This window comes from Georhizobium profundi, from assembly GCF_003952725.1.
Classification (GTDB): domain Bacteria; phylum Pseudomonadota; class Alphaproteobacteria; order Rhizobiales; family Rhizobiaceae; genus Georhizobium; species Georhizobium profundi.
Window position 1 is genome coordinate 1,115,845 of record NZ_CP032509.1, and the last position, 57,671, is coordinate 1,173,515.

The window sequence follows — 57,671 nt, forward strand, 5'->3', positions numbered from 1 at the left end:
GTCCGATGTCCATTCCGCCAGCATCGAATTGTCACGCGCCGACGAGGTTACCCACCCAACTTATACCCGCCAGGGCGAGGGCGGGCGCCACCCGCGCAATGTACGGATCATACCGAAGTCACGCGATTTCCATTGACATGAATATCGGCAGGGATCGCACGCCACAGGCTATTTCGGCGAAATCCTCGCATTTGCTTTCGTGGTCGCAGAGGCTGGTGTCGCCGCCACGGTATTGCCGACCGGCACGGCCTCACCTGCACCGAAGAATTTGTCGCGCTCCCGCCAGATCGCCGGCAAGGCGAGCAGACCGATCGAGACGACCGCGATCACCGTCTTCGTAAGCTGCGACAGCTCCGGTGTCCGCTGGTCCACATAATAGACTGCGTAGACGATCACGACGTGCCAGACATAGATCTGCAGGGAGTGACGACCGAGCAGTTGCAGGAAGCGAAGGGTGAAGACCCAGATCAGGCCGTCGGCCACAGCACGCACCACAGCATTGGAGTGACGCGGGCCCGCAATCAGGAGCCACGCCATACCGAAGGCGACGGCGATAAAGTTGACGAGATAAACCGGGCCGAAATCGGCGCGCACTTCGAGCGAGGCGAACTTGCCGATCATGAAGTCCGGCATGAACCCGTGCGCTGTAGCGACGCGCAGCGGTAGGAAGAACAGCACGGTGATCAGAGCGACTTTCGGCCAAAAGGTCTTTTCCGGTGCGAAAATCGCCGTCCAATCGATCTTCTTCTGCGCCGTGAGCGTGCCGAGCACCAGCGCGGTGAAGAAGACGATCTGCCAGCCCATCATGTTGAAGCTGACGCGCACGCCCTGTTCGTCCGAGCCTTCGACCAGCGTATCGAGCGGTACCGTGACCAGGCGGTGAACGCCGAGCTGTGCGGCAAACCAGACCAGAAATGAACCTACCATCACGGTGCGCCACTGTCCCTTGAGCGTCAGCCAGATGAGGGCAGGCGCGAAGAGGAGGTAGACCGTGTATTGCGGCAGGATGTCCATGAACGTCGGCTGGAAGATGAACGTCGCTATGGCGGCCAGCCGAAGCGGATCGCTGAAATCGGTATCGCCCAGCCAGTTCCACCAGGCTTCGTGGCCACCTGGCAGCACCATCCGCACGAGCAGCACGGCAAGAATGAGCCCCATGGCGTAGCGGTAGAGTTCGAACGCGCGCGAATAGACTTTGCGCGATCCTTCATCCTTGCCGTATTTCAGCATCTTGCGAGCATAGACCAGGCCGATCAGCAGACCCGACAGAAATACAAAGCCCTGAGCGTCTTCGACAAACGCCAGCTGGCGATGGTTGATCTCGACCAGCCAATACCCACCGATGAAGACAAGGTGGTTGATCAGCATGAAAACGAGAAAGTAGCCTCGCATTCCATCGATGATATCGAGACGTTTCACGGGCGGATAACCTTGGTTGAGCGGTGAGAGGCCGTTTGGCCGCTCACCAGGAACAACCATGGACACCAATTCTGCGGACGGAACGAACTTCCATGGGAAAGGTTGCGGCAAAGCCGGACCGTCAGACGGCCCGGCGGGTCACGATCAGCGACTCGTTGCCTTTTTAGTTTATCGGAAGCTCAATAAGCGGCCGATGACAAGGGGCCTGATTGGCCGATCATTCGACCGTGTAGCTGCCCGTCTCGCACAGGTTCGCGGCGTCTTCCACGATGTCGCCATCGTCAAAGACCATGCGCAGATCGTAGTCGCAGGTCGACCGGCCGTCGGCGATGGTGATCTGAACGCTTTGCCCGGTTCCGAGAACGTCCGCTCCGAGAATATCCTCTTCCCAGTTCGAAACGTCGGTCGGCGACGCGTAGAATTCCATTAGCGTGTAGTCGGTGTTGTTGTTCAGCGTGAAGACGAGATCTTCAGCCGATGCGTTGGTTGCCAATGCCAAAGACGCAAAAGCGACTGCGGACAGAACGGCGGACTTCATTGCGGTGTTCCCCAGGCGGCACAGTGCCCCAACGGCCGCGCACGATGCGCAGCCGGGCATCTTCAATAACCGCAGGCTGAAAACAGCACAATCGAGCCGGACTCACGATCCCAGATGATGGTGAACGGGCGAGGGCAGTCGTCAGACGCCCATAAACGACCAGCCACCGAAGATGATCAAGAGAATGATGATAACGGCGATCAATGTGTTGCGGCTCATGACGGCTCCTTTTTGAGTGACAGGCAAACTGCTACAGGTCGGGAAGGTTCCGGTACCCTTACCCTTCCGCCTGCATCGTCCTTGCGATCTCCAGAAGCTTGTCGCGATCGGCACCATGCTTGGCGACGAGTTCTTTCGCCTGAAGCGGTGACAGATCGGTGTTCTCGACGAGATACTTGATCTCCGCCTCGTCGTTATCCTGGGGGTTCGTCCACTCGTTGCGATCATCGGCCATGGCAGTCTCCTTCACGAGCAGAACCAGCGACATTGCAGAGTGTTCCGAGGGCGATCATGTGCAGTCGCCGCGGGATGATCGCACGAGGGTTTCGAAAGTGAGAGGGGCAGAAGATGGATGTTAGCCGCCGCGCGGCCAACCCGCTCGGTCTGCTACTTGCCATCGAGCTTCTGTTCGACCTTCTTTCGGCTGTTGCCGACTTCTTTCACCGCGTCCTTGACCTCGGCCTTTGATTTGCCGGTCTTGTCGGCTTCGTAGCGAACTTCGTGGTCCTGCTTTCCGGCGACACGTGAACGATCCTGCGGTGTATTTCCCAAGGCGGCCTCCAATGATGTTGGTCCGCGACTAACGCCGGAATGGGCGTGTTGTTCATCTGGATGTCATGGAATCCCAGATGAGATTGCAGCCCGCCCGATGAGACAGTCTGTTGGCTTGGGGGAGTCGCCGTGCCATCAAGGCATTCTGGCTTGTAGAAGTGGTGCCGCTTAGGTGACTCGAACACCTGACCCCATCATTACGAATGATGTGCTCTACCAACTGAGCTAAAGCGGCCCGGTGGCTGCCCCGAACAAGGCTGCCACGAAAGGTGCCCGCAGATACCGCGATTGTGCGGGCATTTCAAGCGGGCAAAGGCAAATTCCGATCAGAGCGCGTTCAGGCGCAGATGCGGGCCTTTGCGGCGCGGTATTCGCGTTCCAGCCGGTCGACGAACTGGCCGACGGGAGCCACTTCCTTGACGGCGCCGATGCCCTGGCCAGCGCCCCAGATATCACGCCAGGCCTTGGCGCCGGTTGCAGCGCCATCGAAATCCATCTTCGAGGCATCGGCTTGCGGCAGATTGTCGGGATCCATGCCGGCTTTGGCGATCGACGGTTTCAGATAGTTGCCGGGGATGCCGGTGAAGAAGTTCGAATAGACGATGTCCTTGGCCGTGCTTTCGACGATCATGTCCTTGTAGGCATCGATGGCGCGGGCTTCCGGCGTCGCGATGAAGGGCGTGCCGATATAGGCCATGTCGGCGCCCATGGCTTGCGCGGCGAGAACGGCATCGCCGGTCGCGATCGAGCCCGAAAGCAGGAGCGGGCCATCGAACCATTCGCGAATTTCCTGGACGAGCGCGAAGGGCGAGAGGGGGCCTGCGTGGCCACCGGCGCCGGCCGCGACCGCGATGAGGCCATCGGCACCCTTCTTGATCGCCGAATGGGCGTGGCGGTTGTTGATGACGTCGTGCAGCACGATGCCGCCATAGGAGTGGATCGCATCATTAACTTCCGGCACGGCGCCAAGCGACGAGATGACGATCGGCACCTTGTATTTCACGCACATGCGCAGATCGTGTTCCAGCCGCTGGTTTGAGCGGTGGACGATCTGGTTGACGGCGAAGGGTGCGGAAGGGCGGTCGGGGTTCGCAGCGTCATGGGCCGCAAGCGTCTCGGTGATTTCCGCCAGCCACTCATCGAGCTGCGCTTCGGGACGCGCATTGAGTGCCGGAAACGAGCCGACGACGCCGGCCTTGCACTGCGCGATGACCAGCGGCGGGTGCGAGATGATGAACAGGGGGGCAGCAACAACGGGAAGGCGGAGCCGGTCCTTGAGAATGGACGGAAGAGCCATGGAGCATCACCTCGAGAGCGTTTTGATTGACACTTACGTAAACTGCGCTTGTGGCCACCTATGCCATTCGGAGCGTTTTCCGTCCAGCCCACCTTGGCGTGCCTGAGGGTGGCGCAATTGCCCGGTACCCATCGCGGTCTTGGTTAACGCCTTGCTTGCGCGGGACGAATTGAGCTTGTACCGGTGAGTTTGACGCAAGATGAACTCAATTTTCGCCCAATGCTCTTGGGCCCAGGTGCCCAGAGCGCCTGCCTTACCGAAAGGCCCGCTCGTGCAAGGTCTCGAAACCGCCCTCCGCAATGCCCTGGCACGTGCCGGCAATCCCGATGCCGAAACGCGCCAGCGCGTTTATGCGTCGGCGCGCCAGGCCGTTCAGAACTCGTTCGCGAAGCAGGCGGATGTCGCACCGGAGGTGATCAACCAGCAGCGCATCGAGGCTGAGAGCGTCATTTCCAGGGTTGAAAAGGAATTTGCAGAACGGGAACGCGTAAGCGCGACTACACCGGTTCCGACGATCGGGTCCATCGCGGATCCAGCGCCTTCTGCTCCCGGTGGTGCACCCGACATTGGCAGCGCCCCGCAGGTCATGCCGGACGACGCGTTCCGGCGCAGGTCCGATGCAGAGCCGCCAATCGTGTCGGTCGATCGCGACGAAAGGGCAGGGCGTGACGTTCGCTTCGACGATCGGGCACCTTCGGTCGATCGGTCGGACAGTTTGTCGCTCGACGGTCCGCGCAGCAGCATGGGCCGGCGGGAGCCGGACATGGGTCTTGCCACCGAGCCGACTGCATCAACCGCTTCTGCAACGGCAGGGGGCGCCGCGTCGCCTTCCGTGGCAGGGGACGTCCGGCCCGGCCGGGGAAAAAGAGGATTTCTGCGCCGTGGCGGCGGCAAGCCGAAAGTGGAAACGGTCGTCGAAGCGCCGCGTCGGAAGAAGAAGCGTCGCGGCGGCGCGCTTATCGGGCTTGCTCTCCAGCTTGGCCTCGTGCTGCTGCTGATTGCCGGAGCGCTCTGGTTCATTTCCGCCAATGGCGGCATCGAGCAGGTGGGCCGCAATCTCGCCGAATCCGGCGCCGGACTTCTGGCTGAGCCGAGCGAGGATGGTGCCAGCGTGCCCGGCCAGCGTGTGGGCGCCGGGCAATTCACCGGGGAGTGGATCACGGTGGTCGAAACCGACACCGTCGACAGCGTTTCGGCCGGATCGGCAGCGACGGTCGATGCTGTGGACGATACGAGCGAGCCCTTTCTCAGGATACAGTCCGCCAGCGCCGGCGAAGATGGCGAAGTGCGCATCGCGCTTCAGGGCGACGCGGCGGAGGCACTTGCCGCAGGACCGGCAACCGTTGCGCTGACCGTCCGTTCGGCCGGCGAGGGCGTGACCCAGATCTATGTGCGGTGCAGCTTCCCGGCTGAAGCCGGATGCGGGCGCCGTCGCTTCGAGGTTAACCAGACGCCTGCGGACCTCCTGCTCGACATCGACCTCGGTGCCGCCAGCGGAGCAGCAAGCGGCGGAACTGTGATGCTCAATGCTGACGTGGCCGGCGAAGGCGCGGGCATCGATCTCCTCAGCGTCCGTCTGCGGCCTGGCGCCTGAGAACGTTTCGGCGTTGAACCGAACTCTCCTCAGGCCTGAACGGCCAGTTCCGGTCCGCCTATGATGGCCGGTTCCTCATGCCCGATAGCGTTGATGTTCTTGCCCTCGTAGGGCAGGCCGAGAAGAACGCGGCGGATGAGATTGAGGCGCGCGCGGCGCTTGTCGTCGGCGCGCACCACGATCCATGGCGCGAGATCGGTGTGGGTGCTCGCAAACATCTGATCACGCATGGCGGTGTAATCGTCCCAGCGCTGAATGCTCGCTATGTCCATGGGTGATAGTTTCCACGCCTTCAGGATGGTGTGGCGACGATCATGGAAGCGTTCCAGCTGTTTGGCGCGGCCGATATCCAGCCAGAATTTGAAGAGATAGATGCCGCTTTTGACGAGCATCCGCTCGAAATCGGGTGTTTCAGCCAGGAAGTGCGCATGCTCGTCCGGGGTGCAAAAGCCCATGACCGGCTCCACGCCGGCACGGTTGTACCAGGACCGGTCGAACATCACGAATTCGCCAGCGGACGGCAGGTGCTCCACATAACGCTGGTAGTACCACTGGCCGCGCTCGCGCTCGGTCGGTTTCGGCAGCGCCACGATGCGGGCGCTGCGCGGGTTCATGTATTCGCGCGTTGCTGCGATCGCACCGCCCTTGCCGGCGGCATCACGGCCTTCGAACAGCAAGACGACGCGATTGCCGGTCGCCTGCTGCCAGGCCTGCACCTTGACCAGTTCAACCTGCAGCAATTCCAGGTCGCGGTCGTAGTCCGACCTGCCGAGCTTGTCCGGCTGGCCGACGGCGCTTTGTTCTTGCAGGGTCTTCACCCAATCGGGCAGGATGGGATCGTCGATGTCGAACCGCCTTCTCGCCCCGCCGATCTCGATCTCGACTGCTCGCTCTTCCTGCTCATCTGTCATAAATGTCTCGCATGGGGGCGTCATGGTTGCCGGATGATTCCGGCGTGCCCGGGATCGTGGAGGATTTGGGCCACAGGGGCGCGGCGAATTCAAGCTGCTCGTCTTTCGTGCGTTCATGTGGAGGATAGAACGAGCCATGTCTGAAGGCGGCCTGCCGATGAACGAGACGACCGAACGCGGTTCGGTGCGGCTTGCATCCATGAGCCTCAAGGATGCGCGTTACATCTTGATTGCCGGTGCGCTCGCCATCGCGGCGTTCGCAGCGAGTGGAGCCATCGGGTGGCTGTCGGGCGCGCTTCTCTATCTCATCATCGCGCTTGCCGCCGCGCTGCCGCGGCGATCCCGTTCCATGCGGCTGGCTGCCCGGCAGAAAGCACCGGCGATGGACTGGCGTCAGGCGATCGCCCTGCCGCTGCAGGCCATGGACGAGCCGGCCTATCTCCTGCGGGTCGACGGAACGGTGAAATTCCAGAACGAAGCAGCAGAAGCCCTGTTCGGCGTTTCCGAGCCGAACACGCATCTTTCCGGCCGCATCCGGTCACCGGCCATTCTGGGCATGGTGCAACAGGCGATGGAGGACGACGAGCCCCGCTCTGTCGATCATTCCGAGCGCGTGCCCTCCGAGCGCTGGTTCCAGGTGCGCTGCGCGCCGATTGCGGGTGCACCCGCCCGCGACCACAGCGGCAAGCTCTATCTCCTGACCTTTCGCGACATGACCGAAGCGCGGCGGATGGATCGCATGCGCAGCGACTTCGTTGCCAATGCCAGCCATGAGCTTCGCACGCCGCTCGCCTCGCTGACGGGCTTCATCGAGACCATCAAGGGGCCGGCCAAGAACGATCGCGACGCGCAGGCGCGGTTTCTCGACATCATGTACGAGCAGGCGACGCGCATGACCCGTCTCGTCGACGATCTGATGTCGCTGTCGCGGCTTGAGATGAAGACCCATGTGGCGCCGACAGACCGCGTGGACCTCAACCGCCTCGTCGCCCATGTCACCGACAGCATGAAGCCGCTGGCGGCGGAAATGGGTGTGACGGTGGCGTTAACCGTGCCGGACGAGCGCGTGGTCATCCAGGGGGACCGGGATGAACTGATCCAGGTGCTGCAAAACCTCATCGAAAACGCGTGCAAATACGGACAGAGTGGTGGCCGCGTCGATGTGGCGGTTGATGTTCTGCCCACTGACGAAGGCTACGGCAGTGCCGAACTTCGCGTGCGCGACTATGGTCCAGGCATTGCGCCTGAGCATGTGCCGCGGTTGACGGAGCGCTTTTACCGGGTCGACATAGAGAGCAGCCGGTCGAAGCGTGGCACCGGTCTCGGGCTCGCCATCGTCAAGCACATTCTCACCCGCCACAGGACGAGACTGGTGGTTCAATCGACACTGGGAGAGGGCACGACCTTCATTGTCAGATTTGAGCGACAAAAAACGCCGAATGATGTCGTGCTTCGTCTAATTGATAAGGAAAAACAAGGTCTTAGGGTGTCATAAATCCGTTATGCTCTTGTCATAAAAGGTGGGTCAGCGGGGTGTTAGAACACCGACGGCCTCAAGGGGCACCCACAGGCGCCCTTAAGGCGCCCATTCAAAGAGCTAATAAGCGGGAGACATCCATGAACGCTCTTAAGATTTCCGTCGCTGCCCTCGTGGCATCCACGACGTTTGCCGGTTTTGCCGTCGCACAGTCGCGCGACACCATCCAGATTGCCGGTTCTTCGACCGTTCTGCCTTTCGCATCGATCGTTGCTGAAGAATTCTCCGCTGCTTTCCCTGATTTCGGCACGCCGGTCGTCGGTTCGGGCGGTTCGTCGGGCGGTCTGCGCCAGTTCTGCGAAGGCGTCGGTGAGAACACGATCGACATCGCAAACTCGTCGCGCCGCATCCGCGCCGGCGAAGTCGAAGCCTGCAACACGGCTGGCGTAGAAGACATCCGCGAAATCCAGATCGGTTACGACGGCATCGTTTTCGCAACGTCCGTTGACCAGGGCGATTTCGCTCTCGAGCCGCAGCACGTCTTCATGGCGATCGCAGCCCAGGTTCCGCAGGACGGCGAAATGGTCGCCAACCCGTACACCAACTGGTCGGAAATCGACGCTTCCCTGCCTGACCAGGCGATTGCTCTTGCAATCCCGGCTTCCAACCACGGCACCCGCGAAGTCTTCGAAGAGCGCGTCGTTCTTCCGGGCTGCGAAGCTGCTGAACTGCCGGAAATGTCCGAAGAGGAAATGGAAGCAGCTTGCCTCGCATTCCGCCAAGACGTCGTCGTTGAAATCGCCGGCGACTACACCGAGACGCTCGCTCGCCTGCAGTCGAACCCGGCAACCGTCGGCGTCTTTGGCCTGTCGTTCTACGACCAGAACCGCGACACGCTGAAGGTTGCAACCGTATCGGGCGTCGAGCCTTCGCTCGAGACGATCGCTTCGGGCGACTATCCGGTTTCGCGTCCGCTCTTCTTCTACGTCAAGGGCGAGCACATCGGCGTCATCCCGGGCATCGAAGAGTACGTCCAGTTCTTCCTCTCCGACCAGATGGCCGGTGCAGGCGGCGCGCTTGAAGCTGCCGGCATGATCCCGGCTCCGGCTGAAGAAACCGCTGCCGTTCTGGAAGCCTTCGAAGGCGGCGAAGCGCTGACCGTCGAAAGCCTCGGCGCCGAGTAATCTACCAGACGGGGCCTCGCCGTAGCGGCGGGGCCCCATTTTGCTTCCCTGACATTTGGTCATTCAAGGCACGCCGATGAACACCCTGATCATCACTGCGCTGATCCTTGCCTTTCTCGGCATCGCCTACCAGACCGGTTCTTCCAGAAGTCGCGCCTTGGCGGGCACTTCAGGCCGCCGTCTGCATTCGCGCCCATCCTATCATGGTTCTGCGATTGCGATCTGGACGCTCGTTCCGCTGCTTCTCGTGCTTGGCGCCTGGGCGCTGCTCGACAGTTACGTCATCCGCACGTTCATCACCTGGTATTTGCCTGAAAGCCTCGTTGCCGAGGGCGGCAATGCGCTGCGCGCCTCGATCGCGCGCGTTGAGGCTCTTGCGACGGGCTATGGCGTCGTCGGCGAGGTTCAGGAGTTCGAGCGGACAGCTGCGCAGGCCGTCGGCCGGTTTCAGACAACGGCTTTCCTGATTGTCGTGGCGGCAGCAACCACGCTTGCTGCGCTCGGCCTCTTCTATGCCCGCAAGCGTATCACGCCCCAGTTTCGCGCCCGCAACGAAGTCGAGGGTGCAGTCCGCCTCCTCCTTCTCGCCTGCTCCGTCGTCGCCATTCTGACCACGTTCGGCATCGTGGCTTCGCTCCTGACCGAAGCCATGCGCTTCTTCTCTTTCGTCAATCCGCTCGACTTCTTTTTCGGGACCGTCTGGAACCCGCGCTTTTCCACGACCGGCGCCGGTGGCGGTGGCGAATATGGTCTGATCCCGCTTCTCTGGGGTACGATCCAGATCACCATCATCGCCATTCTGACGGCAGTGCCGATCGGCCTGATGGCCGCCGTCTACCTGTCGCAATACGCCAAACCGCGTGTGCGCAGCGTGGTCAAGCCGCTGATCGAAGTGCTCGCGGGTATCCCGACGATCGTTTACGGCTTCTTCGCCCTGGTGACTGTGGGACCCTTCCTCGCAAGCTTCGGTGACGCGATCGGCGTCGATATTCGCGCCACCAGCGCACTCACGGCCGGCATCGTGATGGGTGTGATGATCATCCCGTTCATCTCGTCGCTTTCCGACGACATCATCCGCCAAGTGCCGACTGCGATGCGCGACGGCTCGCTCGGCCTTGGTGCAACGAAGTCCGAGACGATCCGCCGGGTCATCCTGCCGGCTGCTCTTCCGGGCATCGTCGGCGCCATTCTGCTGGCGGTCAGCCGTGCGATCGGCGAGACGATGATCGTCGTGCTCGCGGCCGGCAACAGTCCGGTGCTGCGCTTCAATCCCTTCGAGCCAACGTCGACGATCACCGTTTCGATCGTCAACCAGCTCACCGGCGACAGTGATTTCGCCGGACCCCAATCCCTCGTCGCCTTCGCGCTTGGCCTGACGCTGTTCGTGCTGACCTTGGTTCTCAACGTCGGTGCGCTCTACATCGTCCGCCGCTTCCGGGAGCAGTATGACTGATCATGGCTAATCTCGACAGCACAACGACAGCCAGTGCCGGCACTGCTGTTACCGCCGAAGAGCGGCGCCAGCGGGTCAAAAAGAGCCTCGGGGCACGGCACCGCAAGGAACGCCTCTTTCATGGCCTCGGCATTACTGCCGTCGTCCTGGCGCTTGGTTTCGTCGGCATTCTTTTCTACGACGTGCTGCAGCGCGGGCTCCCCGCGTTCCAGCAGGCGCAGGTCACGGTCGACGTCTATTTCGATCCCGAGATCATCGAGCTCGGCGAGCGGCCCGTTCAGGCTGCCGGTCAGTCTCCGGCCGATTACCGCGCAGCCTTGAATGCGTGGCTGCGTGACGCGGCTCTGGCCAACTGGAACCTCGTGCTGGAAACGTCAATCCGCAACATCGTGCCGGAATTCCAGGGCAGTGCGCGTGAAATCGCTGCCATCATCGACAGTTCGCAACGCTTCGTCATCCGCGATGCGTTCACGAACGATCCTTCCCTGCTTGGTCAGACCCGAGAGTTCGCACTTCTCGCCTCGGCCAATGCCGACAACTGGCTGAAGGGCACGATCGACCGGAGCCTGCCGGACGCCCGCCAACAGCTCTCTGCCGATGCGCGTGCGTTGGCAGACGACCTTCTGGAGCGCGGCGAGATCCGTTTCGCTTTTGCGTCGCACCTCTTCACCAATGTGGACTCCCGCTCGGCACCGGCCAGCGCGGGTCTCGCGGGCGCCTTCATGGGCTCGCTCTACATGATGCTGATCGTCATCGTGCTCGCCGTGCCAATCGGTGTCGCAAGCGCCGTCTATCTCGAAGAATTCGCGCCGAAGAACCGGCTGACCGATGTGATCGAGATCACGATCAACAATCTGGCGGCGGTGCCTTCCATCGTGTTCGGTCTGCTGGGTGCGGCGGTCTTCATCAACTATTTCCGCCTGCCGCTTTCCGCGCCGCTCGTCGGTGGTCTCGTCCTGACGCTGATGACGCTGCCGACGATCATCATTGCCACGCGTTCATCGCTGCGCGCAGTGCCGCCTTCTCTTCGCCAGGCGGCCCTCGGTCTCGGCGCATCGCGCACGCAGATGGTCTTCCATCACGTGCTGCCGATCACCTATCCGGGCATCCTGACTGCCGCCATCATCGGTGTCGCTCAGGCGCTCGGGGAAACTGCTCCTCTGCTGCTCATCGGCATGAACGCCTTCGTCGCCAATATTCCGAGCAGTCCCATGGACCAGGCGTCGGCCTTGCCGGTGCAGATCTATCTCTGGCAGGGCAACGAAAACCGTAATTTCTTCGAAGCGCGTACTTCTGCCGCCATCATCGTGCTACTCGGCCTGATGCTGAGCCTCAATGCGATCGCAATCTTCCTTCGGTCGCGACTGGAGAAACGCAAGTGACGTCAGATAGCACCATCACCAAGGATCCCGTCATGGCCTCTGGAATGAACTTTCCACATGCGGAGCTCACCCCGAACGCAGAGCAGGCCAGCGACCACGGCGCAGCCGAGCTTGCCCAGCGCAGCGTTCGCGTGCGCGCCAGCGACGTGTCCGTCTTCTATGGCGCCAAGCAGGCGTTGTTCGACGTGTCGGTCGATATTCCTGACCGCGCCGTTACGGCCTTCATCGGCCCATCGGGCTGCGGCAAGTCCACGTTCCTGCGCTGCATCAACCGCATGAACGATACGATCGAAGGCGCGCGCGTCGGCGGCAAGATCGAACTCGACGGCGAGGACATCTACGATCCCTCGCTGGACGTCGTCGAACTACGTGCCCGCGTCGGCATGGTGTTTCAGAAGCCCAATCCTTTTCCGAAATCGATTTTCGAAAACGTCGCCTACGGTCCGCGAATCCACGGTCTCATCCGCACTAAGGCTGATGCGGAAGAAGTCGTCGTGTCGAGCTTGCGCAAGGCAGGGCTCTTCAACGAGGTCAAGGATCGTCTTCACGAGCCGGGCACCGGCCTCTCGGGCGGCCAGCAGCAGCGCCTCTGCATCGCGCGCGCCATCGCGGTCGGTCCGGAAGTCATTTTGATGGACGAGCCGTGTTCGGCGCTCGACCCGATCGCAACGGCCATCATCGAAGAGCTGATCGACGAACTGCGCGAGAACTACACGATCATCATCGTGACGCACTCGATGCAGCAGGCGGCGCGCGTTTCGCAGAAGACGGCGTTCTTCCATCTCGGCAATCTCGTGGAGGAAGGTCCGACCGACAAGATCTTCACGAACCCGGAAGACAAGCGCACCCAGGATTACATTACCGGCCGGTTCGGCTGACCAACCGGCTGTGGCCACGGAGAGAACAATGAGCGATCCGCATATCGTCTCGTCCTTCGACGAAGAGCTGAAATATCTGATGCGCCGGGTCTCGGAGATGGGCGGCATCGCGGAACGCATGGTGGGCGACGCCGTCGCCGCGCTGGTGGCTTCCGATGCGGGGAGCGCCCAGCGGATCATCGCCGAGGACATCATTCTCGACGATGCCGAACGCGACATCAACGAGCGTGCCATCGTCGTCATCGCCAAGCGTCAGCCCATGGCACACGATCTGCGCGAAGTGATGGGCGCGATCCGCATCGCGGCTGACCTCGAGCGCGTCGGCGATATGGGAAAGAATATCGCCAAGCGCGTGGTCGCCGTCCAGGGCACGGCCCAGCCGAAGCAACTGGTGCGGGGGCTCGAGCACCTCTCCGAACTCGCTTTGACGCAGCTGAAGGAAGTGCTCGATGCCTATTCGACGCGCTCCGCCGTTGCGGCGAACCAGGTGCGCCAGCGCGACGACGAAATCGACGCAATGTACACGTCGTTGTTCCGTGAGTTGCTGACCTACATGATGGAAGATCCGCGCAACATTTCGGCCTGCACGCATCTACTGTTCTGCGCCAAGAACATCGAGCGCATCGGCGATCATGCAACCAACATCGCCGAGACGATCTACTATATGGCGACCGGCGACCGGCTGCTCGGCGAACGGCCGCGCGGCGACAAGACTGCGACGGTGATGGCCAGCGGCCACTGACGGAGACGATGGGAAGATGCTGCCAAAGATAACGGTCGTCGAGGACGAAGAAGCGCTGAGCGTGCTCCTGCGTTACAATCTGGAAGCCGAAGGCTACAAGGTCGACACTGTTCTTCGCGGCGACGAGGCCGAGATCCAGCTGAAAGAGCGTGTTCCGGACCTGCTCATCCTGGACTGGATGCTTCCAGGCGTCTCTGGCATCGAGCTCTGCCGCCGGCTGCGCGCGCGGCCTGAAACCGAACGCTTGCCGATCATCATGCTGACGGCGCGTGCTGAAGAGAGCGAGCGCATTCGCGGTCTCGCGACCGGTGCCGACGACTATGTGGTGAAGCCGTTTTCGACGCCTGAACTGATGGCGCGTGTTCGCGCCATGCTGCGTCGCGCCAAGCCCGAGGTCATCTCTTCGGTGCTGCAGAGCGGCGACATCACGCTCGATCGCGAAACGCACCGCGTCCACCGCAAGGGGCGCGAGATCCGGCTTGGACCGACAGAATTCAAGCTACTGGAATTTCTGATGTCGTCGCCTGGTCGCGTCTATTCGCGCGCGCAACTGCTCGATGGCGTGTGGGGCCATGACATCTATGTCGACGAGCGCACGGTGGATGTCCATGTCGGCCGGCTGCGCAAGGCGATCAATCTCGCCAACATGCGTGATGTCATCCGCACGGTGCGGGGCGCCGGCTACGCGCTGGAAGGCTGAGCGCCTTCTTCATTCTCAGCTTGAATTTGACGACGACGGCGCGCGATCAGCGCGCCCGGCGCCTTTCGCCCGAGACCTGGAAGGCGAGACGCGCGTGGTATTTGCAGTAGGGCGTGTTCTCGCCTGAATCGTGGCCGCAGAAGTGGAAGTCTTCGTGCATCGGGTCGCCAACCGGCCACTTGCATGTGCGCTCAGTCAGGTCGACCAGCGCCAAGCGCTTGGCGATCGGCACGACGACATCGCTGACGGGACGTGTCTGCGGCGCTGCTTCCATGGCGACATCTTCACGCACCGCGGCGGCTGCGCCACCTCGGGAAATCGTGCGCGGTGCTGCAGGGCGGGCGTTGAAGTTGGAGGCCGGGCGCGGAGCCGGTGCCGGGCGTTTTGCGCGCGGAGCAGGGGTGCCTCCGGACTTTGCGCGTCCCGGCAGGTTCAGCCGATGTACTTTGCCGATGACAGCATTTCGTGTCACGCCACCCAATTGTGCGGCAATCTGGCTCGCGCTGAGGCCGTCGGCCCACAATTTGGTAAGTTTTTCGACGCGCTCATCGGTCCAATTCATGGCCGCAACTCCAGTTTCGATATAGGGCGCAGCAGAATCCCTCGGCGCTGGCCCGAAGTATCAACGGAACCGCGTCGCCTTAATACTGTGTGATGACTAGGTCCGCCGCATGCAGTCTAGTGCTGTTATTTCAACTTAATGGTCGGCAGACTCCGTGACAAGAGTCCCGGGAATCGGCCGATTCGCTTTTTTGAGTTTTCCCCAACTTGGGGCTTTTTAGGCGAATTGCGTGGTAGCCGGCACAAGGGGCGTTTTCTTGACAGCGCCGGGCGAAATGAAGATAGTGCGTCGGGCCGCCGCAGGGCGGCTTTTCAATTTTCAGGCCGCAGTCCTTGAGGTTTGCGACGCGAACCGTCCGACCCTTTTGCGGTGTGGCCTTGAGTGGGAGTTTGCGCCAGATGGCACCGGCGTCGCCGCTTTTCGAGACTTACAACCGCGCTCCGCTCCGCTTCGAGCGTGGCGATGGTGTCTGGCTGACGAGCGAGGATGGCAAGCGATATCTGGATTTCGCCGCTGGCATCGCCGTGAACTCGCTCGGGCATTCCCATCCGCATCTCGTCGCCGCGCTCAAGGAGCAGGCCGACAAATTGTGGCACCTGTCCAATCTCTATGAGATTCCCGGGCAGGAGCGGCTTGCGCGCCGCCTGACGGAGGCGACCTTCGCGGATCGCGCCTTCTTCACCAATTCCGGTGCCGAAGCGCTGGAGTGTGCGATCAAGACCGCACGCCGTTATCATCATGCGCGCGGGCAGGGCGAGCGGTTCCGCATCGTCACCTTCGAAGGGGCATTCCACGGGCGGACGCTCGCGACGATCGCTGCCGGTGGCCAGCCCAAATATCTCGAAGGCTTCGGGCCCAAGGTCGAGGGTTTCGACCAGGTACCGTTCGACGATTGGGCCGCACTCGAAGCCGCTGTCACCGAGGATACGGCCGCGATTCTGATCGAGCCCGTGCAGGGCGAGGGCGGTGTTCGGCCGGTTCCCGACGAACGGCTGCGCCAACTGAGGGCTCTGTGCGACGAGACCGGTACGCTGCTGATCTTCGACGAAGTGCAGTCGGGCGTCGGTCGCACGGGCAAGCTCTTCGCGCATGAATGGTCGGGCATTTCGCCGGACATCATGGCGGTCGCCAAAGGCATCGGTGGAGGGTTCCCGCTCGGCGTCTGTCTCGCAACGTCCGAAGCGGCCGCGGGAATGGTGCCCGGCACGCACGGCACGACCTATGGCGGCAATCCGCTCGCCATGGCCGTCGGCAACGCCGTTCTCGACGTCATCCTGGCGGATGGCTTCCTGGAGCATGTGCGCGACCTGTCGCTGGTGGCAAAGCAGGGCCTCGAGGCGATCAAGGATCGCTATCCCGATGTCGTCGCCGAAATCCGCGGGCGCGGCCTGATGCTCGGGTTGAAGACCGTCGTGCCGAACACGGAGATGGTGGCTGGCCTTCGCGCGCATCACATGCTTTCGGTACCGGCAGGCGACAACGTCGTTCGCCTTCTGCCGCCGCTCACGATCACGGCCGAGGAAATGCGCGAAGGGCTGTCGCGCATCGACATGGTCGCCTCTGAACTTTCTTCATCCAAACAGGCAATTTCCGCCTGAGAGCAGGCCGGGGCACGGGGATCATCACCATGGGCGCCAACGGCACGCCACGTCATTTCATCGATCTATCGACCACCACGGCAGACGATCTTCGTGGGATGATCGACAATGCGCGCGCGATCAAGGATGCCTTGAAGTCGGGTCAGGGCGACAAGCCCCTCGCCGGCAAAGTGCTTGCCATGATCTTCGAAAAGCCCTCGACGCGCACCCGCGTATCCTTCGATGTCGGCATGCGCCAGCTTGGCGGGGAAACGTTGTTTCTCTCCGGCACGGAAATGCAGCTCGGGCGCGCTGAAACGATCGCGGATACGGCCAAGGTGCTGTCGCGCTATGTCGACATCATCATGATCCGCACGACCGAGCACAGCCGCCTGCTTGAACTGGCCGAACACGCGACCGTGCCCGTGATCAATGCGCTGACGGACGACACCCATCCCTGCCAGATCATGGCCGATATCCTGACTTTCGAAGAACATCGCGGGCCGATCAAGGGCAAGACGGTCGCCTGGTCGGGCGATGGCAACAACGTGCTGCATTCGCTGATCGAGGCATCGGCGCGCTTTGGTTTCACGATGAATGTCGCGGTGCCGGAAGGCTCCGAGCCGGAGGCGCGCTATGTGGACTGGGCGCGCGCCAATGGCGGCATCGTCAATGTCACGAACGACCCGATGGACGCGGTGCGCGGCGCCGATTGCGTGGTGACCGATACCTGGTTTTCCATGGGCCAGGAACATCGCGCGCGCGGCCACAACGTCTTCCAGCCCTATCAGGTGAACGAGGCGCTGATGGCAGAGGCCAACCCGGATGCGCTCTTCATGCACTGCCTGCCGGCGCATCGCGGCGAGGAAGTGACTGATGGTGTCATCGACGGCGTGCAATCGGTGGTGTTCGACGAGGCGGAAAACCGGCTGCACGCGCAGAAGGCCATCATCGCCTGGTGCATGGGCGTCTGAGTACCTAAATATCCGGCAAATAGTTCAGCCGTGCGCTTGTTGCCGGCACTTCTTCCCCGGAGAAACCCGATGAATGACCAAAGCCCCAGACTGGGCGAGTTTGACTATGCCGGCGACGATCACGTCCTGCCATTCCAGGTGGAGGCGCTAGATGCGCGCGGCCGTGCTGTGCAACTCGGCCCGATGCTCGACAAGATCATGGCGCGCCACGATTACCCCGAGCCTGTTGCGCGCCTGCTTGCCGAGGCAATCACGCTGACGGTGCTGATCGGCACGTCGCTGAAATTCGATGGCAAGTTCATGGTGCAGACGCAGGGCGATGGGCCGGTCGACCTCTTGGTGGCAGACTTCACCACGCCTGATGCCGTGCGCGCTTACGCGCGCTTTGACGAGCAGGCGCTTGCGCAAGCGGTTGCCGCAAACCGGCTCGAGCCGCATGAACTACTCGGCAAGGGCATCCTCGCCTTCACGATCGACCAGGGCGAGTTCATGCAGCGCTATCAGGGCATCGTCGAGCTGGATGGTGCGACGCTGGAAGAGATCGCCGGCGCCTATTTCCGGCAGTCCGAGCAGATACCGACGAAGGTTCGGCTTTCGGTGGCGCAGCTTTACGATCGCGATGAGGATGGCAGGCCGCGGCATCAATGGCGGGCCGGCGGCGTCATCGTCCAGTTCCTGCCTGATGCGCCCGAACGGATGCGTCAGAGCGATCTGCCCGGCGGCGATGCGCCGGATGATTTCGAGCCGACGGGCGTCGAGGACGACGACGCCTGGGTAGAAGCCGTCGCCATGGTGGAAAGCATCGATGCGGATGAATTGACCGATCCGCTCGTCGGCTCGGAGCGGCTGCTGTTCCGGCTCTTTCACGAACGCGGCGTGCGCGTTTTCGAACCGGCGCCCGTTCTCGACCGGTGCACGTGTTCGCGCGAGAAGATCAAGTCGGTGCTCGACAATTTCACCAGCGACGAAATCGCCGAGAGCACCGATGATGGCGTCATCGCCGTCACCTGCGAGTTCTGTTCGACCGAATATCGGTTCGAACCCGAAGAACTTGGTCAGCACAGCGCGGAAAGCGAAAGCCACCTCCACTAGAAGACTTGAGCCGCGTCATGCGGCTCAAGTCGCTTTGGGCGGGGGCATGCATCGCCTGGAGCCGCGATCACATGACAAAACTTTAATTTGCCTTGTCTTCATCCGTTCGGCATCTAGCTAGAACACATATGAAAGCCGTGCGCCGGGGACGTCGGTCGGATGGCGGTTCTCGCGGGACAAAAGGGCCGAAGTGCCGAGCCCGCGACTATCCCAGACGATGAGTTTGACGGAGCACGCTTATGCTGATCTCTCCCCATGACGAGTCCGTGTCGACCGATCGCGTGAACGATGCCACGCGTGCGTCCGGCTCGACGATGTGGCGCACCGGTCGCTTCGTCCTCCAATTCGTGCTGATGCTGGCGATCCTCGTCGGATCCTACGTCGTCATGACGATGGTGATCGCCGCGCGCCCCGAGCGTGTGCCGAACCCGATCACGCCGACGGTCTATGCGGTGGCTGCGCAGGACGTCGTCATCGAGGATCACCGTCCCGACATTCTGGCCTATGGCGATGTGGTCGCACAGCGCACCGTCGATCTGCGTGCCCAGGTGACGGGAGAGATCATCGAGGTCAACCCGCAGCTGCGGGCCGGTCAGCGCATCGAGCAGGGCGACTTTCTCGCCCGGATCGACCCCTTCGTTTATGAAGGGCAACTTACCGAAGCGCGCGCCAGCCTGGCGCAGGCACAGGCGGTGCTCAGCGAGATCGATGCGCGCATCGCGGCCGAGCGAGAGCAGCAGCAGAGTGCGGAACTGCAATTGGAGATCGCCGAGAGCGATCTTCTCCGCGCGCAATCTCTCTCCGATCGCGGCGCTGGCACGCAGCAGCAGCTCGATGAACGCCGCCTTGTCGTGTCGCAGCGCAGTCAGGCAGTCAGCCAGAGCAGGAACACACTTCTCGTAGAAGAGGCACGCCGCAACCAGCAGCAGGCGGAGATCGAGCGGCAGGAATGGCTGGTGCGCCAAGCCGAGCGCGCGCTTTCCAACACCACGCTGACGGCACCTTTTGCCGGGGTGATCTCCGAAGCCATCGCGGAGCCGGGGCGTATTGCCGGCAGCGCCGACATCATCGCCTCCATTTACGACGACCGGCTGCTCGAGGCCCGCTTCACGCTCACCGATGCGCAATACGGCCGGATCTCGTCCGATGGCGAACCCCTGATCGGGCGCGCGGTCGAGGCATCGTGGGTCGTCGGCACGGAGACCTACCGGTATGAAGGCACGATCGATCGCCTGGGTGCCACGGTTGCGTCCGACCGCGGCGGGGTCGAGGTTTTCGCGCGGCTGGCTCCGGCCGATCATGCCGTGCAGTTGCGGCCGGGCGCCTTCGTCGCGCTGTCCGTGCCGGATCGGCTCTATGCCGACACCATCGAACTGCCTGAAAGCGCGGTTTACGATCCCGGCCATGCCTATGTGATCGAAGAGGGCGTGCTGCGGCGCCGCGAGGTGACGGTTCTCGCCTATCAAGGCGACACGATTCTGCTTCGAGGCGACCTGCAGCCTGGCGAGCGCGTTCTGACGACGCGTCTCACGGAGGCCGATGAGGGCCTGGCCGTGCGCATTGCCGGCGAAGCGAGCGATACGGATCCTGCGGCCGAGGCTGTCGAGCCTGCCGGTGAACGCAGCGGCGGCAGACGACCCGGCGGACGAGGCGCCATGCGCGCCTTCGGAGGCTGACGATGGCCCGCTCTCCCATTCGCCAATCGATGGTGGAAGCCCGCCAGCGTGCCGGACGCGCCGCAGGCGGCGGCATCCTGCGCACCTTCGTGCGCCATCCCAATGCCGCCAACATGCTGATGGCGCTGATGATCATCTTCGGGCTCTTCAGCCTGGCGCGGATCAACACCCAGTTCTTCCCGCCCGTCGAGCAGCCGAGCATTTCGGTGTCCCTTGCCTGGCCCGGTTCGAGTGCCGAAGATGTCGAGCGCAACGTGTTGGCACTGGTCGAGCCGGCAGTGCGCTACATCGACGGCGTCGACGACATGTCGTCCACGGCAAGCGAGGGGTCGGGCTCGATCCGGCTCGACTTCGCCGAAGGCACGGACATGCAGCGCGCGCTGGCGGAAGTGGAAAGCGCCGTGCGCGGTGTCTCTAACCTGCCGACCGACGTGGAGACGCCGCGGGTTACCCGCGCGCAGTTCTTCGAAGGTGTCGCCAAGCTCGCCGTAACCGGAGCGGCGTCGGAAGACGTGAAGCGCAATTGGGCCAAGCGTATCCGCGACGACCTTGTCGCCCGCGGGATCGACCGGATTGAATTCACCGGACTGCGCAGCCCCGAGATCGTCGTCGATATCGACGAGCGGGAGCTTCGTCGGCTCGGGATGACGATCGAGGAAGTATCCCAGGCGATTTCGGCGAACAGCCGGGATGTGCCTTCGGGCAATGTTGCTGGCTCGGTCGAGCGCCAGGTGCGGCTGATTGCCGAGCGTGAGACGCCAGCGCGCCTCGCTGCCATGGAGATCAAAACCCTGCCGACCGGCGAGCGCGTGACGCTTGGCGACGTAGCGCGCATCGAGGGTGGATACGACCCCGACGAGCAGCGCGGCTTCTCGAACGGCACGCCTGCGATCGAACTGGACATCCAGCGTGCCGCCAATGCCGATACGCTGCAGACCGCATCGATCCTCAACACCTATCTCGCAAGCCTCACGCCGCAGCTGCCGGCCAATATCGAGATCCAGACTTATGACGTGGCATCGGACGCGCTCGAAGAACGGGTGTGGCTGCTGATCGAGAACGGCATCGGCGGCTTGCTTGTGGTCATCGTGGTGCTGTTCCTGTTCCTCGACTTCCGCATCGCGTTCTGGGTCGCTGCCGGCATTCCGGTCGCGGTCATGGCCACGCTCGGGCTCATGTATGTGTCGGGGCAATCGATCAACATGATCTCGATCTTCGCGCTGATCATGATGCTTGGCATCATCGTCGACGATGCGATCGTCGTCGGTGAACAGACCAATACGCGGTTGGAGATGGGCGACGATCCGCTGACGGCAGCGGAGAATGGTGTCGGGATGGTCATGACGCCGGTGCTCGCGGCCATGGCGACGACGCTCGCCGCATTCGCCCCGATCGTGATCCTCGGCGGACCGATCGGGCAGATGATGAGTGCTTTGCCGCTCGTGGTCATTGCCGTTCTGGTGGCGAGCCTCGTCGAATGCTTCTTCGTGCTTCCGGGGCACCTGGCCCATTCGCTCGGGCGCAAGCGGCGCGTCGGCTGGTCCTATTGGCGCCATCTCGCCATCGCTCTGATGCTGACGCTTGCGGCGGCCGTTTTCCTGTCGCGTCAATCGGGTCTGGCCGCGGAAAGCGCCTCGCTGCTCGGCCAGGCCTCGCTCGCGCTTGGCACTCTGGCGCCGGTGCTTCAGGCGGCGATCATCGGCGCCGTGGCGCTGCTCATCGCGGGCTTGCTGGAATTTGCCATTCAGAAACTGCAGCGCCGCGATGCCGGTTCGTCCGCTTCGCAGAAGAGCCGCTTCCGCAAAGGCTTCGATCGACGGTTCGAAGCCTTCCGCGACGGGCCGTTTCACCGTGTCGTCTCCGCGGCGTTTCATTGGCGTTACGTGACCGTGGCTCTGTCGGTCGGCGTGATGATGATCGTCAGCGTCGGGCTGCTGCGCGGTCAGCATGTGCCATTTGTCTTCTTTGAATCCCCGGAAGCCGAAACGATTTCGGGCAGCATCGTCTTTAATGCGGGCCTGCCGGAAGAGGAAGCCGTTGCCGCGATCGGGCGCATCGAGGCGGCGCTGCGGGAGGCGGAACGTGGTCTTGCCGAAGAGGGCGCGCTGATCGCCGCCACCTTCACGACACTCGGCACATCGGGCCGCAGCGGCGATACGACGGCGCGGATCAATGTGCAGCTGACGACATCTGAAAGCCGGACCATCCGCACGCCGGAGATCGTCGCAGCATGGGAAGAAGCTGCGCCGGACATCGCCGGCGTTCGGCGCTTCTCGATCTTCCAGGCGCGCCTTGGGCCACCCGGCCGTGATGTCGAAATCCGCTTGCAGGGCGACCGCATCAGCTCTCTCAAGGCAGCATCGGACGATGTGATTGCGCTGCTCGCGACGATCCCCGGCGTTTCGGGCGTCGAGGACGATCTGCCCTACGGCAAGCCCGAGCTTGTCATGGAATTGACGACGCGTGGCGCGCTTCTCGGCTTCACGACGGACGAGGTCGGCCGGCAGATCCGCAATGCATTCCAGGGCGCGATCCCGTTTCGCTTCGCGCGCGGTGACGACGAAGTGACGGTACGCATCAGCCAGACGATGCGCCAGCAGGGCTCCGGCGCGATCAGAAATTTCGAGCTGCGCACGGCCGATGGCAGCTATGTGCCACTGACCGAGGTCGTATCGCTGTCGGAGCGGCAGGGCTTTTCCTCGATCCGACGCCGGGACGGTCAATCGACCTTGTCGGTGACCGGGGACGTCGATTTAGCCCAGACAACGCCCGATGCGGTTCTCGCGCAGGTGAGAGGCAGCGGCGGGCTTGATCTGATTGCCGCCGAACATGGTGTGGATTTCAATTTCGGCGGCCGCGCGGAAGAGCAGGAAGAGGCGTTCTCGGACCTGACGATTGCCACCATGGCGGCGCTGACCGTGATCTACATCATCCTCGCCTGGGTGTTCGGCAGCTATTGGCGACCGATCGCTGTCATGCTGATCATTCCATTCGGGCTTGCCGGTGCCGTCTTTGGCCATTGGGTGCTAGGCTTCCCGTTGACGATCATGTCGCTCATCGGTCTGCTCGGTCTTGGTGGGATACTGGTCAACGACTCCATCATTCTCGTAGACCGTATGGAGGAGCGGCTGAAAGCCGGCAACGCCGTCGATGAGGCGGCTATCGGCGCCAGCCGCGATCGGTTCCGGGCCGTGCTTTTGACGTCGCTGACCACGATCGGCGGCCTGTTCCCGCTGATCTTCGAGACGAGCGTCCAGGCTCAGTTCCTGATCCCGATGGCCGTGACGATCGTATTCGGCCTCGGCATCTCGACCGTGCTCGTGCTAATGCTGGTGCCGGCGTTCATCGGTATCGGTTACGATATCCGCAGCGCGCTTTCGGCGATCTACGGCCGCCGGGCACCGGTGACACCGGCGTCTCTTTAAGCGTGGATCAGGTTCGCCAGAACCGCGGCAGGAAGAGCACGAGGATCGTGAACAGCTCCAGGCGGCCAAGAAACATGCCCGCCGACAGGATCCATTTCGCCGTATCGTTGAGGCTCGCATAGTTTCCGGCAGGCCCGATCAGATGGCCAAGCCCCGGGCCGACATTGGAGAGCGCCGAACCGGCGCCGGACAGCGCCGTCGTCATGTCGAGGCCGGTCATCATCAGGCCGAGGGACAGAAACGCGAAAGCCATGATGAACAGGAAGAAGAAGCTCATCACCGAGGTGATGACGGAGCCTTCGATCGGTCGGCCGTTGAACTTCGGCCGGAAGATGCCGCGCGGATAGAGCACGCGGTAGATGTGTTCCCGCACCGCTTCGAACAGCACGATGAAGCGGAAGATCTTGATCCCGCACGAAGTCGACCCGGCACAGCCGCCGGCGAACATGATGACGAAGAAGAATGCGACGGCGTGCGAGCCCCAGAGGCCGTAATCGGTCGACGCATAGCCGGTGCCGGTGACGACGGAGATCACGTTGAAGGCTGCGTGTCGCAGCGCGTCATGGCCCTGGTGGTAGCCGCTGCGATCGGCGATGCCCCAGGCGATCAGGGAGGCCGCGAGCACGAACAGGAGGAACGCCCGCACCTGATCGTCGTCGAAGAGCGAGCGAGCCCGCCCCTGCAGCAGCTGCACGTAAAGCAGGAACGGAATCGACCCGGCGATCATGAAGAAGACCGCGATCCACTCGATGGAAGCGCTGTCGAAATGGCCGAAAGAAGCATCCTTGGTGGAGAAGCCGCCGGTGGCGACCGTGGTCATGGCATGGATGACCGCATCGGTGATGCCCATACCGGCGGCGCCGTAGCACATGGCGCAGATCAGCGTGATGCCGATGAACACGAAGGTGATGGAACTGGATATCTGGCGCGCGCGCGGCAGGATCTTTTCGGCCGTGTCGAAAGCTTCCGCCTTGAACAATTGCATGCCGCCGATCTGCAGCATGGGCAGAACGGCGATCGCCATGACGATGATGCCGAGGCCGCCGAGCCATTGTAGCAGGCCGCGCCAGAACAGCACGCCGACCGACGTGGTATCGAGCCCGATGATCACGGTCGCGCCGGTGGTCGTCAGACCCGACATGCTCTCGAAAAATGCGTCGGTGTAGCTCGGCAGAACGCCGGTCCAGACGAAGGGCAGGGAGGCGAAGAAGACGAGCGCCAGCCATGAGATCACTGTCATCAACAATGCCTGACGCCGGGAGAGACCTTGCGCGGTGCCTCGCGTCGCTGCGAAGAGCGAACTGCCAACGAGCGTGGTGATCAGCGAACAGACGACAAAAACCGTCCAGTCTTCGTCCTGAGCGGCAAACCCGACGAGCGCCGGAACGAGCATGGCCAGCCCGAGCGCGGCGAGGAGGGTGCCTGTGACAAGAAAAACCGGCCGGAAATCGAGCGCATCGCTCAATTGAGGGTTCTCGCCGCTCCTGGTCGATCCAGCGAGAATGCGGGAATGGCCACTTCGAAGCTCTCCCCGTCTTCCGACTGCATCTCGTAGAGGCCGTACATGACGCCGGACGGCGTATCGAGCGGGCAGCCCGACTGGTACTCATAGCTGTCGCCGGGGCGCAGGATGGGCTGCTCGCCGACGACGCCAGGGCCGCGAACCTCATCGACGCGGCCTTGCTCGTCGGTGATGTGCCAGTAGCGGCTCTTCAGTTGAACGACCGTGTTGGATTTGTTGGCAATCACGATGCGATAGCCCCAGACATAACGGCTGTCGTCCGGGTCCGATTGGTCGTCCAGATAGAAGGGCTCGACCGTTACTTCGATGTCGCGGGTCAATGCGCGATACATGGTCATTCCTTCCAAGCCGCAACGGCGGCCTATTCTCTCGCTGATATTCTACAGCGGCCACGACACGTCAAGAATCATAGTTTCAGTAGTGTTAACGGCATCCTCACGGCAGCATGACGCGGCGGTGCTGGCCAGAAGCGCCAAGGGACGCTACAGCGGCGTGGCATTTCGTCATCAGGGGCAGGCACAATGCTGGACGGAGCAGCCAAATCCATCATCCAGCCGACCCTCGACCGCATTGGCCGGGGGCTGGCAGGCTGGGGCGTCAGCGCCAACCACGTCACGCTCGTTGGCCTGCTGATCGGCGTTTTCGCCGGAGCTGCGATCGTCGCCGAGCAGTTTTTCGCAGCATTCGTCCTCATTCTGGTGAGCCGTGCGCTCGATGGTCTCGATGGCGCAGTGGCGCGCGCAACGGCGCCAAGCGATTTCGGCGGGTTTCTCGATATCGTTCTCGACTTCGCTTTCTACGGCCTCATCCCGCTGGCCTTCATTATTCAGGATCCGCAGCAAAACGGCATCGCCGGCGGGCTGCTGCTGCTGTCCTTCTACGTGAATGGCGCGAGCTTTCTGGCTTTCGCGACCATTGCGCAAAAGCGCGGCCTCTCGACCGACGCACGCGGCGTGAAATCCTTCTATTTCACGACAGGGCTGGCGGAAGCGTCGGAAACACTGCTCGTGTTCCTCGCCTTCTGTCTGCTGCCCGGATATTTCGCGTGGATCGCGATCGTCTTCGCGATCCTCTGCTTCTATACGACGCTGTCGCGGATCGTTGAGGCGCGCAGCCTGTTCGCCGACGCGGACTAGATCGCCGACAGCGCCCGGTCGATGTCCTCGATCAGATCGTCCGTATCCTCGAGCCCGACGGACAGGCGGAGCGTGCCGGCGCCAATGCCGAGTTCCAGGCGGTCTTCTTCGGCGAGGTTCTTGTGCGTCGTCGTGGCCGGATGGGTGATCAGGCTCTTGGCATCGCCAAGATTGTTGGAGATGCGGATGATCTCGAGCGCGTTCTGGAACGCGAACGCCGCCTCCTTGCCGCCGTCGATGTCGATGGCAACGAGGGTCGAGCCGCCGCTCATCTGCTTGGCGATGATGTTGGCCTGCGGATGGTCGGCCCGGCCCGGATAGATGACGCGGTTGACGCCCTTGCGGCCATCGAGCGCATCGGCGATGCGGGTCGCGCTTTCCGTTTGCTGACGGACGCGCAGCGGCAGCGTTTCCAGACCCTTCAGCATCGTCCACGCGTTGAACGGCGACATGGAAGGGCCGGTGTGGCGGAAATAGTCGTGCAGATTCTCGTCGATCCATTCCTTCTCGGAGAGGATCACGCCGCCGAGACAACGGCCTTGGCCGTCGATGTGCTTGGTGGTCGAATAGACGACGATATGCGCGCCAAGTTCCAGCGGCTTCTGGAAGAGAGGTGTGGCGAACACGTTGTCGACGACGACACGGGCGCCGATCTCATTGGCGAGCGTTGCGACGGCAGCAATGTCGATGACTTCAAGCGTCGGGTTGGTCGGGCTTTCGAGGAAGAAGACTTTCGTGTTCGGGCGAACGGCTTTCTTCCAGTTCTCGATGTCGCGGCCATCGACCAGCGTGGTCTCCACGCCGTAGCGCGCCATCAGCTTTTCGACGACCCAGCGACAGGAACCGAAGAGCGCGCGGGCAGCGACGACATGGTCGCCCGCCTTCACCTGGCAGAGAAGCGCTGCGGAAACGGCGGCCATGCCCGTTGCGGTAGCCCGGGCGTCTTCGGCGCCTTCCAGCGCGCACATCCGCTTTTCGAACATGTCGACGGTCGGGTTGGCGTAACGCGAATAGATGAAGCCTTCCGCTTCGCCCTTGAAGCGCGCTTCAGCAGCTTCGGCGCTTTCGTAGACGTAGCCTTGCGTGAGGAAGAGGGCTTCAGAGGTCTCGCCGTGCTGCGATCTCGTTGTGCCGCCGTGGACGAGGGTGGTTGCCGTACGCCAGGTCTTCGATGTCATCGTGCTTTTTCCGTTCTCAACCGCAACGCGGTCACAAAAAAACCGGCCGCATAGCTGGCCGGTTCGTGACACCCGACCATTTTAGCAACTTCTTTAACGTGGCTGCAAGCCGGCCGGCCAAATCACCACGGGATAAGGAGGCTATACCGGCACTCCAATCTTGCGTCAATTCTGCATGGCTGCGAATGATGCGCCCTTGAGACGCTGGCGAGGAAACGACTGTGACACCCGGCATACTGGCCGATGCCGCGATTGCGGCGCTGTTCGAAACGGGAGCGCTTGTCACCGAGCGGCCGCTGGACGGCGACCAGATCCAGCCGGCAAGCCTCGATCTTCGCCTCGGTGCACGGGCCTTTCGCGTCCGCGCGAGCTTCCTGCCGGGGCGCGAAACGCCTGTGCGCACGAAGCTCGATCGCCTGAAACTGCACGAGGTGGATCTGAGCGAAGGCGCGGTTCTGGAGACAGGCTGCGTCTATATCGTACCTCTGATGGAAAGGTTGGCGTTGCCTGCGGGCTTAAGCGCTTCCACCAATCCCAAGAGCTCGACCGGCCGGCTCGACATCTTCACCCGCGTGATGGTGGATGGCGGTCAGGAATTCGACAAGGTTCCGGCTGGCTATCACGGCGAGCTTTACATCGAGATCAGCCCGCGCACGTTCCCGATCATCGTGCGTGCCGGCTCACGCCTGTCGCAAATCCGGTTCCGCAGCGGCAATGCGCTTTTGAACGAGGAGCAACTGGTCGATCTGCATGCGTCGGAGCGCCTTGTCAGCACGGGCGATGCCAATATCTCCGGCGGGGGCATCGCGCTTTCCATCGATCTGGAGGGCGATGAGCACGGGCTCATCGGCTACCGCGGAAAGCGCCACACGGGCGTCATCGACGTCGATCGCAAGGCCGCTCACGACGTTCTCGATTTCTGGGAGCCGATCCATCGCCGCCAGGCGGCCGAGATGGTGCTCGATCCGGACGAGTTCTACATCCTCGTGTCGCGCGAGGCGGTGCATGTGCCGCCGCTCTTTGCGGCCGAGATGACGCCCTTCGACCCGTTGGTCGGTGAATTCCGGGTGCATTACGCCGGGTTCTTCGATCCCGGCTTCGGGCACGATCCCGCCGGTGGAGCCGGCAGCCGGGCCGTGCTGGAAGTGCGCAGCCACGAAGTGCCGTTCATCCTGGAACATGGGCAGATCGTCGGGCGCCTGGTTTACGAGCACATGGCGGAGCGGCCGAATGCGCTTTACGGCACGGATCTCTCGTCCAACTATCAGGCGCAGGGCCTGAAGCTTTCAAAGCATTTCCGGTCGATCGACTAGAGCAGTTTCGCGTTTCTTTGAATCGCTCAACGGCTCCATGTTTGGGTTTGTCGCGTTTCCGACGGTGAACTGGTATCCACTTCACCTGGAAACGCTTTAGGGCTGACTGCTTTCCTTGTGAGCCGCCGCCGGGCTGCCATTCAGACGAGCGATCTCTGCCTTGAGAGCCGACAGTTCCGCCAGGATCTTGCGCTGGTTCTCCTTCATGTCGTCGCGCTCGTCCGCGGCGCTTGCCTCATGCTCCTCCTGCATCGCCGATACGATGATACCGATGAAGAGATTGAGCACGGTGAAGGATGTCGCCACGATGAACGGGATGAAGAACAGCCAGGAGAGCGGGTAGGTTTCCATCACCGGCCGAACGATGCCCATGGACCAGCTTTCGAGCGTCATGACCTGGAACAGCGTATAGGCGGATTCACCGATGGAACCGAACCATTCGGGGAAGCTCTGCGCGTAAAGATTGGTCGCCATGACCGAGAAGACGTAGAAGACGAGGCCGAGCAGGAAGACGATCGATCCCATGCCCGGAAGCGCATTGATTAGGCCGCCGACGACACGGCGCAGGGATGGCACGACGCTGATGAGGCGCAGCACGCGCAGGATGCGCAATGCGCGAAGAACGGAGAGATTGCCGGTTGCGGGCAGAACGGCGATCGAGACGACCAGCAGATCGAAGATGCGCCAGGGATCACGGAAGAAGGCCATCCGGTAGACGGCGAAGCGGCCGATCAATTCCAAGACGAAGATGGCGAGGATCGTACGATCGAGCGCCTTGAGGAAGCCGCCGGCACGCTCCATGACGGCAGGCATGGTTTCCAATCCGAGCGTGATGGCGTTGATCACCACCAAGGCGGTGATGAACCATTCAAAACGGCGGGATTCGATCAGGGATTTCAGCGAATTCATGGGGCGGCCTGCAGCAGGGAAGAGCGGCCGTTAGGTGGATTGCGAGGCCCTGCAAGTCAAGCTGTCTCAGAAATCGAAAAGGTCAAAGGGCGGAGGCAGGGACGACGCCGCCCTTTGACTGGAGGCCGGATCCTACTGAATCGCAGTTTCCGGTTCATCATCCACGACTTCGGCGACCGGCGTGGAAAGTTCCGAAGGATCGAGCGCGACGATCATTTCCGCGCAGCGCGATGCTGCATCCCGACCGAGACGGTCGACGCCCGGGATCTGCGCCCATGCTGCCTTCTCGACGAAACCGCGCTGCTGATGCGGCCGCATGCCGGTCAGTTCTTCGAAATCGGCACGGGCCGTGTCCACGCCACGGAAATTGTCGACACAGACGGAGGCGGCCAGTTCGGCACGCGACGCGTTGGCGGCATCGCGAGCCATTTCATTGGCGGTGCCACCGGTAACCCAGCCGCCGAGCGTAAAGCCCAGAACGACCGTCGCAACGGCAGAGCCTGCGGCGACCCAGCCGAGAGTGCCCTTGGTCGGCTCGTATGCGTTCCACTTGTCAGAAATGCCCATCTTTTCCCTCCGGATTTGTTTCGAACTGTTACGGAGTGTGAGGAGTGGGGGCGGACTTGTCAAACTATCAAAAATTGCCTGCGGCAATCCGTCATCGAGCCAGCCTCGTCTGGCCTGACGACAAGCAGTTCCTGAGCTTTTTCGGCTTGCTGAAAGGCGTTTGCACAGATAGGTTTAGCGGCATTGAGCGGGTGTAGTTCAATGGCAGAACGGCAGCTTCCCAAGCTGCATACGAGGGTTCGATTCCCTTCACCCGCTCCAGAAAAACCCTCAGACACTATGGCGAAATCTGGGCCCGATCAGCGCGCTTTAGGTGAAATGATCCTGTGCCGATCACGCGGGCAGGCCGCTGGCAGACTTTGCTCGGAGGGACCGATCGCAGCGCCCGTTGCCGCCAATGTCGGCCGGTGCGGCGTCTTCGCCCAGTGGTGCGGCCGGCGGAGAAGCTCGTAAAGCGCGGTCCAAGCGGCCCATGTCATCAGCGCCCAGTAGACGGGCAGAAGCATCCAGCGCCATCCCACCCGCAGCCGCTCAAGCGGCGACATCGCGCGCCGGCCGAGCAGGACGAAACAGGCAAAGGTTGCCGTCAGAATGGTGATGTCAGCGACGAACAGGATGGATTCGAAGCTGGTGCGGCCGTGGTCGCCGACCGACAGTGCCGAGATCATCGAAACGCCGAAGAAGTAGACCATTGCCGGGCTGAGCAAGGCGGCAACGAGAAGTCCAATCGTCATGATCTGGAAGGTGGCGGAGCGCACGAAGCCGAGCGCGTTCGGTCCGCCGCGCGGGCGACGCAGCATCACCAGCCAGGTCTGCATCCAGCCCTTGAACCAGCGCGTACGTTGGTTGCGCCAGGTGCGGATATCGGTGGGCGCCGATTCAAGCGTCGGCAGGGAGATGACGCCCAGGCGATGACCGTGTGTCGCAAGCCGAAAGCCGAGATCGGCGTCCTCGGTCACATTGAAAGGGTCCCACGCGCCCACCTCCCGCAGCGTTGCGGTTCGAAAATGGTTGGAGGTTCCACCCAGTGGCAGCGGCAGGTCGTTGCGGGCGAGAAAGGGCAGAAGCCCGCGAAAAAGCACCGCATATTCCAGCGCGAAGAGAGCCGTGATCCAGGAGTGGCGCGGATTGGCGATGACGAGGGGCGCCTGGACGCAGCCGAGCCGAGGGCCGCCCGCCCTGAAGCGCGCCAACGCCTGGAGCAGTTGTGCCGGGTGCGGGCGGTCTTCCGCATCGTAGATCACGAGATGCTCGCCGCGTGCTCCGGCCATGGCGTAGTTCAGCGCTTTGGGCTTGGTGTAGGGGCGAACCCGCGGCACGACGACGATCTCATACTCGGGGCCGAGAGACTGCGCGCGCAAGGCAGAGATCGTCTCCGGATCGTTGGCCTCGCAGACGAATTTGATGTCGAGCTTGGCGCGTGGCCAATCGATCGCATCCAATGCGCGCACCAATTGCCCGGCCATCGCATGTTCGCGGTAGAGCGCCACCATCACCGTATAGACGGGTAGCGTCGGATCGGCTGCTTCGGCCGGCACGATCTCCGGATCGAGGCCAAGCCCATCGACCAAGGCTGTTGCCCGCAGCCATAAAAGGGTAGCGAACAGACTTGTCAGGAACAGATGCGCCGCAATCGACATGAACACGGGGGAGACGATCAACAAGGCCGCCAGCGCGGTGAAGATCGTTCCGAAGATGAACCCCTGGCTGCCGGTCGCCACGATCCGTGCGCTGGCTGCCTGCTGGGTATCGAACAGATGTCCGACGGTCTCCGCGACCCGTTCGCGGCTGCGGACGGCCCATACGGCTTGCTTAACCCCCGAAGGTGTCGTGATTGCGAAAGCTGGGCGCAGGCCACCGTGCCGGGAGAGCATCTCGGCAAGGCTGACCAGTCCCGCGAGATCTGGCGCGATCAGTTTGCGCGTTCGTCCGCGCTGATCGATGACGAGCGGTTTGTGCGGCATGATCAGCAGCGCGTCGATCGATGGCGTGACGATGACAAAATGCGGATCGATCGTCTCGATGAAGGCGAGGCCGAGTTCGGCGGCGACCGCCTGGTAATAGGCTGTTTCGGTTACGGCTCGGGCGGCGAGCAATTCGCGATCGACGGAGGTGGAATGCCGCGAGGCGCGGTCCGCCGCTTCGGCCAATTGCTGATCTGAGAGGTTCAGCCGTCTCAGAACGCGGGACAGGATGTCGACCGGGTGCGAGCACTTTTCAGTTGCTGATCTTGCAAGGGGCAGGCTAGCACGGGCGATGGCGCGGCCGAGGCCGCTGGCGTCGGAAGTTGGAACGGAAGTCAAAAGCATACTTCGCCGCGCCGCCGCGGACGTGTATTGGTCTTGCGTCACACAGCCCCAGGCGATGCCTGCCCCACTCTGCTCAAGGCCTAGCATGCTAGCGAGACACCAAAATAAAACATCCCTGGCTTTGTATGGGTTAATTGTTTTTTTACTCTGTTTGATCGGCTTGCCGAGCGGTTCTGCTTGGGGCCAGACCGTAAAAGTCCCGAATGTTTTTGATCCACGGGAGCGGCTGGCCTTGCCAGACCTGTCTGGCGCGGGACGCGTGCGCTTCCTGATGACGACCGATTTTCCGCCATTCAGCTTTCTCGACCAGAGCGGGCGGCTTGCCGGCTTTCATGTCGACTTAGCGCGGGTGCTCTGCGGGGAACTGGACATCGAGCCCCGCTGCCAGGTCCAGGCGCTGCCATGGGACGAGCTGGAACCGGCGCTCGCGGCCGGCGAGGGAGAGGTGATCATGGCCGGTTTGCAGGTGAGCGAGGAAAGCCGCGAGCGCTATCTTTTCACCCGCACGATCATGGACTTGCCGGCGCGTTTCGTCGTGAAGGCCGCTGAGGCCGGAACCGACCGGGTGGCAGCCGATCATTTCGAACTGGGTGCCCGGATCGGTGTCATACAACGCTCCGCCCATGCAGCGATGCTTCAGCGCTTCTTTCCTGATTTGACGCCGGTTCCGTTCGCGAGTTCCACCATGCTCTACCGCGCCGTCCAGGGCGGCTGGGTCGACGGGATCTTTGCCGACGGGTTGCAACTGTCGTTCTGGCTCGGCAGTCCGGCTTCGGCCGAATGCTGCGGGTTTCTGGACGGGCCCTTCCTGTCGCGCGAGTTTCTCGGCAACGGGCTCTCGATCGCTGTCAGGAACGATCTGCCCCAACTCGTGGAAGGTCTCGACTACGCGCTGATGTCGCTCAACAAAAGCGGCCGCTTCGCGGAACTCTATTTGCGCTACTTCCCCAACGGGCTTTACTGAGCTCTAGCTGTCGAGCTTGCGAAACGGCAGGGCGAGCGCCCAGCCGAGCCTTGCGGTTTCTTCGCCACGATAGTGCTCGAGGCCGATCTCCATGCCGTCATGGCCGCGCCGCGGCTGGTCGACATAAGTACCGAACAGTCGATCCCAGAAGGGAAAGTTGAACCCATAATTGGAATTGGTTTCGCGCCTATCGGTGGAGTGGTGGACGCGGTGCATGTCGGGCGTCACAATCACAAGGCGCAGCGGCGCATCCAGCCATTTCGGCAGCCTCAGATTGGCGTGATTGAACATCGACGCGCCGTTCAAAACGATCTCGAAGATCAGAACGGCAAGGGCAGGTGCGCCGAGCAGAATGACGATCACAGCTTTCCAGACCATGGAGAGCACGATCTCCAGAGGATGAAAGCGCAACGCGGTGGTGAAGTCGAAGCCGCTGTCGGCATGGTGCATGCGGTGGATGCGCCACAATAGCGGGAAGCGATGGCTCGCCCAATGTTCGAGCCAGATGGCGAAGTCGAGTACGATGAAGGCGATGAGGCCGGCAAGCCAGACGGGAACGTCGAGCACATTGAAGAGGCCGATGCCGCGGCTTTCTGCCCAAAGCGCGGTGCCGACGGCAGCCAGCGGAAAGACGATGCGCAGGCAGACCGACGACAGGACGACCATGGAGACGTTGGTAATCCAACGCTTCGAGCGCCACGCACCAACCATCTCGGGCCGCTCCAGCCGGGGTGCTGCCAGTTCCAAAAGCGCCATAGCCGCAAAGATGGCGAGGAAGACGCCCATCCGCACGACCGGTTCGCTCAAGCCGAACAGTTCCATCGCGAGGGGTCGCTCCTTGATTGCCTCTACCATCGATATGGCGCCGAGCACCGGTTGCCGCAACGCAAACTGCGTTCACGAAGGCGCGAAATGTTGACGCGAAAGGGTCGGCACGGCATAGCTGCGGCCAGCCAGCCCCACGGGCCGGCCTTGCGGGTGCTTCAGGCGCCGGCCCCTCTGACAAGCACGGACAATTGAGACGATGAGCGATCCCGAGCGAGGCGCAAGCCTGTCCCATCACGAGAGTTTCGATCCGGATGTGATCGCGGCGGCTCAAGGCGGAAAGGCCTGGCCGTTCGAGGAGGCGCGCAAGCTCGTCAAACGCTATGAAAAGAGCGGCTTTCCGGATGTGGTGCTTTTCGAAACCGGCTATGGCCCCTCGGGCCTGCCGCATATCGGAACGTTTGGTGAAGTGGCGCGCACCTCGATGGTGCGCCACGCGTTCCGCGTTTTGACCGGCGACCGGGTGCCGACCAAGCTCATCTGCTTCTCGGATGACATGGACGGGCTTCGCAAGGTGCCGGACAACGTGCCGAACAAGGAGATGATGGCGACTTATCTCGGCAAGCCGCTGAGCCGCGTGCCGGACCCGTTCTCCGATGCGCATCCCTCTTTCGCTGCCGCCAACAATGCCCGGCTGCGCTCGTTCCTTGATCGCTTCGGCTTCGACTACGAATTTGCCTCCGCCACCGACTACTACACGTCAGGCCGGTTCGACGAAGCGCTCCTGCGCATGCTGGCCGTCTATGACGACGTGATGGCGATCATCCTGCCGACGCTCGGCGAGGAGCGCCGCGCGACCTATTCGCCCTTTCTGCCGATCTGCCCGCGCACGGGCGTCGTGCTGCAGGTGCCGATGGTGGATCGCGACGTCGCGGCGGGAACGGTGACCTACCTGGACCCTGAGACCGGCGAGCGCATGGTAACGCCGGTGACCGGCGGCAACGTCAAGTGCCAGTGGAAGGCCGATTGGGCGCTGCGCTGGTTCGCGCTCGGCGTCGATTACGAGATGGCGGGCAAGGATTTGATCGACAGCGTCACGCTGTCCTCCAAGATCTGCAAGGCGCTCGGCGGAACGCCGCCGGAAGGCTTCAACTACGAGCTGTTCCTGGACGACAAGGGTCAGAAGATCTCCAAGTCGAAGGGCAACGGGCTGACGATCGACGAATGGCTCGCTTACGCGCCGAGCGAGAGCCTGTCGCTCTACATGTTCCAGAAGCCCAAGACGGCGAAGCGGCTGCATTTCGACGTCATTCCGCGTGCTGTCGACGAATACTACCAGTTCCTCAGCGCCTACGAGAAGCAGGACTGGCCGACCCGGCTCTCCAATCCCGTCTGGCACATGCATGATGGTGAGCCGCCGGCCATCGATCTGCCGGTGCCATTCGCTCTGCTGCTCAATCTCGTAAGCGCGTCGAACGCCCATGACAATGCTGTGCTCTGGGGCTTTATCTCGCGCTATGCGCCAGGCGTCACGGCCGAGACGCATCCCGAGCTCGACCGGCTGGTCGGCTATGCGATCCGCTATTTCGACGACTTCGTGAAGCCGGCGAAGCGGTTCCGTGCGCCAGATGCGGTCGAGCGGGAAGCCTTGGCAGCGCTGTCTGAAAAACTCGGCACGCTGCCGGCGGATGCGGACGGTGCGGTCATCCAGGATGCGGCGCTCGACGTGGCGCGCGCCATCGAGCGTTACCAGGATCACGCCAAGAAGAGCCCATCGGGTGGCCCCGGCGTTTCGATCGCCTTCTTCCAGATGATTTATGAGGTGCTTCTCGGGCAGGAGCGCGGGCCGCGCTTTGGCTCTTTTGCGGCGCTTTACGGGATCGCGGAAACGCGGGCACTGATCGACGACGCTCTTGAGGGCCGGTTGACGGCTGCCTGACCGCTGCCTCAGCGCGGATCGGAACCATGGATGCCGATGCGGGCCTCGCGCGCCGCGTCGGCAAGCTCCGCATAGGCGGAACCCGGCTCGGCATCGACCCAGCCATTGGTGACGAGCCAGGCGGCGATATCGGTCTCTCCCCGCATGCAGTTGGCCGTTGCCGTCCCTTCCCAGTTCGCCTCGTCGAGATCGCAGGCGAGCGCGCGGCCGCGCAAGAAATTGCGGAATGCGGTCCGGGCAATCATGCCGCACGGCCAGCGCTGCCCGCTTTCATCCGGGCAGAACCGGTCGGCCGGCGTCGGCACGATGCCTTCGAGCGCAAGATTGCGGCCGGAAATCGAGACCAGTCCAGCGGACAGGGCAAGCGGCCGGTAGAGGAGCGGCTTTGGTTCCTCGCGCGGCGGTGGCGGTTCGGAGATCGGCTCGCGCGCCTCGATCCGTTCCAACTCGTCAGGAGCCGCCGTGAAAGGCTGGCCGAAGAGATCGGGATCCACCGGTCTCGCAATGCTGATTTGTGAAGATTGCGAGGGGAATGTCGATGGCTCTGGGTGTGTCGGAGCTGGATCGGGGGAGACTTCGGTCGTCTGCTGAGGCGGGCGCTCCACCACTTCCAGGGCGGCGAAATAATCCATGGCGGTGAAGAGGCCGATCAGCAGGCATGCGATCAGCGTCACCGGCAGGATCAGGCTGCGCAGGAAGCGCTTGATCACTGGCTTGCCCAGATGATGCGGGCGACCCATTCGACGTCGGTCATGTCGAACACCCGGTTTTCATGCTCGATATTGAGCGATGACAGCTCGATCGTACGGGCCGTCTGGCGGTGCAGAATCTTGGCCATGACCTCGCCTTCGCGAGTCTTGACGACCACGCGGTCGCCGCGCCGAACCTGGGCATGGGGCTCCACGATCAACACGTCTCCGTCCCGGTAGAGCGGAAGCATGGATTCGCCTTGAACTTCGAGCGCGTAGACGCCCTTGCCGCCGGGAGCCGTCGGGAAATCGACCATCTCCCAACCCTGGCCGGCCGGAAATCCGCCATCGTCAAAAAAGCCGCCGGCGCCGGCCTGGGCGAAACCGAGAAGGGGAATGGCGTTCGAACCGGGTGCGGCACGCTCGGATCCTGCGCCTGCCGCCTGGCCGCGCACCATGGCCATGAACTCTTCCAGCGAGGAGCCCGTCGCTTCGAGCACCTTGGACACGGATTCGGTCGACGGCCAGCGGGACCGGCCGTCGGACGCCTGGCGCTTGGACTTGTTGAAGGATGTGGGGTCGAGCCCGGCACGCCGCGCGAGGCCCGATGGCGAGAGCTGATGGCGCTCGGCCAAGGCATCGATCGCTGCCCATATGCGGTCATGGGAAAGCATGCTTGGGTTCCCGCTCGATCAGGGCGGCCGTTGAATGCGGCTGCATTCCGGTTGTTCTACCGCCAGGACAGCGCGGAGTAAAGAGATGTAGGAATAAAATCCCTAGAATGACCTAGGATTTTGCAGCGCTGAACGGAGCGCGGCCGGATGCGAGTGCGCGGTCGAGATCGTCGATCCGGTCCTGGCCCCAGAAGACTTCGCCGTTGAGCACATAGGCCGGCACACCCACGGCATCGGCGGCGATGGCTTCTTGCGTGTTCTGGCGGCGGCGAGCGGCGATATCTTCGCCTTGCGCGGCGCTCAAGATGGCGTCGCCATCGAAGCCGCATGCATTGAGGTAGCGCGTGATGACGGCGGGATCGGAGATGTTCTCCTCACGGGCCCAAACGGCGGAGAAGATCTCGAACATGTAGGCCGACGGGTCCTGTTTCTCGTCGAGCAGCGCGATCACGGCCTGGTCGGCGAGCGTCGCATCGACCGGAAAGTGCCGTGGTGCGAGATTGATGGGCAGGCCGCGGCGGTCGGCTGCCCGCTGCAGTTCCAGAAGCCGGTAGCGCTGGCGAGCGAGCGGCCGCTCCTTCAGCGGCTTGGCACCGGAATTGCCGAAGATCGCGGCGATATCGACCGGCTTGTAGGCGATGCCACAACCGTGTTTGGCGGCGATTTCCTCAAGCGCCTTGTGTCCGAGATAAACGAAGGGAGATGCGCCGAAGAAGTAATAATCGATCGTGGCCATAGGGCTGCTCCCTGTGATGTATCTATTACCAATAACGTCCGGTCGTGGCGATCACCACCGTCAGCAGGCCGAGCACGAGGTTCATGCCGACGAATTTGCGGATCTTGTCGAGGTTGCGCGCGCCTTGCGCATAATCGCCGGCATCGATTGCTGTTCGGAACCGCTTCCAGGGCGCCGCGACGATGTGGAAGAAGAGCAGCATCATGAGAATGCCCGTCAGCGTCATGACATGGACGGAGATAGGCGCGCCGGCAAAACCGCCGAAGGTGACGAAGATCATCGCGAATCCCGTAACGAGGAGCGCGATGACGGCCCAGCCGACGGCGGGCAGAAACTTGGCGAAGACGTTGCGCCAGAGCGTCAACCGGGCGGCCGGATCCAGCGGGGCTGCGGCGGGGCGCAGGACGAGATAGGCGAACGCCATGCCGCCGACCCAGAAGACGGTGGCAAGGACATGGATGGCGAGGAGGAGAATGGTCATGCCCGTTCCCTATCGCGCCCTCGATGCTGCGGCAATGGCATAAAAAACCCGGCGGAGACCGCCGGGTCGATGTTGGTGCGAAATGGACCGGATCAGGCCGCCTGTTTGACCGCTTCTTCCTGGCCGAAGCGCTGGTAGAAGGTCTCGCCGGACTTGGCGAGTTCTTGGACGATGCGGGTCGGCTTGAAGTGCTTGCCGTAGTTTTTCGCGAGCGTCTTGCAGAGTTCCTCGAACTTCGCCGCGCCCATGGCGTCGATGTAGGAGATGGCGCCGCCCGTATAGGGAGCGAAACCGAAGCCGAGGATGGAGCCGACGTCGGCTTCGCGCGGATCGGTCACGATGCCTTCTTCCATGGTCCGTGTTGCTTCAAGCGCGATGCCGATAAGGAAGCGCTGCTTCAGGACCTCGACATCGACGTCATCGGCCTTCTGCTGTGGGAAGAGCGTCTTGAGCTCCGGCCAGAGGTGCTTCTTCGCCGGCTTCGCCGGATAGTCGTAGAAGCCCTTGCCGTTCTTGCGGCCGAAGCGACCATGCTTGTCGACCATCGTGTTGACGAGGTCCATGTGGCGCGGATCGACGGCTTTTTCTCCAAGATCGGCGATGGCAGCCTTCAGGATCTTCTGTGACAGGTCGAGCGCCACTTCGTCGTTGAGCGAAAGCGGGCCGACCGGCATGCCGGCCATCTTGGCGGCATTCTCGATCATCGCCGGCGGGACGCCCTCGATCAGCATGTTGTAGGCTTCGTTCATGTAGCCGAGCACGCAGCGATTGACGTAGAAGCCGCGCGTGTCGTTGACGACGATCGGCGTCTTCTTGATTGCGGCGACGTAGTCGAGCGCCATGGCGAGCGCCTTATCGCCGGTCTTCTTGCCGAGGATGATCTCGACCAGCATCATCTTGTCGACGGGCGAGAAGAAGTGGATGCCGATGAAGTTCTTCGGGCGCTTGGAGTTCTTGGCCAAGCCGGTGATCGGCAGCGTCGAGGTGTTGGAGGCGAAGACGGCGGCCGGCTTCAGCACATCCTCGACTGCCTCGGTTACGGTCTTCTTGATGTCGCGATCCTCGAACACCGCCTCGATCACGAGATCGGCGCCGTCGAGATCGGCGTAATCGGACGACGGCGTGATCAGCGAGAGGAGTGCGTCGCCTTCCTCCTGCGTGGTCTTGCCCTTCTGGACGCCCTTCTTCACGATGTCGGCGGAGTGTGCCTTGCCCTTCTCGGCGGCTTCCATGTCGCGGTCGACGAGCACGACCGGGATGCCGGCTTTGGCCGTCACATAGGCGATGCCCGCACCCATGAAGCCGGCGCCAACGACACCGATCTTCTTGAACTTGGTCGGCTTCACGTCTGCCGGACGGCGCGCGCCCTTGTTCAGCTCCTGCATGGAGACGAAAAGCGAGCGGATCATGCCGAAGGCTTCCGGCGTCTGCAGGACGTGGGTGAAATAGCGCTGCTCGACCTTGAGTGCCGTATCGAACGGCAGCTGCAGGCCTTCGAAAACGCATTTGAGAATCGCCAGCGCGCCAGGATAGTTGCCGTTGGTCTCGCGGCGCAGGATGCCGGAGGCGGCAGGCCAGAGCTGGGCGCCCTGCGGCGACCAGACGGCGCCTCCGGGAGCCTTGAAGCCCTTTTCATCCCACGGCTGAACCGGCTTCAGGCCATCCTTGATCATCTTCTTGGCGGTCGCGACAAGCTTTTTCGGCTCTGCGATCTCGTGGATCAGGCCCATGGCCTTGGCGCGCTGCGGCGACAGCGACGACCCGGTCGTCATCATCTGCAGGGCGTCCTGCGCATTGGTGAGACGGGGAACGCGCTGCGTGCCGCCGGCACCGGGGAAGATGCCGACCTTGACTTCCGGCAGGCCCATCTTGACCGACTTGTCATCAGCCGCGACGCGGCCGTGGCAGGCGAGCGACAGTTCCAGCGCGCCGCCCATGCAGGTGCCGTTGATTGCGGAAACCCACGGCTTGCCGCAGGTCTCGATCTTGCGCCACAGCCAGCTCATGCGTCCGGCCGCGTCGAAGAGCTTCTTCGTGGCATTGCCGGCGTCCGTGGCCTTTTCCTCGGCCATCATCGCGAACATGCCCTTGAGCATGGTGAGGTCGGCGCCACCGGAGAAGGTCTTCTTGCCGGAGGTGAAGACGACGCCCTTGACCTTGTCGTCGGCTGTCGTCGCGTCACAGATCGCCTCGATCTCGTCCATCACCTCCATGGTGAAGACGTTCATCGACTTGTCGGGCATGTCCCAGGTGACGAGAGCGATGCCGTCATTGTCGGTTTCGACGGTGAAGTTCTTGTAAGCCATGGTTTCAAATCTCCCCGGTTCTCAGACGCGCTCGATGATCGTCGCCGTGCCCATGCCGGCGCCGATGCAGAGCGTGACCAGCGCAGTGTTGAGGTCGCGGCGTTCCAGCTCGTCGAGCACGGTGCCCAAGATCATGGCGCCGGTGGCGCCGAGCGGGTGGCCCATGGCGATGGCGCCGCCATTGACGTTCATCTTGTCGTGCGGAATGTCGAAGGCCTGCATGTAGCGCAGCACGACTGCCGCGAATGCCTCATTGAGCTCGAAGAGATCGATGTCCTCGAGCTTCATCTTGGCGCGCTGCAGGAGCTTCTCGGTCACATCGACCGGACCGGTCAGCATCAGCGCCGGGTCGGAGCCGATATTGGCGAAGGCCTTGATGCGGGCGCGGGGCGCAAGGCCTATGGACTTGCCACCCTTCTTGGAGCCGAGCAGCACGACGCCGGCACCATCGACGATGCCGGAGGAGTTGCCGGCGTGGTGGACGTGGTTGACCGTCTCGATTTCCGGATGCGCCTGGATGCCGACAGCGTTGAAGCCGCCCATTTCGCCAGGCATGACGAAGGACGCGTTGAGGCTTGCAAGACCCTGCATGTCGGTCGACGGGCGCATGTGCTCGTCATGGTCGAGGATCGTCATGCCGTTGATGTCCTTGACCGGAGCGACGGCTTTTTTGAAGTAGCCCTTCTCCCAGGCATTGGCGGCGCGCTTCTGGCTTTCCACCGCATAGGCATCGACGTCGTCGCGCGAGAAGCCGTATTTCGTGGCGATCAAATCGGCTGAAACGCCCTGCGGCATGAAATAGGCGGGGAAGGCGACGGACGGATCCATGAACCATGCGCCGCCGGCCATGCCAAGACCGATGCGCGACATGGATTCCACGCCACCGGCGATGACGATGTCGTCAGCGCCTTGAGCGATCTTGGCGGCGCCGAAATTGATGGCGTCGAGACCGGAAGCGCAGAAGCGGTTGATCTGTATGCCGGGCGCCTGGGTCTTGTAGCCGGCCTCGAAGGACGACGCCTTGGCGATGTCGCCACCAGCCTCACCGACCGCGTCAACGCAGCCGAAGATGATGTCGTCGACGGTTGCCGTGTCGAGGCCATTGCGGTCGCGCACTTCCTTCAGCACATGGGCGCCGAGGCGCACCGATGGCACCTCGTGCAGCGATCCGTCCTTCTTGCCGCGGCCGCGCGGGGTGCGGACGTGATCGTAAACATAAACGTCGGCCATTCGTCAGGTCTCCCTAGTTCGAAGCTATGGCCACCCGCTCAAAGCGAGCGGGCGATCAGAAGCTTCATGATTTCGTTGGTGCCGCCGTAGATCCGCTGGACGCGGGCGTCGCGGAACATGCGGGCGATGGGGTATTCGTTCATGTAGCCATAGCCGCCGAAGAGCTGCAGGCATTCGTCGGCGACCCGGCACTGCAGGTCGCTCAAGAGGTACTTGGCCATGGACGCCGTGGTCGTCGTCAGCTCGCCCTTGAGGTGCTGATCGACGCAATGATCGACGAAGACGCGTGCCATCGTCGCTTCGGACTTCAGTTCGGCGAGCTTGAACTGCGTGTTCTGGAACTCGATCACGGCCTTGCCGAAGGCTTTCCGTTCCTTGACGTAGTCGATGGTGACGGCAAGCGCCCGCTCGATCATCGCGATCGCCTGATTGGCGATCAGCAGGCGCTCCTGCGGCAGTTGCTCCATCAGCTGGATGAAGCCCTGGCCCTCGTCAGTGCCGAGCATGTTCGACGTCGGGATGCGGACATCGTTGAAGAAGAGCTCGGACGTGTCGTTGGCCTTCAGCCCGATCTTGTCGAGGTTGCGGCCGCGCTCGAACCCTTCGACCTCGTCGGTTTCTACCACCATCAGAGAGGTGCCCTTGGCACCCTTCGCCGGGTCGGTCTTGGCGACGACGATGATCAGATTGGCGTGCTGGCCGTTGGTGATAAAGGTCTTGGAGCCGTTGACCAGGTACTGGTTGCCGTCCTTCTTCGCGGTCGTCTTGACGCCCTGAAGGTCGGAGCCGGCACCGGGCTCAGTCATGGCAATCGCGCCGACGAGTTCGCCGGTCGCCATGCGAGGCAGCCATCTCTGCTTCTGCTCCTCGGAGCCGTAATGCAGGATGTAGGGCGCGACAATCGCGTTGTGGAGCGCGATACCGAAGCCGTCGGTGCCGGTGCGGCCGAGCGCTTCGATGATCACCGCCTCATGGGCGTAGGAGCCGCCCGACCCACCGTATTCCTCCGGCATGGATGCGCAGAGAAGGCCTGCTTCTCCCGCCTTCGTCCAGCTTTCCCGGTCGACCATCTCCTGCTTTTCGAACAGCTCATAGTGCGGCGCGATCTCGTCCTTGAGCCAGCGCGTCGCCATTTCTTCGAGCATGGCGACATCGTCTGTCCGCCAGGCGGGCAGCGGGATGCCGAGAACTTCGGATGGCTGGATCATGACTGTTTCCTCCAAAACAGTTCGGGCAGGCACTGCAAGATGCGCCTGCCCAACGAGGCCGATCGACTTCTAGAACGCCTCGGCGGCCAGTTCCATCATGGAATCCGCACCGGTCTCGATGCGGGCGCGGCGCAGTGCCGTCTCCGGCATGACCTTTTCCATGTAGAACTTTGCCGTAATCAGCTTGTTTTCGAGATAGGTCGACTGGCCGTTTGCACCGGCGGCGAGCTTCTCGGATGCGGCTTTCGCCATCTGCGCCCACATGTAGCCGAGCGCGACGAGGCCGAAGAGATGCATGTAGTCGGTGGAGCCGGCACCGGCATTGTCCGGCTTCGCCATGGCGTTCTGCATGAACCACATGGTGGAGGCCTGAAGGTCGCCGAGGCCCTTCTTCAGGTGCTTGGTGAAGAAGGAGAGCTTCTCGTTCTCGCGGTTCTCGGCGCAGAAATCCTCGACCTCCTTGAAGAAGGCCATGACGGCACGGCCGCCATTGAGGCCGAGCTTGCGGCCGACGAGGTCAAGCGCCTGGATGCCGTTGGCACCTTCATAGATCATGGCGATGCGGGCATCGCGCACGAACTGGCTCATGCCCCATTCTTCGATGTAGCCGTGGCCGCCATACATCTGCTGGGCAGCAACCGCGTGATCGAAGCCCTTGTCGGTTAGGACACCCTTGATGATCGGGGTCATCAGGCCGAGCACGTCGTCGGCGGCCTGCTTTTCCTTCTCGTCGTCGGAACGGTGTGCGATGTCGGACTTCAGGGCCGTCCAGAGCAGCAGCGCGCGGCCGGCTTCGTTGAAGGCGCGGATCGTCATCAGCGTGCGGCGCACGTCGGGATGGACGATGATCGGGTCAGCCTTCTTCTCGGGCGCCTTGGCACCGGACAGGGCGCGGCCCTGGATGCGCTCGCGGGCGTAGTTGGCCGCATTCTGGTAGGCGACTTCGGCGATCGCGTGACCCTGCAGGCCGACAGCAAGACGGGCTTCGTTCATCATCACGAACATGGCGTTCAGGCCACGATTCTCGGTGCCGACCAGGTAACCTTCCGCTTCGTCATAGTTCATGACGCAGGTTGCGTTGCCGTGGATGCCCATCTTTTCTTCGATGGAGCCGCAGGAGACGCCGTTCTTCTCGCCCGGAGCGCCGCCGCCATCCAGCTTGAACTTCGGCACGATGAAGAGCGAGATGCCCTTGGTGCCTTCCGGCGCGCCTTCGATGCGGGCGAGCACCAAATGGACGATGTTCTCGGCCATGTCGTGATCGCCGGCTGAGATGAAGATCTTCTGACCGGAAATCTTGTACGAGCCGTCGCCATTCGGCACGGCCTTGGTGCGCAGCAGGCCAAGATCGGTGCCGCAATGGGGCTCCGTCAGGTTCATGGTGCCGGTCCAGGTGCCGTCGATCATCTTCGGCAGATAGGCCTGCTTCTGCTCGTCCGAGCCGTGGACCTGGATCGCGGCAATCGCGCCCTGGGTCAGGCCGGGGTACATCATCAGTGCCATGTTCGCCGACGACATGAACTCGCCTACGGCGGTGTGCAGCGCGTAGGGCAGGCCCTGGCCGCCATATTCCGGATCTGCGGCGAGGCCGAGCCAGCCGCCTTCGCGGTATTGCTCGAAGGCCTGCTTGAAGCCTGTCGGCGTCTTCACCTGGCCGTCCGCCAGGCGCTCGCAGCCTTCGCGGTCACCGACCTGGTTCAGCGGAAACAGGACCTCTTCGGCGAACTTTCCGCCTTCCTGGAGCACGGCCTCGACGATGTCGGACGATGCCTCGGAAAACCCGGCGAGATTGTTGTACCGCTCGAAGCCCAGCACATCGTTCAGGATGAACAGGGTATCGTCGACCGGGGCCTTGTACACGGGCATGAATGCCTCCTCATTGAAGCGCGAATACAGCGGGAGCGTTTGGTTGGAGACGCCATAGCAAAAATTGACGTTTGCGTAAACGTCAATTTTATCGCGCAGGCGTGCATATGTGTCGATCGATTCACGTCGACGACGACAGCATCTCGCGCACGACGGCCATCGTCTGTTCCAGTTCGCGGATGGCCGTATCGATCTCCATGCGCTGATCCTTCAGGCGTTGCAGCTGCTCACCGCCCTTGTCCAGCGCGACTTTCAGCTGCGTCTTGTTGCGGCCTTCCGGATCGTAAAGCTCGATCATCCGCCGCACTTCTTCCAGCGAGAAGCCGAGACGCTTGCCGAGCAGAATGAGTTTCAGCCTTGCACGATCCCGGCGCGAATAGAGCCGTGTCACGCCGATGCGGCGCGGTTGCAGAAGATCCTTGTCCTCATAGAAACGAAGGGTCCTCAGCGTCACGCCGAACTCGGCGGCGAGATCGCCAATGCGAAACAGCTGGTCTTCCGGCCCGAACGCTCCGTCGTCGGTCTCCGCAGCGTGGCTTGCGATGCGGTCGATCTCGTCGATCGGGGCTTGCTGGCGACTACGCAAGCTTCACTCCATTTTCAACCATTAAGAGAAACCAAAAAGTACACTACTCTGAATTGTATTGATTTCGGAAACACCGTTCCTGCGACGCCCGATGATACAAGCGCAGCCGGCAAGGTCCATGTCTATTTCCTGTGCTGGATGTGGGGCGAGATCCAAAAGCTTAACGGCTTGTTTACCACGTTTGGTGGATTGTGCGGCAACTAGAGGTGAATCCCGACAACAGTATTGCGTCTCTTCGGATTGCCTGACGCGCTTCCGGTAGCTTCCGTCCGCATCGATGTGCGGGCACCAGCATCCGGCGGCAAAACCCGGCTTCACCGCGATGGTGAGGCGAACCGAGATGAGCTTCGCAATGAACGATACCTCACGCGATACCCGCAGCCAGTCGCAAGGATCCTCGCCTTTCGATGCGTTGAATAAGACGCTCGAAGCGCTCGAGAGCCGCTTGGACGGGATCATGGCATCGAAAAGCCAGCGTGCTCCAGGTACTTCGACGCCAAGTGTACCGCGCGTCGAACCGGCCAGCGTCCCCGAGACGCGTGCCGCCGCGGCCCAGAACGATGCGGTCGCCCAGATCAAGGAGCGCCAGCGCCGCCTCGACGCTTTCCGCTCCAAAGCCGCCGAACGTCGTGAAGCTCTCGTTGCCAAGCCAGCGGTCGAGCCCGTCGCAGCAGCCGACATGGTGCAGACGGGCGGCGCCCGGATGGAAAGCCTGCTCGACACGTTCGGGAAAAACCTGCGCGACGAGATGCGTCGCGATCTGGGAGAAGACGTCGCACGCCATCTCGGCTCGCTGCGCGGCGACCTCATGCATCTGAAGACGCTCGATCAACTGGAAAGCCTGCCTTCCGAGCTCCATGCGGGGCTGGTTTCTATCGAACAGAAGCTCACCGCGCTCAGCGAAAGCGATGGTGGCGATGCGCTGGTCGAACTGCGCGCCGAAGTGCGCGGCATCTCCGCCATCGTCGATGGTCTCGCCAAGGATGAGACCGTGCGTGGGCTGGACAATCGCTGGAGCGAGATCTGCGACCTGATCAGCGAGATCGATCCAGCCACCATGCGCGACGAGATCGCCGTCATGGTCAAGCGGCTCGACGAGATGCAGGTGCTGATGACCAGCCTGCCCGACGGCGACTGGACCCGTCAGATCGGCGCCGAAATGCGCACGATCGCCGGTTCCGTCGAGATGATCGCCGGGCAAGGCTCGGACATGGAAGGCGTCGGCCGGGAACTCGACCGCGTGAATTTGCGGCTGGACGAGATTTCTCAGGCGATCCTCACGGTTTCCGACAAGGCCGACACGGCAATCGACAATGCCCGGCTGGAGCGCATCGAAGCGCTTCTGACCGACCTTGGGTCTCAGGACGAAGCTGTCGCCGGTGGCATCGCTGCTGCTTTGACGCCGCATCTTGCGCTTCTAGCCGACCAGATCGAACGGCTGGGCGAGGGCGGCACGGACAGCGCGGTGCTGAGCCGCCTCGATGCGCTGTCACATCAGGTGGCCGCGCTTTCCAGTGGTGGCAACCAGGAGCCGTCGCAGGCGGTGGTGGAACATCTGGAGCATATCTCCGAGCAGATCGAGACCCTGACGGTCGCTCAGGCAAGCGTCGACTTCGACCGGCTGGAAGCCCTGGTCGATCGTGCCGAGGCGCGCCTATCGGATCCGCTGCCCGTCGCCGGACTGGAAAGTCTCCACCGGCAACTGGACGAGATCACGAGCCGTCTCGATCGCGGCACGGCGACCTCGGCTCCGGCAAGCGACGATGCGATGCGCTCGCTCGAAGCACAAATTCTCACCCTCTCGGAGCATCTTTCTGATCGCTCCGGCCTTGCCGGCCTGGAGCCGCGTCTGGCCGCGATCGAAACGCATCTGACGCATGGCCGCCAGGATGTGATCGAAGCTGCGAGCCGTGCTGCCGAGCAGGCCGTTGCCGCCTTCCTCGAAAGCGGTGCAGACGATTATGAGGGCGGCGCCGAGGATCTGTCGGCGGTGACCGGTCTGGCGGAAGATCTGCGGGCGCTCGAAAAGCTCACCCGGATGAGCAACGACCGCAGCGCGCGCGCCTTCGATGCGGTGCACGACACGCTAATGAAGATCGCGGAGCGCCTCGAGAGCCTCGATCGCGGACTAAATGTCTCGCGCGAGATGCCTGTTGCCGCCTCAGCCCTGGCAGCGCCGGCCTTCGCCGAGCCCGCCATTTCCGTGGGGGCCGCTGCTGCCCCGGACCTCGAAAAGCAGGAGCCGCTGTCAGCCAAGGCCGCCAATGTGGTCAAGGCCGACCAGACAGCGCTTGGCAAGACTGTCAGCACCGCCGCCGTCATGGCAGCCGCAACCGCTTCTGCCGCATCGGCCTCGGCCACTGACACGCAGGCGCCGCGCTCGCTGATCGGCCGCATTGCCGAGAAGGTCCGTCCGCGCCGCCAGGCTGCCGCACCTGAGGCAGCGCCGGCGATCGAGCCCGAAAGCACGCCTGCCGTTGCCCGCGAGACCGTCGAGCCGACCCCGCCCATCGATCCCAGCCAGCAGATCGATGCGGGGATCGCCAACGAACCGCTCGAGCCCGGCTCCGGTACGCCGGACCTCAATCGTATCCTCCAGCGGGTGCGCGATCAGCAGACGAGCGGGTCGCGTGTCGGCAACAGTGTCTACAGCGAGGACGACCGCGCCGATTTCATCGCCGCCGCCCGCCGCGCCGCCCAGGCCGCAGCTGCCGATGTCGAAAATTCCGGCCGCAAACAGTCGGCTGGCAAGGGCGACGACAAACGCACTGACGGCGGGTCCTCCCGTCGCCGGCCGATCCTCATCGCTGTCGGCGCCATCCTGCTTGCCGTCATGTCCTATCCGCTCATCTCCGACATGATGGGTGGCGGCTCTCGCCAGGCTGACGCGCCTGTCGCGGTCCAATCCGTCACGCCAGCCGAGACGGATAGCGCTGCCGTCTCCTCGGGCGACGACGCTGCACCTGAGATTGCCGCCGAAACCGCTGCGCCTGTTCAGGCGCCGGTCGCCGAGGCACCGACCGTCGCTGAGCCGTCGCCGGTCCGCCCGACCGGTCTTTCACAGCAGGCTTTCGCGCCGTCTGTGGATGACGAGGCGTCCATGACGACGTCGAGCCTCGATCGTGACACCGCCGCGCCGGTTTCATCGTCCAGCCTCGAATCCTCTTCTGCCGGCGCCGATGAGCCCGTCGTGACCGAGGGTGCGACCGCGCCGACCACTGAGGCCCCTGGCGCAGGTTCGCCGGCTGAAGTGACGCCGGCAATGGCAACGCAGACCGATCCGGCCGAACGCTCGGCCCGCATCGCTGCTCTGCCGGACAGTGTTGGCACGGCCGCATTGCTCGCCGCTGCCGAAGCCGGCGAGGGCCGGGCGCTGTTCGAAATCGCGTCCCGCTACATGGAAGGTCGCGGCGTCGAAGAGAACGTCGACCAGGCAGCGCAGTGGTATCTCGACGCTGCACGGCAGGGGCTTGCTCCGGCGCAGTACCGCATCGGCAATTTCTACGAGCGCGGAACGGGCGTCGAGCGCGATCCGGTCGAGGCGGAGCGCTGGTACCGCGAAGCAGCACTCGGCGGCAATGTCAGCGCCATGCACAATCTCGCGGTGCTGCATGCATCCGGCGGTGTCGATGGCAATTCGGATTTCGACGAGGCTGCACGCTGGTTTGCGATGGCTGCGGAACACGGCGTTTCGGACAGTCAGTTCAACCTGGCAGTGCTCTATGCCCGCGGAAGCGGCGTCGAGCAGGATCTCGGCCAGTCCTACAAGTGGTTTGCGATCGCAGCCGACCAAGGCGATGCAGACGCGGCCAACAAGCGCGACGAGGTGGCCAATGCTATGAGCCCGGAAGCGCTGGAGCGCGCCCGTGCCGAAGTCGAGCTTTGGGAGCCGCAAGCCGTCGATCCGGCTGCAAATTCCGTCGAGCTGCCGGAAGAGTGGGGCGTGTCGCAGACCCGCACCGCAACCATCGATATGGCCGATGCGGTGCGCAACATCCAGCGCATCCTGAACGACCGCGGCTTCGATGCCGGCACGCCAGACGGTGTGATCGGCGCAAAGACGACGGCAGCGATCCGCGCATTCCAGGAAGCCAACGAACTTGAGCCGACTGGCCGCATCGACGCACCGCTGGTCGAAGCCTTGCTCGCGCAGACGAACGCCGGCTGAGCCGTCACCTCAAGCCTTCAATTCGCGGGCGCCCTGAATTGACAGGGCGTCCCGAAACGCGCAGATGATCATCCCACAACCGGTCGCGGTTGGGCATCGGGCATTGCGCCCGGTTTCGTCTTAACGGCGAATAAACCCTGTGCTGCCAACATCCCGTTCAACGTTGCGCAATTGCACTGTTGGCGGGACTTCGGCGTTCGGCCGGCGCCTTGAGCAGTTCGCTTCATCAAAGCGGTCCGCTGCTCCAGGTCTGTGACATACCGCGTTTCCGAACGGTGAACCGGTTCGCATTTCACCTGGAAACGCCCGAGAACCGTGCGGAGCGCTCAGGGGCAAGACGTGACCATCTACCTGCCGATCGCAGAATTATCGGTCAACATCTTCGTCATTCTCGGCATGGGTGCGGCGGTCGGATTCCTGTCGGGCATGTTCGGCATCGGCGGCGGTTTTCTCATCACGCCGCTTCTCATCTTCTACAACATCCCGCCTGCAGTCGCCGTCGCCACCGGCGCAAACCAAGTCGTCGCCTCGTCCTTCTCCGGCTCGCTCTGGCATTTCAAGCGCGGCTCTCTCGATATCAAGCTCGGGGTGGTGCTGCTCATCGGCGGCATTGCGGGGGCGGCGCTCGGCATCTGGATCTTTACGCTTTTGCGGCGGCTCGGTCAGCTCGATCTCATCGTTTCGCTGATGTATGTGCTGTTTCTCTCCATCGTCGGCGGACTGATGCTGTGGGAAAGCATCAATTCGATGCGCCGCGCCGCGCGCAAGGAGACGGTCGCGCTGCGCAAGCCCGGCCAGCACATCTGGGTGCACCGGCTGCCGATGAAGATGCGCTTCAAGAAATCGAAGCTCTATCTCAGCGTCATCCCGGTCATCGCGCTCGGCTTCGCCATCGGCATTCTGACGTCGGTGATGGGCGTGGGTGGCGGGTTCATCATGGTCCCGGCGATGATCTACCTCCTGCGTATCCCAACCAACGTCGTTATCGGGACATCGCTCTTCCAGATCATCTTCGTCACGGCCTTCACCACCATCATGCAGGCGACGACGAACTACTCGGTCGATATCGTTCTTGCTTTCCTGCTCATGGTCGCCGGCGTCATCGGCGCGCAATATGGCGTACGGGTCGGGCAGAAACTGCGCGGCGAGCAGCTTCGGGCGCTGCTTGCGCTTCTCGTGCTCGCCGTCGGCATGCGCCTCGGGCTCGATCTCCTGCTGCCGCCGGATGAAGTCTATTCGGTGATCATCGAAGGAGCGGCGTTCTGACATGAGGCCGTTCGCAGCACTTTTCGGCATCCTCCTCTGCCTGCTGGCAGGGTCAGCGCTCGCCCAGCAACGAGAGCCCACCGAGCGCCTCGATATCGGCGTCTCGACGAACGAAATCGCGATCACATCCGATTTCACGGGGGCCGACATCACGGTGTTCGGGGCGCTCGACAGTGCCGATCCGTTTCTCCTGGAGCTCGGCGAGTACGACATCGTCGTGGCGCTGGTCGGCCCGCAGCGCCAGACGACCGTCTGGCGCAAGGAAAGGGTGCTCGGCATCTGGGTCAACCGTCGATCGATGGAATTCGAGCCCGTCGCGGCTTCCTATTCGCTGTCAAGCACGCGGCCGGTGGAGCGAATCACCGGGTCGATCGTGCTCGATCGCTACGAGATCGGGTCCAACAACATCCGGCTGGTGCCGACAGGCGCCATTGGCGATGGCAGCAATATCGCAGTGTTTCGCGATGCGCTTCGGCGACTGAAGCAGACGAGCGGGCTTTATGAAGCCGCGCCGCACGGCGTCGATTTCGTCAGCTCGAGCCTGTTTCGGGCCTCGATTCGCCTGCCGGCCAACGTGCCGCTCGGAGAGCACACGATCCGGGCCTATCTGTTCAAGAGCGGCAATTTCGTAATGGAGCGGGATCTGCCGCTGCGGGTCGTGAAAACCGGCCTGGAGCAGTTCATCTATTCGGCGGCCTACGAGGATTCGCTGCTTTACGGCATCGTCTGCGTGGTGCTCGCCATGCTGACCGGCTGGGTCGGCAGCGTGATCTTCCGCAAGAACTGAGTCTGATACGTCGCGTTTCCGAACGGTGAAGCGGCATCCACTTCACCTGGAAGCGCTTATGCCTAGCCGATCAGATTGGCGAAGCGCACCGAATAGAGCCGCTCGCGGCCGAGCAGATGTGCCGACAGCGTCGCGCGGTCGAAGAGGCCCTGCATGGCGCGATGGCGCAGATCCAGCCCGCCGGTGGTCACGCCGAATGCCGGCATGACGAGGCGGGTGCCGTCGGAGGCAAAACACGGGCGGCGCACCGCACGACCACGCCGAACGACGCGGGCGGATGGATGCAGATGGCCGGCGACCTCGCCCCGGCAGTCGGCGCGCCGTGCGGTCGGTTCGTGGCGAAAGCACAAGCCATCCACATAAAGCGCGTCCGTCGCTTCGCCCGGCAGGTTCGCCGGCCGCTCCGGATCGTGATTGCCGGAAATCCAGAACCACTGCCGACCCGCCATGGCGTGACGTAGCCGCTCCTCATAGATCGCCGGCATATGGGCCGCTCCGATCCGGTCGTGGAAACTGTCGCCGAGGCTGATCACGGCTTTCGGCTCGTAGCGCCGGATCGCCGCTTCCAGGAGATCGAGGGTCGCGGCCGTATCGTAGGGCGGCAGCATCATGCCACGTCTTGCAAAGGCGGCACCTTTTTCCAGATGCAGATCGCTGACGATCAGCGTGCCGCTTCGTTCCAGATAGGCCACGCCAAGCGCATCGCAAACGACTTCGACGCCCGCGATCTCGATGGCGATCGTGCGGCCGGGCATGTCAGTTTCGGCGGAGGAAAGCCGCAGGGCGGCATGGTGGTTCATGGCGGGGTCTGATCGTTCTCGGCTTGTTCGTCACAGACCGATACCCGATTCGCCCATGGCTTCCGCAATCAAATCTTCCGATGCTTCTTCCAGGATCGCGTCATTGGCCTCGCCGGCCACCGATTCCTTGCCCACTTCGAGCATGATCGGCACTGCGAGCGGTGAAATATGCGAGAGGCGCTTCAAGACGATGTGCCCCTTGATGCGCGCGAGCATGTCGGAAAGACGCCGGATGTCGAGAAGTCCCGCCGCCGCATCGGCATGGGTCGCCTGCAGGAGGATGTGGTCCGGCTCATGGCTGCGCAGAACATCGTAGATGAGGTCGGATGAGACGGTGACCTGACGGCCGGTCTTTTCCTGGCCCGGATGCCGGCGCTCGATGAGTCCTGAGATCACGGCGCACTGCCTGAAGGTCCGCTTGAGCAGCCAGGATTCGGCGAGCCATGCTTCGAGGTCGTCGCCCAGCATGTCTTCGTCGAACAAATCGGAGAGAGCCGGCCGGCGCCTGTCGAAAAGTTCGCCCATGTCGGACAGTGCCCAGATCGCCAGGGCATAATCGGTTGCCACGAAGCCGAGCGGCTTTGCGCGCGCCCGCTCCAGCCGGCGCGTCAGGAGCATCCCGAGCGTCTGGTGGGCGAGGCGGCCTTCGAAGGAATAGGCGACCATGTAATGCCGTCGGCCTCTGGGAAAGGTCTCGATCAAGAGCTCGTCGCGTGATGGCAGAATCGATTTTTCCTTCTGGATGCGCAGCCAGTCTCCGACCTGGTCGGGCAGAGCGCCCCATTGGGTGGGATCGGCCAGCATGGCGCGCACCTGGTCTGCCAGATAGGTCGAGAGCGGAAACTTGCCGCCGGCGTAGGTCGGGATCTTCGCATCGTTGCTCGGCGACAGCGAAACGATGCACTCGTTCTCGCGAATACCTTCGAAACGCAGCACGCGGCCGGAAAAGAGAAACGTGTCGCCGGCAACCATCGTCTCGAGAAAGTATTCCTCGATCTTGCCGAGCGTGGGCCCGCCACGCGCCGCTGTCACGCCTGCCTTGCCGCGCTTAACGAGCCGGACGTTGAGCGCCGGGGCCTCCACGATCGTTCCGACGTTGAGGCGATATTGCTGAGCGATCCGCGGATGGGAGACGCGCCAAAGGCCGTCGGCGGTCAGGCGGATCTTGGCATAGCGATCATATGTCTTCAGCGCATAGCCGCCGGTCGCGACGAACTCCAGAACCCGGTCGAACGTGTCGCGTCCGACCTCCTGATAGGGCGAGGCGGAGGTGACTTCCGCAAAGAGCTCATCCGCATCGAAGGGGGCCGAGCAAGCCATTCCGAGGATGTGCTGGGCCAAAACGTCAAGTGCGCCCGCGCCAATCGGGGGCGTGTCCTGGGCACCGAGATAGTTGGCGTCGAGCGCCGCCTGGCATTCCATCACCTCGAAGCGATTGGCCGGAACGAGGATCGCGCGGCTCGGCTCGTCCATGCGGTGATTGGCGCGCCCGATACGCTGGGCGAGCCGGCTTGCGCCCTTCGGCGCGCCCACATGAATGACGAGATCCACATCGCCCCAGTCGATGCCAAGATCGAGCGTGGAGGTCGCGACGACGGCGCGGAGCGCATTGTCGGCCATTGCCGCTTCCACGCGCCTTCGCTGGCTGACATCGAGCGAGCCGTGATGCAGCGCGATCGGGAGATTGTCTTCGTTCACGTGCCAGAGTTCGCGGAACAGCATTTCCGCCTGGCTGCGCGTGTTGACGAAAAGCAGGGTCGTCTGATGGTCCTTGATGGCCTTGTAGACGTCCGGGATCGCGTAGCGGGCCGAATGGCCGGCCCAGGGCACGCGCTCATCCGACTGCAGGATGCTGATCAAGGGTTTCGCGCCGCCGCTGACGACGATGCGCTCGGCCAGCCGGCGCTCACGACCATCCTGCGCCACCAGCCAGCCCTGCAGCTCTTCCGGCTCCGCCACGGTTGCCGAGAGACCGATTGTCACGAGATCCGGCCGCAGGCGCCGGAGCCGCGCAAGCCCGAGCGCCAGCAGATGGCCGCGCTTCGAAGTCACCAGCGAATGCAGCTCGTCGAAGATGACGGTCTTCAGGTCGGAAAAGAACCGATCCGCATCTGGGGAGGCAAGGAGGAGCGCCAGCTGCTCCGGCGTCGTCAGAAGAATGTCGGGCGGATTGGTCTTCTGCCGTGTGCGCTTGGTCTGCGAGGTGTCGCCGGTTCGTGTCTCGGTGCGGATCGGCAGCTTCATTTCGTCGACGGGGCGCGACAGGTTTCGCTCGATATCGACGGCGAGGGCCTTGAGGGGCGAAATGTAGAGCGTGTGGATGCCGTTTCTGGCAGCGCCTGGTTTTGCAGGCCCGCGCTCGGCCAGATCGGTGAGGCTCGGGAGAAAGCCGGCGAGCGTCTTGCCAGCACCTGTCGGCGCGATCAGCAGAACCGACTTGCCCGACCGAACCTTCGCCAGCAGTTCCAACTGGTGCGCACGCGGCTGCCACCCGCGCGAGGCGAACCAGTCGATGAATTGCGCAGGCAGGGCAAACCGAGGCCCTTCGCCATCCACCTCGAGTTGTGCTGCCAGTCGCGGGTCATGCTCCATGACCCGTTAAGGTAGGCCCGGCATCGGCAATCGCCAAGGCGCAGACGCTCAGTGCAGCACTTCCGTCGGTGCGATATCGGGTGAAGCGTCGATCACCGGCAGATCGGCGAGCGTGACGCCCGCGGCCGAGCGCCTACGGGCAACGACCAGAAGACCGATGATCGTCTCGGCTCCATCCTTGCGGATCGGCCCGCGCTCGGTCACCACGATGTCGAAGCCATGCCGATCCAGAAGGGCGCGCAGATAGTGTTCGCCGTGCCTGTAGCGAAGGGATGGCTGCAGTTGCCAGTCGACATCGGCTGCTCCGTCCTCGACCGAAAAGGCGAAATAGCCATCGGTTGCAATGATCGCGGCAGCCGTCGCGAAGACCGGCTCCAGATCGCCGAGATACATGAAGACGTCGGCAGCGGTGACGAGATCCGCCTTCAGCGCTTCATTGTCCGGCAGTGGCACGCCCCCGTTGGCGGGGCCGCTTGCGAGGTCCGCCGGTGCGAGCTGGTCATAAACCGCTTTTTCCGCAGCCTTCGCCAGCATGCCCTTGGAGATGTCGTAGCCCTTGAGGAACGAGACGCGGTTGCGCAGGCGTTCGCCGAGAAGCCCGGTTCCGCAGCCGAGATCGATTGCCGTCTTGAAGCGGTCCGGCGCGTTGGCGACAATCAGCGCGGTCAGTTTCTCCGGGATCGAATAGGAAAGGCCCTCGACGAGCGCGGAATCGAAGCGTTCGGCGTAGTCGTCGAACAGCCGCGCGACATAGGCGGCCGGGGGCTGGCTCGGGGCCTGTGCCTGGCCGAGCGCCGCGAGCTTTAGCCCGGCGCCGTAGATATCCGCCGGTGCAAGACGCAGAACCTCGCGAAAGGCCTCGCTCGCCGCTGCGAGACGCCCGGATTTTTCCTCAAGCACGCCAAGGGTAAAATGGCCTGCTGGCCATGAGGGCACGAGTTCGAGCGCCTGGCGCATGAGATCGGCAGCGGCCGCGAAGTCGCCCGCATCGGCGAGCATGCGCGCATAATCGGCGCGCCGATCGGCTACCAGATCGCCGGAGGAAAACGACAGTTGTGTCATGATGATCAAGCGCCAAAGGAGGACGGCGCGGGCTATGCGCGCATGGCGATGATTTGGCAAGCGCCTTTTCGCCACACCACAGGCGCCTTATCTAGAGACGATGCGCCCCGATGATCTGCTCAAGCCGCGCCCCGAGGGGCTCTATTGTCCGCCAGGTGATTTCTACATCGATCCGGTGCGCCCCGTGGAGCGCGCGCTGGTCACGCATGGCCATGCCGATCACGCCCGACCGGGCAATCAGAACGTGCTCGCCACCCGGCAGACGCTGGACATCATGGCGATCCGCTATGGCGAGAACTTCGCGGCCAGCCGGCAAGAAGCGGCAATCGGCGAGAGGCTGACGATCAACGGCGTCACCGTGTCGTTTCATCCCGCCGGGCATGTGCTGGGATCGGCGCAAATCTGCGTCGAGAAGGATGGGCTTCGGATCGTTGCGTCCGGCGATTACAAGCCGCGGCCGGACCCGACCTGTGCGGCGTTCGAGCCGGTGCCCTGCGATGTCTTCATCACCGAGGCGACCTTCGCGCTGCCGGTGTTTCGCCATCCCGACGACCGCGAAGAGATCGGCAAGCTCCTGAAGTCCGTGCGGCAGTTTCCGGAGCGCTCGCACCTCGTCGGCGCCTATGCGCTCGGCAAGGCACAGCGGGTGATCCGGCTGATCCGCGACGCGGGCTATGACGAAACCATCTACATCCACGGCGCGCTGAAGACGCTCTGCGACTATTACGAATCCCAAGGGGTTGCGCTCGGTCCGCTGGCGCCGGCCACCATCGACAACGGCAAGAAGGGCGATTTCGCGGGCGCGATCGTCGTTGGACCGCCGTCGGCCTTTGCCGATCGCTGGGCGCGGCGTTTTCCCGATCCGGTGTCCTGCTTCGCCTCGGGCTGGATGCGCGTGCGCCAGCGCGCCAAGCAACGCGGCGTGGAACTGCCGATCATTCTTTCCGACCATGCCGACTGGGACGA

48 protein-coding genes, 2 tRNA genes and 1 riboswitch (2 of these 51 only partly in view) are annotated in these 57,671 nt (G+C 62.9%); of the genes, 23 read left to right on the top strand and 27 right to left on the bottom strand.

Translation table 11 applies throughout. The features are described from left to right. Window positions 1–136, top strand: partial view of an error-prone DNA polymerase gene (locus tag D5400_RS05200; RefSeq protein ID WP_126008340.1) — the final stretch only. It extends 3,137 nt beyond the left edge of the window; 136 of the gene's 3,273 nt are visible here — the last part of the coding sequence; the start codon falls outside the window, past its left edge; it ends in the stop codon at window positions 134–136. A gap of 32 nt (window positions 137–168) precedes the next feature. Here D5400_RS05200 and D5400_RS05205 read toward each other — a convergent pair whose 3' ends face one another. The 6 genes from D5400_RS05205 to D5400_RS05230 form a co-directional block, all read right to left on the bottom strand. Next, a complete protein-coding gene (locus D5400_RS05205) occupies window positions 169–1,419 on the bottom strand; it encodes an OpgC family protein (RefSeq protein WP_126008342.1) in 1,251 nt (416 codons plus the stop codon). Window positions 1,420–1,636: 217 nt separating this feature from the next. Beyond that, window positions 1,637–1,957 carry a hypothetical protein gene (locus tag D5400_RS05210; protein ID WP_126008344.1) on the bottom strand — a complete coding sequence of 107 codons (321 nt, stop codon included), beginning with the start codon at window positions 1,955–1,957 and terminating at the stop codon, window positions 1,637–1,639. Window positions 1,958–2,234: 277 nt separating this feature from the next. Beyond that, window positions 2,235–2,444: a hypothetical protein gene (locus D5400_RS05215; RefSeq protein ID WP_126008346.1), complete on the bottom strand. Its 210-nt coding sequence runs from the start codon at window positions 2,442–2,444 to the stop codon at window positions 2,235–2,237. 119 nt (window positions 2,445–2,563) lie between these two features. After that, entirely contained in the window at window positions 2,564–2,728 is a 165-nt protein-coding gene (locus D5400_RS05220; RefSeq protein WP_342635459.1) for a DUF3606 domain-containing protein, read from the bottom strand. A 159-nt stretch (window positions 2,729–2,887) separates the two neighbouring features. Next, a tRNA-Thr gene (locus tag D5400_RS05225) sits at window positions 2,888–2,963 on the bottom strand. Between the two features lie 102 nt (window positions 2,964–3,065). Next, a complete protein-coding gene (locus tag D5400_RS05230) occupies window positions 3,066–4,025 on the bottom strand; it encodes an NAD(P)H-dependent flavin oxidoreductase (protein WP_126008350.1) in 960 nt (319 codons plus the stop codon). Between the two features lie 271 nt (window positions 4,026–4,296). Between D5400_RS05230 and D5400_RS05235 the strand changes: the two genes are divergently transcribed. After that, entirely contained in the window at window positions 4,297–5,619 is a 1,323-nt protein-coding gene (locus D5400_RS05235) for a hypothetical protein (RefSeq protein WP_126008352.1), read from the top strand. A 29-nt stretch (window positions 5,620–5,648) separates the two neighbouring features. On the opposite strand, the gene ppk2 is transcribed toward D5400_RS05235, so the two are convergent. Continuing rightward, a complete protein-coding gene (gene ppk2, locus D5400_RS05240; protein WP_126008354.1) occupies window positions 5,649–6,530 on the bottom strand; it encodes a polyphosphate kinase 2 in 882 nt (293 codons plus the stop codon). A 136-nt stretch (window positions 6,531–6,666) separates the two neighbouring features. Here ppk2 and phoR point away from each other — a divergent pair, with 136 nt between their 5' ends. The 7 genes from phoR to phoB all read left to right on the top strand — a co-directional run bounded on the left by phoR (window position 6,667) and on the right by phoB (window position 14,346). Then, window positions 6,667–8,025, top strand: a complete 1,359-nt coding sequence (phoR, locus tag D5400_RS05245; RefSeq protein WP_245451441.1) for a phosphate regulon sensor histidine kinase PhoR — start codon at window positions 6,667–6,669, stop codon at window positions 8,023–8,025. Between the two features lie 122 nt (window positions 8,026–8,147). Next, window positions 8,148–9,191, top strand: a complete 1,044-nt coding sequence (locus D5400_RS05250; RefSeq protein WP_126008356.1) for a substrate-binding domain-containing protein — start codon at window positions 8,148–8,150, stop codon at window positions 9,189–9,191. A 76-nt stretch (window positions 9,192–9,267) separates the two neighbouring features. Then, complete coding sequence (gene pstC / locus D5400_RS05255) at window positions 9,268–10,644, top strand: phosphate ABC transporter permease subunit PstC (protein WP_126008359.1); 1,377 nt, start codon at window positions 9,268–9,270, stop codon at window positions 10,642–10,644. Between the two features lie 2 nt (window positions 10,645–10,646). Further along, window positions 10,647–12,026, top strand: a complete 1,380-nt coding sequence (pstA, locus tag D5400_RS05260) for a phosphate ABC transporter permease PstA (RefSeq protein ID WP_126008361.1) — start codon at window positions 10,647–10,649, stop codon at window positions 12,024–12,026. Further along, the gene (gene pstB, locus D5400_RS05265; protein WP_425364901.1) at window positions 12,023–12,904 is read left to right on the top strand and encodes a phosphate ABC transporter ATP-binding protein PstB; all 882 of its coding nucleotides are present in this window, start codon (window positions 12,023–12,025) and stop codon (window positions 12,902–12,904) included. The genes pstA and pstB overlap by 4 nt, the downstream gene beginning before the upstream one ends. Window positions 12,905–12,932: 28 nt before the next feature. Then, window positions 12,933–13,646, top strand: coding sequence for a phosphate signaling complex protein PhoU (gene phoU / locus D5400_RS05270; RefSeq protein ID WP_126008363.1), 714 nt, complete (start codon window positions 12,933–12,935; stop codon window positions 13,644–13,646). A 16-nt stretch (window positions 13,647–13,662) separates the two neighbouring features. Further along, on the top strand, window positions 13,663–14,346 hold the full coding sequence (gene phoB / locus D5400_RS05275; protein WP_126008365.1) for a phosphate regulon transcriptional regulator PhoB: 684 nt from the start codon (window positions 13,663–13,665) through the stop codon (window positions 14,344–14,346). 46 nt (window positions 14,347–14,392) lie between these two features. Here phoB and D5400_RS05280 read toward each other — a convergent pair whose 3' ends face one another. Beyond that, a complete protein-coding gene (locus D5400_RS05280; RefSeq protein WP_126008367.1) occupies window positions 14,393–14,908 on the bottom strand; it encodes a GcrA family cell cycle regulator in 516 nt (171 codons plus the stop codon). A 398-nt stretch (window positions 14,909–15,306) separates the two neighbouring features. Between D5400_RS05280 and D5400_RS05285 the strand changes: the two genes are divergently transcribed. From D5400_RS05285 to D5400_RS05305, 5 genes are all read left to right on the top strand, one after another. Next, on the top strand, window positions 15,307–16,506 hold the full coding sequence (locus tag D5400_RS05285) for an aspartate aminotransferase family protein (protein ID WP_126008369.1): 1,200 nt from the start codon (window positions 15,307–15,309) through the stop codon (window positions 16,504–16,506). Window positions 16,507–16,535: 29 nt separating this feature from the next. After that, the gene (gene argF / locus D5400_RS05290) at window positions 16,536–17,459 is read left to right on the top strand and encodes an ornithine carbamoyltransferase (protein WP_126008371.1); all 924 of its coding nucleotides are present in this window, start codon (window positions 16,536–16,538) and stop codon (window positions 17,457–17,459) included. Window positions 17,460–17,528: 69 nt separating this feature from the next. Next, on the top strand, window positions 17,529–18,551 hold the full coding sequence (locus tag D5400_RS05295) for an Hsp33 family molecular chaperone (protein ID WP_126008373.1): 1,023 nt from the start codon (window positions 17,529–17,531) through the stop codon (window positions 18,549–18,551). 239 nt (window positions 18,552–18,790) lie between these two features. After that, complete coding sequence (locus tag D5400_RS05300; RefSeq protein ID WP_126008376.1) at window positions 18,791–20,227, top strand: efflux RND transporter periplasmic adaptor subunit; 1,437 nt, start codon at window positions 18,791–18,793, stop codon at window positions 20,225–20,227. A gap of 2 nt (window positions 20,228–20,229) precedes the next feature. Then, window positions 20,230–23,652, top strand: coding sequence for an efflux RND transporter permease subunit (locus D5400_RS05305; protein WP_245451442.1), 3,423 nt, complete (start codon window positions 20,230–20,232; stop codon window positions 23,650–23,652). Between the two features lie 7 nt (window positions 23,653–23,659). Here the strand turns inward: D5400_RS05305 and D5400_RS05310 are convergent, their stop codons facing one another. Then, a complete protein-coding gene (locus D5400_RS05310; RefSeq protein WP_245451443.1) occupies window positions 23,660–25,117 on the bottom strand; it encodes a TrkH family potassium uptake protein in 1,458 nt (485 codons plus the stop codon). Further along, window positions 25,114–25,506: a Co2+/Mg2+ efflux protein ApaG gene (gene apaG, locus D5400_RS05315; RefSeq protein WP_126008378.1), complete on the bottom strand. Its 393-nt coding sequence runs from the start codon at window positions 25,504–25,506 to the stop codon at window positions 25,114–25,116. The genes D5400_RS05310 and apaG overlap by 4 nt, the downstream gene beginning before the upstream one ends. A gap of 189 nt (window positions 25,507–25,695) precedes the next feature. Here apaG and D5400_RS05320 point away from each other — a divergent pair, with 189 nt between their 5' ends. Next, complete coding sequence (locus tag D5400_RS05320) at window positions 25,696–26,310, top strand: CDP-alcohol phosphatidyltransferase family protein (protein WP_126008380.1); 615 nt, start codon at window positions 25,696–25,698, stop codon at window positions 26,308–26,310. Here the strand turns inward: D5400_RS05320 and D5400_RS05325 are convergent. Next, window positions 26,307–27,488 (bottom strand): O-succinylhomoserine sulfhydrylase, encoded by a 1,182-nt coding sequence (locus D5400_RS05325; protein ID WP_126008382.1) that lies wholly within the window; start codon window positions 27,486–27,488, stop codon window positions 26,307–26,309. The two genes, D5400_RS05320 and D5400_RS05325, sit on opposite strands and share 4 nt — an antisense overlap. A 60-nt stretch (window positions 27,489–27,548) precedes the next feature. After that, window positions 27,549–27,627, bottom strand: a riboswitch (SAM riboswitch). An 82-nt stretch (window positions 27,628–27,709) separates the two neighbouring features. Here D5400_RS05325 and D5400_RS05330 point away from each other — a divergent pair. Next, window positions 27,710–28,801: a 2'-deoxycytidine 5'-triphosphate deaminase gene (locus D5400_RS05330; protein WP_126008384.1), complete on the top strand. Its 1,092-nt coding sequence runs from the start codon at window positions 27,710–27,712 to the stop codon at window positions 28,799–28,801. 96 nt (window positions 28,802–28,897) lie between these two features. Here D5400_RS05330 and D5400_RS05335 read toward each other — a convergent pair whose 3' ends face one another. Then, entirely contained in the window at window positions 28,898–29,710 is an 813-nt protein-coding gene (locus tag D5400_RS05335) for an ion transporter (protein ID WP_126008386.1), read from the bottom strand. A 132-nt stretch (window positions 29,711–29,842) separates the two neighbouring features. Continuing rightward, entirely contained in the window at window positions 29,843–30,277 is a 435-nt protein-coding gene (locus tag D5400_RS05340) for a hypothetical protein (RefSeq protein ID WP_126008388.1), read from the bottom strand. 187 nt (window positions 30,278–30,464) lie between these two features. Here D5400_RS05340 and D5400_RS05345 point away from each other — a divergent pair. Continuing rightward, window positions 30,465–30,538: transfer RNA gene (locus D5400_RS05345), tRNA-Gly, on the top strand. Window positions 30,539–30,576: 38 nt separating this feature from the next. Here D5400_RS05345 and D5400_RS05350 read toward each other — a convergent pair. Continuing rightward, window positions 30,577–32,586: a glycosyltransferase gene (locus D5400_RS05350; RefSeq protein WP_164527803.1), complete on the bottom strand. Its 2,010-nt coding sequence runs from the start codon at window positions 32,584–32,586 to the stop codon at window positions 30,577–30,579. A gap of 85 nt (window positions 32,587–32,671) precedes the next feature. Here D5400_RS05350 and D5400_RS05355 point away from each other — a divergent pair, with 85 nt between their 5' ends. Continuing rightward, window positions 32,672–33,550, top strand: a complete 879-nt coding sequence (locus tag D5400_RS05355) for a transporter substrate-binding domain-containing protein (RefSeq protein WP_126008392.1) — start codon at window positions 32,672–32,674, stop codon at window positions 33,548–33,550. 3 nt (window positions 33,551–33,553) lie between these two features. Here the strand turns inward: D5400_RS05355 and D5400_RS05360 are convergent, their stop codons facing one another. Then, window positions 33,554–34,372, bottom strand: a complete 819-nt coding sequence (locus D5400_RS05360) for a sterol desaturase family protein (protein WP_126012795.1) — start codon at window positions 34,370–34,372, stop codon at window positions 33,554–33,556. Between the two features lie 202 nt (window positions 34,373–34,574). Here D5400_RS05360 and D5400_RS05365 point away from each other — a divergent pair, with 202 nt between their 5' ends. After that, a complete protein-coding gene (locus tag D5400_RS05365) occupies window positions 34,575–36,254 on the top strand; it encodes a lysine--tRNA ligase (protein ID WP_126008394.1) in 1,680 nt (559 codons plus the stop codon). An 8-nt stretch (window positions 36,255–36,262) separates the two neighbouring features. Here D5400_RS05365 and D5400_RS05370 read toward each other — a convergent pair whose 3' ends face one another. The 9 genes from D5400_RS05370 to D5400_RS05410 form a co-directional block, all read right to left on the bottom strand. Next, the gene (locus D5400_RS05370; RefSeq protein ID WP_164527804.1) at window positions 36,263–36,994 is read right to left on the bottom strand and encodes a thermonuclease family protein; all 732 of its coding nucleotides are present in this window, start codon (window positions 36,992–36,994) and stop codon (window positions 36,263–36,265) included. Continuing rightward, a complete protein-coding gene (locus D5400_RS05375) occupies window positions 36,961–37,617 on the bottom strand; it encodes a S24 family peptidase (protein WP_126008398.1) in 657 nt (218 codons plus the stop codon). The genes D5400_RS05370 and D5400_RS05375 overlap by 34 nt, the downstream gene beginning before the upstream one ends. 112 nt (window positions 37,618–37,729) lie before the next feature. Next, window positions 37,730–38,353 carry a 2-hydroxychromene-2-carboxylate isomerase gene (locus tag D5400_RS05380; RefSeq protein WP_126008400.1) on the bottom strand — a complete coding sequence of 208 codons (624 nt, stop codon included), beginning with the start codon at window positions 38,351–38,353 and terminating at the stop codon, window positions 37,730–37,732. Window positions 38,354–38,378: 25 nt separating this feature from the next. Further along, window positions 38,379–38,834, bottom strand: a complete 456-nt coding sequence (locus D5400_RS05385; RefSeq protein ID WP_126008402.1) for a CopD family protein — start codon at window positions 38,832–38,834, stop codon at window positions 38,379–38,381. Between the two features lie 92 nt (window positions 38,835–38,926). Then, a complete protein-coding gene (locus D5400_RS05390) occupies window positions 38,927–41,140 on the bottom strand; it encodes a 3-hydroxyacyl-CoA dehydrogenase NAD-binding domain-containing protein (RefSeq protein ID WP_126008404.1) in 2,214 nt (737 codons plus the stop codon). 21 nt (window positions 41,141–41,161) lie between these two features. Continuing rightward, the gene (locus D5400_RS05395) at window positions 41,162–42,370 is read right to left on the bottom strand and encodes an acetyl-CoA C-acetyltransferase (RefSeq protein ID WP_126008406.1); all 1,209 of its coding nucleotides are present in this window, start codon (window positions 42,368–42,370) and stop codon (window positions 41,162–41,164) included. A gap of 38 nt (window positions 42,371–42,408) precedes the next feature. Beyond that, entirely contained in the window at window positions 42,409–43,578 is a 1,170-nt protein-coding gene (locus tag D5400_RS05400; protein WP_126008408.1) for an acyl-CoA dehydrogenase family protein, read from the bottom strand. A 69-nt stretch (window positions 43,579–43,647) separates the two neighbouring features. Continuing rightward, window positions 43,648–45,444 (bottom strand): acyl-CoA dehydrogenase C-terminal domain-containing protein, encoded by a 1,797-nt coding sequence (locus tag D5400_RS05405; protein WP_126008410.1) that lies wholly within the window; start codon window positions 45,442–45,444, stop codon window positions 43,648–43,650. 121 nt (window positions 45,445–45,565) lie between these two features. After that, window positions 45,566–46,030, bottom strand: coding sequence for a MerR family transcriptional regulator (locus tag D5400_RS05410; protein ID WP_425364902.1), 465 nt, complete (start codon window positions 46,028–46,030; stop codon window positions 45,566–45,568). 352 nt (window positions 46,031–46,382) lie between these two features. Between D5400_RS05410 and D5400_RS05415 the strand changes: the two genes are divergently transcribed. The 3 genes from D5400_RS05415 (at window position 46,383) to D5400_RS05425 (ending at window position 52,251) form a co-directional block, all read left to right on the top strand. Continuing rightward, window positions 46,383–50,198, top strand: coding sequence for an SEL1-like repeat protein (locus D5400_RS05415; protein ID WP_126008412.1), 3,816 nt, complete (start codon window positions 46,383–46,385; stop codon window positions 50,196–50,198). A 339-nt stretch (window positions 50,199–50,537) separates the two neighbouring features. Further along, window positions 50,538–51,464, top strand: coding sequence for a sulfite exporter TauE/SafE family protein (locus tag D5400_RS05420; RefSeq protein ID WP_126008414.1), 927 nt, complete (start codon window positions 50,538–50,540; stop codon window positions 51,462–51,464). A gap of 1 nt (window position 51,465) precedes the next feature. Then, window positions 51,466–52,251: a TIGR02186 family protein gene (locus D5400_RS05425; protein WP_126008416.1), complete on the top strand. Its 786-nt coding sequence runs from the start codon at window positions 51,466–51,468 to the stop codon at window positions 52,249–52,251. 62 nt (window positions 52,252–52,313) lie between these two features. Here D5400_RS05425 and pdeM read toward each other — a convergent pair whose 3' ends face one another. Genes pdeM through D5400_RS05440 form a run of 3 tightly spaced genes read right to left on the bottom strand, consistent with a single transcriptional unit; the run spans window position 52,314 to window position 56,705 of the window. Then, the gene (gene pdeM / locus D5400_RS05430; RefSeq protein ID WP_205665519.1) at window positions 52,314–53,051 is read right to left on the bottom strand and encodes a ligase-associated DNA damage response endonuclease PdeM; all 738 of its coding nucleotides are present in this window, start codon (window positions 53,049–53,051) and stop codon (window positions 52,314–52,316) included. A 30-nt stretch (window positions 53,052–53,081) separates the two neighbouring features. Continuing rightward, on the bottom strand, window positions 53,082–55,643 hold the full coding sequence (locus tag D5400_RS05435) for a ligase-associated DNA damage response DEXH box helicase (RefSeq protein ID WP_126008418.1): 2,562 nt from the start codon (window positions 55,641–55,643) through the stop codon (window positions 53,082–53,084). Between the two features lie 48 nt (window positions 55,644–55,691). Next, window positions 55,692–56,705, bottom strand: a complete 1,014-nt coding sequence (locus tag D5400_RS05440) for a methyltransferase domain-containing protein (RefSeq protein WP_126008420.1) — start codon at window positions 56,703–56,705, stop codon at window positions 55,692–55,694. A gap of 100 nt (window positions 56,706–56,805) precedes the next feature. On the opposite strand from D5400_RS05440, the gene D5400_RS05445 reads away from it, so the two are divergent. Further along, on the top strand, window positions 56,806–57,671 hold the 5' portion of the coding sequence (locus D5400_RS05445; protein ID WP_126008422.1) for a ligase-associated DNA damage response exonuclease. Its footprint extends 145 nt past the window's final position; the window shows 866 of its 1,011 coding nt (coding positions 1–866); it begins with the start codon at window positions 56,806–56,808; the stop codon falls past the right edge of the window.

What these genes read in the sequence shown, in the direction of transcription:
- D5400_RS05210 (WP_126008344.1), bottom strand. Translation starts at nt 1,957, where the DNA reads ATGAAGTCCGCCGTTCTGTCCGCAGTCGCTTTTGCGTCTTTGGCATTG.
- D5400_RS05215 (WP_126008346.1), bottom strand. Translation starts at nt 2,444, where the DNA reads ATGTCGCTGGTTCTGCTCGTGAAGGAGACTGCCATGGCCGATGATCGC.
- D5400_RS05230 (WP_126008350.1), bottom strand. Translation starts at nt 4,025, where the DNA reads ATGGCTCTTCCGTCCATTCTCAAGGACCGGCTCCGCCTTCCCGTTGTT.
- ppk2 (WP_126008354.1), bottom strand. Translation starts at nt 6,530, where the DNA reads ATGACAGATGAGCAGGAAGAGCGAGCAGTCGAGATCGAGATCGGCGGG.
- phoR (WP_245451441.1), top strand. Translation starts at nt 6,667, where the DNA reads ATGTCTGAAGGCGGCCTGCCGATGAACGAGACGACCGAACGCGGTTCG.
- D5400_RS05250 (WP_126008356.1), top strand. Translation starts at nt 8,148, where the DNA reads ATGAACGCTCTTAAGATTTCCGTCGCTGCCCTCGTGGCATCCACGACG.
- pstC (WP_126008359.1), top strand. Translation starts at nt 9,268, where the DNA reads ATGAACACCCTGATCATCACTGCGCTGATCCTTGCCTTTCTCGGCATC.
- pstA (WP_126008361.1), top strand. Translation starts at nt 10,647, where the DNA reads ATGGCTAATCTCGACAGCACAACGACAGCCAGTGCCGGCACTGCTGTT.
- phoU (WP_126008363.1), top strand. Translation starts at nt 12,933, where the DNA reads ATGAGCGATCCGCATATCGTCTCGTCCTTCGACGAAGAGCTGAAATAT.
- phoB (WP_126008365.1), top strand. Translation starts at nt 13,663, where the DNA reads ATGCTGCCAAAGATAACGGTCGTCGAGGACGAAGAAGCGCTGAGCGTG.
- D5400_RS05280 (WP_126008367.1), bottom strand. Translation starts at nt 14,908, where the DNA reads ATGAATTGGACCGATGAGCGCGTCGAAAAACTTACCAAATTGTGGGCC.
- D5400_RS05285 (WP_126008369.1), top strand. Translation starts at nt 15,307, where the DNA reads ATGGCACCGGCGTCGCCGCTTTTCGAGACTTACAACCGCGCTCCGCTC.
- argF (WP_126008371.1), top strand. Translation starts at nt 16,536, where the DNA reads ATGGGCGCCAACGGCACGCCACGTCATTTCATCGATCTATCGACCACC.
- D5400_RS05295 (WP_126008373.1), top strand. Translation starts at nt 17,529, where the DNA reads ATGAATGACCAAAGCCCCAGACTGGGCGAGTTTGACTATGCCGGCGAC.
- D5400_RS05300 (WP_126008376.1), top strand. Translation starts at nt 18,791, where the DNA reads ATGCTGATCTCTCCCCATGACGAGTCCGTGTCGACCGATCGCGTGAAC.
- D5400_RS05305 (WP_245451442.1), top strand. Translation starts at nt 20,230, where the DNA reads ATGGCCCGCTCTCCCATTCGCCAATCGATGGTGGAAGCCCGCCAGCGT.
- apaG (WP_126008378.1), bottom strand. Translation starts at nt 25,506, where the DNA reads ATGTATCGCGCATTGACCCGCGACATCGAAGTAACGGTCGAGCCCTTC.
- D5400_RS05320 (WP_126008380.1), top strand. Translation starts at nt 25,696, where the DNA reads ATGCTGGACGGAGCAGCCAAATCCATCATCCAGCCGACCCTCGACCGC.
- D5400_RS05325 (WP_126008382.1), bottom strand. Translation starts at nt 27,488, where the DNA reads ATGACATCGAAGACCTGGCGTACGGCAACCACCCTCGTCCACGGCGGC.
- D5400_RS05335 (WP_126008386.1), bottom strand. Translation starts at nt 29,710, where the DNA reads ATGAATTCGCTGAAATCCCTGATCGAATCCCGCCGTTTTGAATGGTTC.
- D5400_RS05340 (WP_126008388.1), bottom strand. Translation starts at nt 30,277, where the DNA reads ATGGGCATTTCTGACAAGTGGAACGCATACGAGCCGACCAAGGGCACT.
- D5400_RS05350 (WP_164527803.1), bottom strand. Translation starts at nt 32,586, where the DNA reads ATGCTTTTGACTTCCGTTCCAACTTCCGACGCCAGCGGCCTCGGCCGC.
- D5400_RS05355 (WP_126008392.1), top strand. Translation starts at nt 32,672, where the DNA reads ATGCTAGCGAGACACCAAAATAAAACATCCCTGGCTTTGTATGGGTTA.
- D5400_RS05360 (WP_126012795.1), bottom strand. Translation starts at nt 34,372, where the DNA reads ATGGAACTGTTCGGCTTGAGCGAACCGGTCGTGCGGATGGGCGTCTTC.
- D5400_RS05365 (WP_126008394.1), top strand. Translation starts at nt 34,575, where the DNA reads ATGAGCGATCCCGAGCGAGGCGCAAGCCTGTCCCATCACGAGAGTTTC.
- D5400_RS05370 (WP_164527804.1), bottom strand. Translation starts at nt 36,994, where the DNA reads ATGGGTCGCCCGCATCATCTGGGCAAGCCAGTGATCAAGCGCTTCCTG.
- D5400_RS05375 (WP_126008398.1), bottom strand. Translation starts at nt 37,617, where the DNA reads ATGCTTTCCCATGACCGCATATGGGCAGCGATCGATGCCTTGGCCGAG.
- D5400_RS05380 (WP_126008400.1), bottom strand. Translation starts at nt 38,353, where the DNA reads ATGGCCACGATCGATTATTACTTCTTCGGCGCATCTCCCTTCGTTTAT.
- D5400_RS05385 (WP_126008402.1), bottom strand. Translation starts at nt 38,834, where the DNA reads ATGACCATTCTCCTCCTCGCCATCCATGTCCTTGCCACCGTCTTCTGG.
- D5400_RS05390 (WP_126008404.1), bottom strand. Translation starts at nt 41,140, where the DNA reads ATGGCTTACAAGAACTTCACCGTCGAAACCGACAATGACGGCATCGCT.
- D5400_RS05395 (WP_126008406.1), bottom strand. Translation starts at nt 42,370, where the DNA reads ATGGCCGACGTTTATGTTTACGATCACGTCCGCACCCCGCGCGGCCGC.
- D5400_RS05400 (WP_126008408.1), bottom strand. Translation starts at nt 43,578, where the DNA reads ATGATCCAGCCATCCGAAGTTCTCGGCATCCCGCTGCCCGCCTGGCGG.
- D5400_RS05405 (WP_126008410.1), bottom strand. Translation starts at nt 45,444, where the DNA reads ATGCCCGTGTACAAGGCCCCGGTCGACGATACCCTGTTCATCCTGAAC.
- D5400_RS05415 (WP_126008412.1), top strand. Translation starts at nt 46,383, where the DNA reads ATGAACGATACCTCACGCGATACCCGCAGCCAGTCGCAAGGATCCTCG.
- D5400_RS05425 (WP_126008416.1), top strand. Translation starts at nt 51,466, where the DNA reads ATGAGGCCGTTCGCAGCACTTTTCGGCATCCTCCTCTGCCTGCTGGCA.
- pdeM (WP_205665519.1), bottom strand. Translation starts at nt 53,051, where the DNA reads ATGAACCACCATGCCGCCCTGCGGCTTTCCTCCGCCGAAACTGACATG.
- D5400_RS05435 (WP_126008418.1), bottom strand. Translation starts at nt 55,643, where the DNA reads ATGGAGCATGACCCGCGACTGGCAGCACAACTCGAGGTGGATGGCGAA.
- D5400_RS05440 (WP_126008420.1), bottom strand. Translation starts at nt 56,705, where the DNA reads ATGACACAACTGTCGTTTTCCTCCGGCGATCTGGTAGCCGATCGGCGC.